The sequence below is a fragment of the Microbacterium sp. Y356 genome, from assembly GCF_059445355.1.
Genome location: NZ_JCAIUE010000005.1, coordinates 55,682 through 113,352, shown reverse-complemented (window position 1 = coordinate 113,352; position 57,671 = coordinate 55,682). Strand labels below are relative to the sequence as shown.

52 protein-coding genes and 2 pseudogenes (2 of these 54 running past the window's edge) are annotated in these 57,671 nt (G+C 63.8%); 5 read left to right on the top strand and 49 right to left on the bottom strand.

Translation table 11 applies throughout. The features are described 5' to 3' along the window. The 5 genes from AC1C2Q_RS18845 to AC1C2Q_RS18825 form a co-directional block, all read right to left on the bottom strand. Positions 1-627: the 5' portion of a PfkB family carbohydrate kinase gene (locus tag AC1C2Q_RS18845; RefSeq protein WP_495451367.1), read on the bottom strand. It extends 372 nt beyond the left edge of the window; only the first 627 of its 999 coding nucleotides appear in the window; its start codon is at positions 625-627; its stop codon lies off the left edge, out of view. 129 nt (positions 628-756) lie between these two features. Further along, entirely contained in the window at positions 757-1,074 is a 318-nt protein-coding gene (locus AC1C2Q_RS18840) for a DUF7882 family protein (protein WP_495428971.1), read from the bottom strand. Between the two features lie 504 nt (positions 1,075-1,578). Next, positions 1,579-2,064, bottom strand: a complete 486-nt coding sequence (locus AC1C2Q_RS18835; protein WP_495451366.1) for a GNAT family N-acetyltransferase — start codon at positions 2,062-2,064, stop codon at positions 1,579-1,581. Further along, positions 2,057-3,379, bottom strand: coding sequence for an APC family permease (locus AC1C2Q_RS18830; RefSeq protein ID WP_495451365.1), 1,323 nt, complete (start codon positions 3,377-3,379; stop codon positions 2,057-2,059). Before AC1C2Q_RS18830 ends, AC1C2Q_RS18835 begins: the two co-directional genes overlap by 8 nt. Before the next feature lie 99 nt (positions 3,380-3,478). Beyond that, complete coding sequence (locus AC1C2Q_RS18825) at positions 3,479-4,477, bottom strand: DNA topoisomerase IB (RefSeq protein ID WP_495451363.1); 999 nt, start codon at positions 4,475-4,477, stop codon at positions 3,479-3,481. Between the two features lie 251 nt (positions 4,478-4,728). Between AC1C2Q_RS18825 and AC1C2Q_RS18820 the strand changes: the two genes are divergently transcribed. From AC1C2Q_RS18820 to AC1C2Q_RS18805, 4 genes are all read left to right on the top strand, one after another. Then, a complete protein-coding gene (locus AC1C2Q_RS18820) occupies positions 4,729-4,893 on the top strand; it encodes a hypothetical protein (protein WP_495428967.1) in 165 nt (54 codons plus the stop codon). Positions 4,894-5,531: 638 nt separating this feature from the next. Then, complete coding sequence (locus AC1C2Q_RS18815) at positions 5,532-6,590, top strand: FUSC family protein (protein WP_495451361.1); 1,059 nt, start codon at positions 5,532-5,534, stop codon at positions 6,588-6,590. 99 nt (positions 6,591-6,689) lie between these two features. After that, positions 6,690-7,574: an SDR family oxidoreductase gene (locus AC1C2Q_RS18810; RefSeq protein WP_495451360.1), complete on the top strand. Its 885-nt coding sequence runs from the start codon at positions 6,690-6,692 to the stop codon at positions 7,572-7,574. A 50-nt stretch (positions 7,575-7,624) separates the two neighbouring features. After that, positions 7,625-8,446 carry a DUF1206 domain-containing protein gene (locus AC1C2Q_RS18805; protein WP_495451359.1) on the top strand — a complete coding sequence of 274 codons (822 nt, stop codon included), beginning with the start codon at positions 7,625-7,627 and terminating at the stop codon, positions 8,444-8,446. A gap of 122 nt (positions 8,447-8,568) precedes the next feature. Here AC1C2Q_RS18805 and pyk read toward each other — a convergent pair whose 3' ends face one another. The 33 genes and pseudogenes from pyk to AC1C2Q_RS18640 form a co-directional block, all read right to left on the bottom strand. Continuing rightward, on the bottom strand, positions 8,569-10,017 hold the full coding sequence (gene pyk / locus AC1C2Q_RS18800; protein ID WP_495428958.1) for a pyruvate kinase: 1,449 nt from the start codon (positions 10,015-10,017) through the stop codon (positions 8,569-8,571). A 57-nt stretch (positions 10,018-10,074) separates the two neighbouring features. Continuing rightward, positions 10,075-11,541, bottom strand: coding sequence for a glutamate synthase subunit beta (locus AC1C2Q_RS18795; RefSeq protein WP_495451358.1), 1,467 nt, complete (start codon positions 11,539-11,541; stop codon positions 10,075-10,077). After that, complete coding sequence (gene gltB, locus AC1C2Q_RS18790) at positions 11,534-16,057, bottom strand: glutamate synthase large subunit (RefSeq protein WP_495451385.1); 4,524 nt, start codon at positions 16,055-16,057, stop codon at positions 11,534-11,536. The genes AC1C2Q_RS18795 and gltB overlap by 8 nt, the downstream gene beginning before the upstream one ends. A gap of 145 nt (positions 16,058-16,202) precedes the next feature. After that, positions 16,203-17,225, bottom strand: coding sequence for a prolipoprotein diacylglyceryl transferase (gene lgt / locus AC1C2Q_RS18785; protein ID WP_495428956.1), 1,023 nt, complete (start codon positions 17,223-17,225; stop codon positions 16,203-16,205). A gap of 10 nt (positions 17,226-17,235) precedes the next feature. Next, the gene (gene trpA, locus AC1C2Q_RS18780; RefSeq protein WP_495428955.1) at positions 17,236-18,039 is read right to left on the bottom strand and encodes a tryptophan synthase subunit alpha; all 804 of its coding nucleotides are present in this window, start codon (positions 18,037-18,039) and stop codon (positions 17,236-17,238) included. Continuing rightward, positions 18,036-19,274, bottom strand: a complete 1,239-nt coding sequence (gene trpB, locus AC1C2Q_RS18775; RefSeq protein ID WP_495451357.1) for a tryptophan synthase subunit beta — start codon at positions 19,272-19,274, stop codon at positions 18,036-18,038. The genes trpA and trpB overlap by 4 nt, the downstream gene beginning before the upstream one ends. Positions 19,275-19,276: 2 nt before the next feature. Then, positions 19,277-20,053, bottom strand: coding sequence for an indole-3-glycerol phosphate synthase TrpC (gene trpC, locus AC1C2Q_RS18770; protein ID WP_495451356.1), 777 nt, complete (start codon positions 20,051-20,053; stop codon positions 19,277-19,279). Continuing rightward, complete coding sequence (locus AC1C2Q_RS18765) at positions 20,053-20,298, bottom strand: HGxxPAAW family protein (RefSeq protein ID WP_495451354.1); 246 nt, start codon at positions 20,296-20,298, stop codon at positions 20,053-20,055. The genes trpC and AC1C2Q_RS18765 overlap by 1 nt, the downstream gene beginning before the upstream one ends. 47 nt (positions 20,299-20,345) lie before the next feature. Continuing rightward, positions 20,346-20,900, bottom strand: a complete 555-nt coding sequence (locus AC1C2Q_RS18760; protein WP_495451353.1) for a Trp biosynthesis-associated membrane protein — start codon at positions 20,898-20,900, stop codon at positions 20,346-20,348. 32 nt (positions 20,901-20,932) lie between these two features. Continuing rightward, the gene (hisI, locus tag AC1C2Q_RS18755; RefSeq protein WP_495428947.1) at positions 20,933-21,316 is read right to left on the bottom strand and encodes a phosphoribosyl-AMP cyclohydrolase; all 384 of its coding nucleotides are present in this window, start codon (positions 21,314-21,316) and stop codon (positions 20,933-20,935) included. Next, positions 21,313-22,074 carry an imidazole glycerol phosphate synthase subunit HisF gene (hisF, locus tag AC1C2Q_RS18750; protein WP_495451352.1) on the bottom strand — a complete coding sequence of 254 codons (762 nt, stop codon included), beginning with the start codon at positions 22,072-22,074 and terminating at the stop codon, positions 21,313-21,315. The genes hisI and hisF overlap by 4 nt, the downstream gene beginning before the upstream one ends. Next, the gene (gene hisG, locus AC1C2Q_RS18745) at positions 22,074-22,913 is read right to left on the bottom strand and encodes an ATP phosphoribosyltransferase (protein WP_495428943.1); all 840 of its coding nucleotides are present in this window, start codon (positions 22,911-22,913) and stop codon (positions 22,074-22,076) included. Before hisG ends, hisF begins: the two co-directional genes overlap by 1 nt. A 37-nt stretch (positions 22,914-22,950) precedes the next feature. Further along, positions 22,951-23,214 carry a phosphoribosyl-ATP diphosphatase gene (locus AC1C2Q_RS18740; RefSeq protein ID WP_495428942.1) on the bottom strand — a complete coding sequence of 88 codons (264 nt, stop codon included), beginning with the start codon at positions 23,212-23,214 and terminating at the stop codon, positions 22,951-22,953. Next, positions 23,211-23,891 carry a ribulose-phosphate 3-epimerase gene (rpe, locus tag AC1C2Q_RS18735; RefSeq protein ID WP_495451351.1) on the bottom strand — a complete coding sequence of 227 codons (681 nt, stop codon included), beginning with the start codon at positions 23,889-23,891 and terminating at the stop codon, positions 23,211-23,213. The genes AC1C2Q_RS18740 and rpe overlap by 4 nt, the downstream gene beginning before the upstream one ends. A 4-nt stretch (positions 23,892-23,895) precedes the next feature. Continuing rightward, the gene (locus tag AC1C2Q_RS18730) at positions 23,896-25,332 is read right to left on the bottom strand and encodes an RsmB/NOP family class I SAM-dependent RNA methyltransferase (protein WP_495451349.1); all 1,437 of its coding nucleotides are present in this window, start codon (positions 25,330-25,332) and stop codon (positions 23,896-23,898) included. Then, positions 25,329-26,264: a methionyl-tRNA formyltransferase gene (locus tag AC1C2Q_RS18725; protein ID WP_495451348.1), complete on the bottom strand. Its 936-nt coding sequence runs from the start codon at positions 26,262-26,264 to the stop codon at positions 25,329-25,331. The genes AC1C2Q_RS18730 and AC1C2Q_RS18725 overlap by 4 nt, the downstream gene beginning before the upstream one ends. Positions 26,265-26,287: 23 nt before the next feature. Then, the gene (locus tag AC1C2Q_RS18720; RefSeq protein WP_495451346.1) at positions 26,288-28,231 is read right to left on the bottom strand and encodes a primosomal protein N' family DNA-binding protein; all 1,944 of its coding nucleotides are present in this window, start codon (positions 28,229-28,231) and stop codon (positions 26,288-26,290) included. A 22-nt stretch (positions 28,232-28,253) separates the two neighbouring features. Further along, a complete protein-coding gene (metK, locus tag AC1C2Q_RS18715; protein WP_495451344.1) occupies positions 28,254-29,450 on the bottom strand; it encodes a methionine adenosyltransferase in 1,197 nt (398 codons plus the stop codon). 14 nt (positions 29,451-29,464) lie between these two features. Continuing rightward, complete coding sequence (rpoZ, locus tag AC1C2Q_RS18710) at positions 29,465-29,674, bottom strand: DNA-directed RNA polymerase subunit omega (RefSeq protein ID WP_495451384.1); 210 nt, start codon at positions 29,672-29,674, stop codon at positions 29,465-29,467. Positions 29,675-29,699: 25 nt separating this feature from the next. After that, a pseudogene (rpoZ, locus tag AC1C2Q_RS18705) lies at positions 29,700-29,822 on the bottom strand (DNA-directed RNA polymerase subunit omega); the annotation flags it as partial. Positions 29,823-29,887: 65 nt separating this feature from the next. Further along, the gene (gmk, locus tag AC1C2Q_RS18700) at positions 29,888-30,793 is read right to left on the bottom strand and encodes a guanylate kinase (RefSeq protein ID WP_495451343.1); all 906 of its coding nucleotides are present in this window, start codon (positions 30,791-30,793) and stop codon (positions 29,888-29,890) included. After that, positions 30,786-31,637 carry an orotidine-5'-phosphate decarboxylase gene (gene pyrF, locus AC1C2Q_RS18695; RefSeq protein ID WP_495451342.1) on the bottom strand — a complete coding sequence of 284 codons (852 nt, stop codon included), beginning with the start codon at positions 31,635-31,637 and terminating at the stop codon, positions 30,786-30,788. Before pyrF ends, gmk begins: the two co-directional genes overlap by 8 nt. Further along, on the bottom strand, positions 31,634-34,918 hold the full coding sequence (gene carB, locus AC1C2Q_RS18690) for a carbamoyl-phosphate synthase large subunit (RefSeq protein WP_495428927.1): 3,285 nt from the start codon (positions 34,916-34,918) through the stop codon (positions 31,634-31,636). Before carB ends, pyrF begins: the two co-directional genes overlap by 4 nt. After that, a complete protein-coding gene (gene carA, locus AC1C2Q_RS18685) occupies positions 34,918-36,060 on the bottom strand; it encodes a glutamine-hydrolyzing carbamoyl-phosphate synthase small subunit (RefSeq protein WP_495451341.1) in 1,143 nt (380 codons plus the stop codon). The genes carB and carA overlap by 1 nt, the downstream gene beginning before the upstream one ends. After that, positions 36,057-36,560, bottom strand: a complete 504-nt coding sequence (locus AC1C2Q_RS18680; protein WP_495431656.1) for a PH-like domain-containing protein — start codon at positions 36,558-36,560, stop codon at positions 36,057-36,059. The genes carA and AC1C2Q_RS18680 overlap by 4 nt, the downstream gene beginning before the upstream one ends. 2 nt (positions 36,561-36,562) lie before the next feature. Next, on the bottom strand, positions 36,563-37,867 hold the full coding sequence (locus tag AC1C2Q_RS18675) for a dihydroorotase (RefSeq protein WP_495451339.1): 1,305 nt from the start codon (positions 37,865-37,867) through the stop codon (positions 36,563-36,565). Continuing rightward, a complete protein-coding gene (locus AC1C2Q_RS18670; RefSeq protein WP_495451338.1) occupies positions 37,864-38,829 on the bottom strand; it encodes an aspartate carbamoyltransferase catalytic subunit in 966 nt (321 codons plus the stop codon). Before AC1C2Q_RS18670 ends, AC1C2Q_RS18675 begins: the two co-directional genes overlap by 4 nt. Next, positions 38,826-39,359 (bottom strand): annotated as a pseudogene (gene pyrR / locus AC1C2Q_RS18665) (bifunctional pyr operon transcriptional regulator/uracil phosphoribosyltransferase PyrR); the annotation flags it as partial. The gene AC1C2Q_RS18670 and the pseudogene pyrR, both read right to left, overlap by 4 nt. A 155-nt stretch (positions 39,360-39,514) precedes the next feature. Then, positions 39,515-41,062 (bottom strand): Rieske 2Fe-2S domain-containing protein, encoded by a 1,548-nt coding sequence (locus AC1C2Q_RS18660; protein WP_495451337.1) that lies wholly within the window; start codon positions 41,060-41,062, stop codon positions 39,515-39,517. A gap of 81 nt (positions 41,063-41,143) precedes the next feature. Then, a complete protein-coding gene (locus AC1C2Q_RS18655) occupies positions 41,144-44,407 on the bottom strand; it encodes a DEAD/DEAH box helicase (protein ID WP_495451336.1) in 3,264 nt (1,087 codons plus the stop codon). Positions 44,408-44,457: 50 nt separating this feature from the next. After that, positions 44,458-44,868 (bottom strand): transcription antitermination factor NusB, encoded by a 411-nt coding sequence (gene nusB / locus AC1C2Q_RS18650; protein WP_495428920.1) that lies wholly within the window; start codon positions 44,866-44,868, stop codon positions 44,458-44,460. A 3-nt stretch (positions 44,869-44,871) separates the two neighbouring features. Then, positions 44,872-45,432, bottom strand: coding sequence for an elongation factor P (efp, locus tag AC1C2Q_RS18645; protein WP_495428919.1), 561 nt, complete (start codon positions 45,430-45,432; stop codon positions 44,872-44,874). 88 nt (positions 45,433-45,520) lie between these two features. After that, on the bottom strand, positions 45,521-46,138 hold the full coding sequence (locus AC1C2Q_RS18640; RefSeq protein ID WP_495428917.1) for a TetR/AcrR family transcriptional regulator: 618 nt from the start codon (positions 46,136-46,138) through the stop codon (positions 45,521-45,523). Between the two features lie 72 nt (positions 46,139-46,210). On the opposite strand from AC1C2Q_RS18640, the gene AC1C2Q_RS18635 reads away from it, so the two are divergent. Continuing rightward, positions 46,211-47,656: an MDR family MFS transporter gene (locus tag AC1C2Q_RS18635; RefSeq protein ID WP_495451335.1), complete on the top strand. Its 1,446-nt coding sequence runs from the start codon at positions 46,211-46,213 to the stop codon at positions 47,654-47,656. Here the strand turns inward: AC1C2Q_RS18635 and AC1C2Q_RS18630 are convergent. The 11 genes from AC1C2Q_RS18630 to rpsD form a co-directional block, all read right to left on the bottom strand. Next, complete coding sequence (locus tag AC1C2Q_RS18630) at positions 47,646-48,092, bottom strand: type II 3-dehydroquinate dehydratase (RefSeq protein ID WP_495451334.1); 447 nt, start codon at positions 48,090-48,092, stop codon at positions 47,646-47,648. The genes AC1C2Q_RS18635 and AC1C2Q_RS18630 overlap by 11 nt on opposite strands. Beyond that, positions 48,089-48,640: a GNAT family N-acetyltransferase gene (locus AC1C2Q_RS18625; protein ID WP_495428914.1), complete on the bottom strand. Its 552-nt coding sequence runs from the start codon at positions 48,638-48,640 to the stop codon at positions 48,089-48,091. The genes AC1C2Q_RS18630 and AC1C2Q_RS18625 overlap by 4 nt, the downstream gene beginning before the upstream one ends. Then, a complete protein-coding gene (aroB, locus tag AC1C2Q_RS18620) occupies positions 48,637-49,725 on the bottom strand; it encodes a 3-dehydroquinate synthase (RefSeq protein ID WP_495428912.1) in 1,089 nt (362 codons plus the stop codon). Before aroB ends, AC1C2Q_RS18625 begins: the two co-directional genes overlap by 4 nt. Beyond that, entirely contained in the window at positions 49,722-50,240 is a 519-nt protein-coding gene (locus tag AC1C2Q_RS18615) for a shikimate kinase (RefSeq protein WP_495428911.1), read from the bottom strand. The genes aroB and AC1C2Q_RS18615 overlap by 4 nt, the downstream gene beginning before the upstream one ends. Then, on the bottom strand, positions 50,227-51,456 hold the full coding sequence (aroC, locus tag AC1C2Q_RS18610; RefSeq protein WP_495428909.1) for a chorismate synthase: 1,230 nt from the start codon (positions 51,454-51,456) through the stop codon (positions 50,227-50,229). Before aroC ends, AC1C2Q_RS18615 begins: the two co-directional genes overlap by 14 nt. Before the next feature lie 4 nt (positions 51,457-51,460). Beyond that, positions 51,461-52,282 (bottom strand): shikimate dehydrogenase family protein, encoded by an 822-nt coding sequence (locus AC1C2Q_RS18605; RefSeq protein ID WP_495451333.1) that lies wholly within the window; start codon positions 52,280-52,282, stop codon positions 51,461-51,463. 4 nt (positions 52,283-52,286) lie between these two features. Further along, positions 52,287-53,699: an endolytic transglycosylase MltG gene (gene mltG, locus AC1C2Q_RS18600; RefSeq protein WP_495451332.1), complete on the bottom strand. Its 1,413-nt coding sequence runs from the start codon at positions 53,697-53,699 to the stop codon at positions 52,287-52,289. Positions 53,700-53,701: 2 nt separating this feature from the next. Then, entirely contained in the window at positions 53,702-54,175 is a 474-nt protein-coding gene (gene ruvX, locus AC1C2Q_RS18595; protein ID WP_495428906.1) for a Holliday junction resolvase RuvX, read from the bottom strand. After that, complete coding sequence (gene alaS, locus AC1C2Q_RS18590; RefSeq protein WP_495451331.1) at positions 54,172-56,832, bottom strand: alanine--tRNA ligase; 2,661 nt, start codon at positions 56,830-56,832, stop codon at positions 54,172-54,174. Before alaS ends, ruvX begins: the two co-directional genes overlap by 4 nt. A 67-nt stretch (positions 56,833-56,899) precedes the next feature. Beyond that, on the bottom strand, positions 56,900-57,088 hold the full coding sequence (locus tag AC1C2Q_RS18585; protein WP_495428904.1) for a hypothetical protein: 189 nt from the start codon (positions 57,086-57,088) through the stop codon (positions 56,900-56,902). A gap of 114 nt (positions 57,089-57,202) precedes the next feature. After that, positions 57,203-57,671 carry the 3' portion of a 30S ribosomal protein S4 gene (rpsD, locus tag AC1C2Q_RS18580; RefSeq protein ID WP_495428902.1) on the bottom strand. It continues 161 nt past the right edge of the window, so the window shows 469 of its 630 coding nt (coding positions 162-630); its start codon lies off the right edge, out of view; the stop codon is at positions 57,203-57,205.

Sequence of the window (57,671 nt, the reverse complement as noted above, 5' to 3'; positions counted from 1 at the left end):
GCCCTGTTCATGAAGCGTGTGCATCGCCCTGGCGAGGGAGTGTACGGATACCTCCTCGATGAGGCCATCTGCTCGCAGTTCTTCGTGGCTGACCTTCAGCACATCGACACCGCCATCCACAACTGCCTGAAGCCGTTCTCCTGCCAAGTCGGCAATAACAGTGCATCCGTCCCGGCGAAGATCGATCGCGAGGCGGCGGTACATGTCAGCAGGAACTGTCGTGCTCCCCGCCGGACCGCTCAGGATGACAACCCGACTTTGGGCGCTGCTGTTCAGAACCGCACCGTACAGGTCGTCGAGTTCGTGCCGCCCAATCGGATCGCCCTCTTCTTCCGCGACAATGAGACGCTTTCCGTCTCGCCGGTCATGCACATACGCGGATCCTCGTCCCTGTCTTCCGACCGAGACCACGGTGATGCCTTCATCCTCGAGGAGATGTTGCAACGCCATGCCGATCTCGCCGGTGAGCACACAGCACATCGTCACAGACACCTGCAGTCGCCTGAGCATCCGTGCCTGCCAAACCCCCTGCCCTCCGGCGTGAACATGGATCTCGGCACCCTGAGGGTGATCCTCGACAGTGACGGTGAGGGTTGGGGACGGCGCGAAGATCGTCACGTCACTCATGGCCATTCCTCTCCGTCGGAATGCCAGTGTCGCATTCCGCAGTGGAGAACCTGCCCCCGTTGACAGCGAAGGGACCAGTAGATAGACCTCACATCAACGAAGCGCTTCCGCCCGGTGTGATACTCCAGTTCAGAGCAATTCAGGGGTGTCGATCATCTCGTCGACAAGCATGATGCCACCCGTCGAGTTCGCAGTGTTCATCAATCTCTCAATCCATTGCGTGTTCAACTGCGGCGCTACCCTGCCGTCGAACTCAAACCGCAATGGAATCGAGGGGTGGATCCAAATTGTCGAACGTCCTTCCGTATCTCCGTCGGAGTGCACCCAAGAAAGCGTAAAGCTCTCCTGTCGACGCAGCTTCGTCGAGATCACCTTCTTTAGGTGCGTTAACGCACGATCGTCGATGTGGATCGGTTCACCAAGTCCGCCGTAATGAATACTGCCCATGTGTGAAAGGTATCGGGTTTTTTCGGATTACTCAGACCGGATGCATCGTCGCGATCAGCCGATCCATGCTGTCAACCCCCTTGGCTATTGCCTGCGAATAGACGAGTGTGTCATTCACACGAACTCAATGAGGCGATAAGAATGACAATGAACCCCACCCAGACGACTAGCGTCACGGGGGAAAAGCCATTATGACGCTTGTATCCCCGCGCAGTCCGAGCGCGACGACCTGGGAAGTCCTCCCGTTGGGAGAAAACGCCTGGCGTATCTGCGACGGTGCGCACGAACCGACGGACCCCTCACGCCTTGTCGCCTACATGGACCGTAGCGAGACCGGCTCACTTGACGTGCTCTGGTTGCGGAGTCCATGTCCGACCCGGTCCCGCTACCGCAACATGGAGGAGCTCCTAGCCGATCTGGATGCAGCGATGGCAGAGGGACAAGTATCTCGATCTGTCAGGCCTCAGGAGATTCCGCACTTTCCACCGGCAGCATGAGGCCTTGCTACGCGCCGCGTTGTGAGGAGCCAATGGTTTTGCGCATGAAGATCTGAGCAGTGCCATCACCCTGGTCGACCCGCTCCGTAACGCGGTAGCCGCATTCCTCGTACAGTCGCACGTTCGCCTCACTCAGGCTTCCGGTAAATAGTTCGGCCTCCGGCGCGTGGGAGTCACGTTCAGCGGCATCGAGCAGGGCTCGGCCGATCCCAGCACCTTGCATATCGGGGGCGATGGCTATACGTCCGACGAGCAGCAAGTCATCGGTTTCCGAAACTCGAATCGCGCCAACGAGGCGCGCACCTTTGCGCGCCACCCAGCCGTTCGCGACTTCGAGCTCGGCACGCAACTGCTCCAGGGTCTGCGTCAGCGGAGGCATATCGGCGGTGCCATAGATTAGTGCCTCTGAGACGAATGCCGCGCGCTGGATCGTGAGTATCTCTCCGGCATCCTCTGGCGACACCCGCGAAAGCACGATCTCCGAGTTACTCACCGTTCGCGCTCTTTCGACGTCGGCCCAATTGGGCGAGCGCGTAGAGGCCTATGCCAACGATCAGAAGTGCGGCTCCGAAGAGCCAAACTATCCCCCGCTGCTGCGTCAGGAGCAGGATGCAGGACGCTATCCCGAGGACTGGCACGAATGTCCACACCCGGAAGTGCTTGTGCTCGACAGGGTCCCGGCGCAGGACGAGGACGGACACATTGGCGCTGAGGAACACGAACAATAGGAGGAGCACCACAGTTTCGGCCAAGGTCGTCAGATCGCCTACCAGCGTCAACAGCATGGCTACGACGGTTGTGGCGAGGATCGCGACCCACGGTGTCTTTCGACGTGGGAGCACCAGTGCGAGTGCGTCTGGCAGAAGACCCTGCTCTGCCATTCCGTATGCCAGCCGACTCGCCATGATCATGGTGAGTAACGCACCATTGGCGACAGCAATGAGCGCGATGAGGCTGAACAACCACGACGGTACTCCGATGCCGGTAGCCTCCACGACTGCGAGAAGCGGACCGCTGGATTCCTGAAGCTCGCTGGAAGGTAGTGCCGCCGCGCTCGCGAGCCCCACCAGCACGTAGACCACGCCCGCGGTGAGAAGCGCTGCGAACAATGCTTTCGGATAAGTTCTAGAAGGATTCTTGACCTCCTCGATGACGTTCGCGGAGGTCTCGAAGCCAACAAACGAGTAATAGGCGATGATCGCGCCCCCCAGCACCGCGACACCCACGCCTGTGCCTTCTGGCGTTTCACCCACCCGCGAGATATCACCTCCGCCACCGGCGACAAACACACTGACGACCACGATGACAATCACTAGGCCGCTCAGTTCGATTGCCGTCATCACAAGGTTCGCGCCCATCGACTCGCGGATGCCACGTGCGTTGAGCGCGGCGACAACGACGAGAAAGATCATCGCTGCGAGAGTCGGCGGCATCGGGACGAAGGTCTGGAGGTAGTCCCCGGCGAACGCAATTGCGAGACCTGCTGCACTCACCACTCCGGCGGCGAGCATGCTGAAGCCGATGAGGAAGGAGACAATGCGGCTCCGAAACGCGCGCTCGGCGAAGACGGCCGCACCTCCGGCTCGTGGGTACTTGGTGACAAGTTCGGCGTACGATCCCGCCGTGAGTAGGGCGAGTAGCAGGGCCAGAAGGAGCGGTGCCCAGAGCATGCCGCCTACTTGCTCGGACAGCACACCCATGAGCGCATAGATTCCAGCGCCCAGGACGTCGCCCAAGATGAAAGCGAACAGCATTGGTCCTGTGATCGCGCGACGCAGCCGGGACGGCGACTCAGTTTCTGTGGTCATTGCCCAAAAATATCGCCGAACGTGCAAACAGCCCTATCCCTTGACAATCGCCCCGCCCTTATGATGATGCCGCCGGTGATCCGTCGCCCACCGGGTGCGCTATCGAATGCCGCCTTTGCGACGCTGGCTAGCGAGCCCCGTGTCGAGCAACCGTCGAATCGCGGTCTCCGGACTTGCGGTGAGGTCGAGAAGCTCGCCCTTCGCGTATCTCTGGAAAACGCGAGGATCTATGTAGCTTCCACGCGCTACGGCCGGCGTATTGCCGAGCGCGTTGGCCGTCGCAGCGACAGCGAGCCTTTCGGCATGTCGGCGCTCGCGCGCGGTATCAACTGCCCCGATGCGGGCGAGTGCGTCAGCCGCAAGTGTCGTGCCGCGTAATGTGCGAAAATCTTTGGCTGTAAATGCCCCGTCCGTGAGCGTACGGATGTGCCGGTTGACCTCGGACGCGGTGAGCGGCACTTTTCGTCTTCCGCGCTGATACCAGAGCAGTGGAGATCCGGGTCGCCCTTCGCTGAGCTGGGAGATGGCCGCGGCAAGTTCGCTGTCGTCGATCTCCAGGTGCGCACGTTTTCCGCTCTTTCCCAGAAATGAGAGGGTCACCACGGCACCTGCAACGGACGAGTCCCGCCGTCGTAGTGTCGTGAGACCCCGGCTGCCATGTCGGGAAAGATACCGGTTGGACCCGACGCGTGGCGCTGCTTGGTCCAACAGCCGAAACGCCACCGCCAATGCCCGTTCCCGGCTCATTCCGTCGCGGCGCAATGCCATTGTGACCCGCGCCCGTGCGTGCGGGAGTACTTCGGCCAGTGCAAGCGCGCGGGCGAACTTGTTACGGTCCTGACGTTGACGCCAGCGCGTGTGGTACATGTACTGTCTACGCCCAACGGCATCCGTTCCGACCGCCTGGATGTGAGCCATCGGGTCGGCCGCGATCCAGACGTCCGTCCATGCTGGTGGAATCACCAGATCACGGATGCGTCGTCGGACCGACTTCGCGGCGAGGTTGCCGTTTGCATCGAGGTATCGGAATCCCTTCCCCGCACGCACTCGCCGCACCCCTGGGTCAACTTCAGGGTTCGCCCGCACGAGCCGCGACACAGAACACGTCCTCTCAGTGGTCGTGGAGCGTCGATTCGGCGTCATTGCGAAGCTCCTCATAGAGCTCCGGGTCCTTGAGGCTGTTTCCGCCACGTGTTCCAGGCATGGGTTTCTCCATCTTGTCTAGGAAGACCAATAGCACCGTCCAACTACGCCGTCAACCCCCGCGATTACTTGCATAAGTGCTGACAGGCTTAATGCAGTACCGAGATCGGCCATCGTCGCTCTCGGCTTTCAGAAGGAGAAACAGCATGAATACCACTCTGATCATCATCATCGTCATCGCGGTTGTCTTAGCAATTGTTGGTGGACTTAACACCGCGCTCAACTGGCTGCTCTGGGTTGCCCTGATCGTCGCTGTGATCGCACTCATCGCATTCCTCTTCCGCGTCATCGGCGGACGCAACCGCACCTGACTCGACGCCGCATTCTTAGCGGAACAAGACATCGAACGGTGTGAACGTCCGTGCGGTTGCCCATGTCCTTTTCCCCGGGGCGGAGGAGGACATGGGCGGCGGCGCTCACTACACAGGGATGCGTCTATGGGAACGCGATTCACCTCGCGGGCTGATGCGGGGAGACGGCTACCTCAACGTTATGACGTCTCGTCAGCCTCTGTCTGAGGCCGACCGATTATGCCGATTCCCACCGCCTCATGGCTCGGCTCCGGATCATTTTTGTTCTCCGGTGCCTTTGGCTCTTCTTCTAGCTCTTTCTCCGTGCTTGGTTCTTGCAAATCTTCGGTCGACGGTTCGTGCTCTCCTTCGGGCGGAACCGGTCGGTCCTCATCCGATGTGGCCTGTGGATCTGACACCTATTTCTCCTTCGCTCGTGGGGGCTTCGTAGCTGACACCCTCTCAAGCAGGCGAGCCATTGTGATGCCCATTGACACCGCACCAGTGGCGAGCTAGCACGAGTGCGACGGACGCTATGCACGGCTCTCACGACTGCTAGCGCTCAGAGAGGCCGACGTCAAGGCAGTCGTGAGTCTGGAACCTCGAACCTATGCTCGTCAGACCCCTGCAACTGAGAATGCGAAGAGACCTGGCCAACTTTGAGTGAAAGTATCGTTCGTTCGCTAAAGGAAGCCGTACTTCCCGCCCGATTATTGTTCGTCGCGAAGACGGCACTCGCGGTCGGTCTGGCGTGGATGATTGCACCCCACCTGCCGGGTGTCACCGATGACTACCCGTACTACGCGCCGCTCGGCGCGCTCATCAGCATGTATCCGACGCTGATGGGCTCGGTGCGATCCAGCCTGCAGACTCTTCTCGGCCTCGTGACTGGCATCGCGCTCGCAGCGCTCATAATCGTCACCGTCGGACCAACCTGGTGGTCGATCCCCATTGTCGTTGGCCTCGGCGTCCTCGTGTCCGGTACAGGCTGGTTCGGATCCGGGCAAGAGTACATACCAATCGCTGCGCTGTTCGTGCTGATCATCGGTGGGCAGAACGCAGATGCGTACTCGCTCGGATACCTCACCCAAATGGTTCTCGGCGTCGTAATCGGACTGGCGGTCAACCTGCTCATCGCTCCGGCCCCGCTCACCGCCTATGCGACCGCGCGCGTCGACGCCTTCCAGCAGCAACTCGCTTCACACCTGCGAGACATCGGACACGCAGTCACTGAATCCTGGCCACCTGCACATGACGAATGGGCGCGTGATGCAGATTCGCTCGCTGAAACAGCACAAAGCGTGCAGCGCGCTCTCAACGAAGCCGATGACAGCCGCCGCGTCAATCTGCGCGCGTGGAAAGGGCGCAAAGACTCGTCAGAAACCCACGAAAGACTCAACACGCTCGACAGAATCGCGCACCATATCCGCGACATCTCCGACTGCCTCGCAGAGACCATCTGGGATCGTCCGGGCGGTCTGACATTGGATCCCGCCCTGGTCGATCCACTGACATCCGCATGCCTCGCCGTTGCAGACACCATCGCGCCACCCCAAGAGGCGTCCAGCGAGAGGCATCGCGCGCGCGCGGAAGCTGCGCGTGCTGTCCGGCTACTCCTTGAAACCGTCAACAGCGAAACGCTGAACGCTCGCAGGGTGATGGGTCCTGGCGTGCTGACCGCGATGCATCTCCGCCGCATCCTGATGCTGACTGAATAGAAGTTCAAACTGACACCTGCTGTCAACCCCCTTGGCCATGCATGTGCCCCGAGAGACGGTGGCGTGGCATCGAGTTCACACGACAAGAAGGGCGAGTACATGACTGATCACCTCACCGATCCCCGGCACGCGCACTACGACAGCGAGTTCCCGGAACAGTCGCAAGATCAGCCCGGCCAGACGGCGCAGATGCGCCCCATTCCCGACCACGGAGAATCCAGCTACGAGGGGCATGGGCGTCTCAACGGGCGACGTGCCCTGATCACCGGCGGAGACTCGGGTATCGGTCGCGCCGTGGCAATTGCGTTCGCTCGGGAAGGCGCAGACGTCGCCATTGCACACATGCCGGAAGAACAAGCGGATGCTGACGAGACGCTTCAGCTGGTACGAGAAGCAGAGCGCACCGGCGTGAGCATTGCAGGAGACCTACGCAACGAAGAGTTTGCTACGGACGTGGTGCGAGATACGCGAGCGGCCTTGGGCGGCTTGGATATTCTCGTCCTCAACGCGGGATATCAGCATGACGTCGCCGAGTTCGCCAGCATTCGTACCGAGGATATCCGCCGAGTCTTCGACACGAACCTACTCGCATTGCTGTTCACCGCGCGTGCCGCGTTTCCCGCCCTCGAGCCTGGATCAAGCATCATCGTCACCGCCTCTATACAGAGCTCTGCTCCATCCCCAGGTCTCATCGACTACGCCATGACGAAGGCAGCGCAGGTCGCCTTTGTCAAAGCGCTCGCCGAGGAGGCGGGGGCCAGCGGCATCCGAGTGAACGCTGTTGCTCCAGGACCCATTTGGACTCCGCTGATACCTGCCACAGGGTGGGATGCCGAAAAATTGCGATACTTCGGCTCCGATACACCGCTCGGTAGAGCGGGCCAGCCCGCTGAGTTGGCCGGCGCGTATGTATACCTGGCGTCGACAGAATCCTCTTACGTATCAGGTGCCGTCCTGCCCGTGACCGGAGGGAAGTCGCTATGACGCAGTGTTCGAACCTAGAGTCTGGCCAGCCGCGACGGTAGCCTAAGCGCATGGGGACTGCCGCACCGAAGCGAGCTGCACGTAAGGCGGAGTCAAGCACCGCCTTGCGTATTCTGGCGCGTGTTGGCTATGCCGCGAATGGTGTCGTGCACCTGCTGATCGGTGTCATCGTCATTGTCATCGCCTTCGGCGGACAAGGCGAGAGCGATCAGTCGGGTGCATTCATGGCGATCGCGTCAGCACCGCTCGGGTTTATCGCTCTCTGGGCGCTGGCAGTCGCACTGTGCGCGCTCGGGATATGGCACGCTCTCGAAGGTGTCCTCGCGCGGGATCCGGATGGCGATGCCAAGGGCTCAGCCAAGAAATGGGGTCGCCGCATCTCAGAGTGGGGTCAGTCGCTCATATTCATTGTGCTGGGCATAGTCGCCGGTGCCGTCGCGCTCGGTGCACGCGTCAACAGCGAGGAATCCGCGGAGTCAGCCAGCCGAGGCGTGCTGTCGCTACCAGGGGGTCCGGTCATACTCGGCCTCCTCGGTGTGGGGATTGGCATCGGCGGCGTTTCATTCGTGGTGATGGGCGCGTTGCGCAGTTTTAAGAAGAAGCTATCGATACCGTCGAATCCTGTGGGCACCGTTGTGACGATGCTCGGAGTATTCGGGTTCATTGCTAAGGGCGTAGCGCTGACCATCGTCGGACTCCTCATGGTCGTTGCTGCGGCGAAAGTTGACGCATCCACTGCAGGTGGGCTCGACGGGGCTATTCAAGCTCTTCTTAGCGTCGCCTATGGCCCGCTTCTTGTTGGGCTAGTCGGTGTCGGCTTTGTCGCATACGGCGTGTTCTGCTTCTTTCGCGCGCGGTTCGCCCGTTTGTAACCAACGCGCGCAGCGAGCGTTGCCAATCGGGGCTCAGGCAGTCTCTCCCCGGCACCCATCGCCGCGCCGCGGGGTACGACGATGGGGCGGAGCCGAAGCCCCGCCCCATCGAATGACTACTGTCAGGCGCCAGCCTTGTAGATCGGCGCTGCACCGTTCACAGCATCCCCGACCTTGTGGACGCGGATGTCGTTCGTGGAGCCGACGATTCCGGGAGGGGAACCGGAAATCACGACGACCTTGTCCCCTTCCTTGGCCAGGCCGTTCTTGAGCAGGTGCTCATCCACCTGCATGAACATCAGGTCGGTGTGCGCAACGACATCTACCAGGTACGGGCGGATGCCCCAGGTCAGCGCCATACGACGAAGGATGCCCGGCTCCGGCGTGAACGCGAGCATCGGAATGCGCGAGCGAAGCCGCGACAGACGCCGCGCAGAATCACCGGACTGGGTGAATACGCAGAGGAACTTCGCATCGACGAACTCGGCAACTTCAAGAGCCGCGAGGGTGATTGCCCCTCCCTGAGTGCGTGGCTTGTTCGTGAGCGGCGCGATGCGCTCCAAACCGTGCTCCTCTGTCGACGCGATGATGCGTGCCATCGTCTCCACGACGACGACCGGGTACTCGCCCACGCTCGTCTCACCGGAAAGCATCACTGCATCGGCGCCATCGAGCACGGCGTTCGCGACATCTGAGGTCTCTGCACGGGTCGGCACCGGGCTGGAGATCATCGATTCGAGCATCTGCGTCGCCACGATCACCGGCTTGGCGTTCTGGCGAGCAAGCTCAACGGCGCGCTTCTGGACGATCGGAACCGCCTCCAGAGGCAGCTCGACGCCGAGGTCGCCACGGGCGACCATGATGGCGTCGAAAGCGTCGACGATGCCTTCCAGCGCTTCGACAGCCTGGGGCTTCTCGATCTTGGCAATGACGGGGACCTTGACGCCCTCTTCCGCCATGATCTCGTGCACTCGAGTGATATCCGACGCGTCACGCACGAACGACAGCGCGATGAGATCGGCGCCGATGCGCAGCCCCCAACGGAGATCGTCTTCGTCCTTCTGGCTCAGCGCAGGGACATTGACTGCGACGCCAGGCAGGTTGATGCCCTTGTTGTTCGACACAGCGCCGGCGACGATCACACGGGTGGTGACGACAGTGCCGTCGGTCTCGACGACCTCGACGCGGACCTTGCCATCATCGATGAGTAGGAAATCACCCGGGTTCACATCCTGAGGCAGGCCCTTGAAGGTTGTGCCGCAGATCTCGCGGTTTCCGATGATGTCTTCCGTGGTGATCTTGAAGATGTCACCTTTGGCGAGCTCGTACGGGCCGTCCTCGAACTTGCCGAGGCGGATCTTCGGGCCCTGCAGGTCGACGAGCACAGCAACGGGCTTGCCTGCGTCATCAGCTGCACGGCGAACGTTTGCGTAGTTCGCGTCATGGACCGAGTAGTCACCGTGGCTGAGGTTCAGCCGGGCGACATCAACTCCCGCTTCGATGATGGCTCGAACGTTCTCGTAACTCGAAGTGGCCGGGCCCAGCGTGGCGACAATTTTCGCGCGTCTCAACTAATTCTCCAGGGTAAGAGTGGGGGAAACAGAACTGGCGACGTTGCCTCTGCCAGCCTACGCGGGCTGCAGGCCGATCGCGACATCATTGGGACGAACTGGTGCAGGAAGCACCGACTCCCCCATCAGGAAACGGTCGACGCTCGCGGCGGCCGCACGGCCCTCCGCGATCGCCCACACGATCAGCGATTGTCCGCGCCCGGCGTCACCCGCGACGAAAACTCCCGAAATCGTCGACTCGTATGCATCATCGCGCTGGAATGCGCCACGGTCGGTCACCTGCGGGAGCGTCTCTGCCGTGAAGCCGTCCTGCTCCGGTCCGGTGAAGCCCATTGCGATCAGAATCAAATCGGCTGGGATCTCTCGCTCAGTGCCGCTCTTGGGCACACGGCGTCCGTCCACGTACTCGGTCTCGGCGACCCGCAGCGCGCGCACCTCACCCGCGTTGTTGGGGAGGAATTCAACGGTGGATGCCAGATAGTGACGCTCTCCGCCCTCCTCATGCGCGGACGACACCTCGAACAGCGTCGGCATCATCGGCCAGGGCTGATGCTCGGGCCGATCGGCACCAGGCTGCGTGCCGATCGCGAGGTTGGTCACACTCAGAGCGCCCTGGCGGTGTGCGGTACCGATGCAGTCGGCGCCTGTGTCTCCACCACCGATGACGATCACGTGCTTGCCTTCAGCAGTGATCTGGTTGTGCACAGCATCACCGGCAACAGCGTGGTTCGACTCGACGAGGTACTCCATCGCGAAGTGCACGCCGTCAAGATCGCGACCAGGGATTGCCAGGTCGCGCGGCACGGTGGAGCCAGTTGCGATCACAACGGCGTCGTACCGCGCGCGCAGATCGGCCCAACTGATGTCCTTGCCAATCTCGACTCCAGCACGAAAACGCGTGCCTTCCTCCTGCATCTGACGGAGCCGCAACTCCACGTGGCTTTTCTCCATCTTGAAGTCCGGGATGCCGTAGCGCAGGAGTCCGCCGATGCGGTCATCGCGCTCGAACACGGCAACCGTGTGGCCTGCACGGGTGAGCTGCTGAGCCGCGGCGAGACCTGCGGGTCCGGAGCCGACAACGGCTACGGTCTTCCCAGTCAGTCGCTCAGGTGGCTGCGCTTCGACCCAGCCCTTCGTGAACGCCTCGTCGATGATCGAGACCTCGACCTGCTTGATCGTCACTGCGGGCTGGTTGATGCCCAGCACGCAGGCGCTCTCGCACGGCGCCGGGCACAGCCGACCGGTGAACTCCGGGAAGTTGTTCGTCGCATGCAGGCGCTCGATCGCTGAGCGATCCTCACCGCGCCAGGTCAGATCGTTCCACTCAGGGATGAGGTTGCCGAGCGGGCAGCCGGAGTGGCAGAACGGCACGCCACAATCCATGCAGCGGCCGGCTTGACGGCGCAGCACTGCTTTATCGCCCGGCTCATAGACCTCTTTCCAGTCCATGATGCGAACGGGAACGGGACGGCGAGCGGGCAGCTCCCGCTCCGTCACCTTCAGAAAGCCCTTGGGATCAGCCACCGGTCACCTCCAGGATCCGGCTCCAGATGACGTCGCCATCCGGGTCGATGCCGGCTGCCTCCGCCTCCTGACGCATTGTCTGTACGGCCGCGAAATCACGCGGCAGCACCTTTACGAACTCGGATGCCACGGTCTCGAAGTTCTCCAGCATTCGACTGGCCAAAGGAGAATCGGTGCGCTCGGCATGCTCGATGAGCAGGCTGCGCAGCACCTCGAGATCAGCGCGATCCAGGGTTTCCAGCCGTAGCTCACCGCTCTCGCGGGACTGCTGGTTGACCTTCTCAGTCGACAACGCGTGCACATATGCGACGCCGCCTGACATCCCGGCACCAAGGTTTCGGCCGGTCTTTCCGAGAATCACCGCGAGACCACCCGTCATGTACTCCAGGGCATGGTCTCCGACGCCTTCGACAACGGCGGTGGCCCCGGAGTTGCGCACGAGGAATCGTTCGCCGACGACACCAGAGATGAACATCGAGCCCGATGTCGCACCATAACCGATGACGTTGCCAGCGATCACATTCTCGTGGGGCGCGATACGCGCGCCGCGAGAGGGACGAACAACGATGTCGCCACCGGACAGCCCCTTGCCGACGTAGTCATTGGCGTCGCCTTCAAGCCGCAGAGAGATCCCCGACGGCATGAACGCCCCGAGAGATTGCCCTGCCGTCCCGTGCAGCGTCACATCGATCGTCCCGCGAGCAAGGCCATCGGCGCCGAAGCGAACGGTAACCTCGTGGCCGAGCATGGTTCCCACAGCGCGCTCCGTGTTGCGGATCGGCAGTTCGATGACGGTGGGTGCCCCGTCGGTCAGCGACTCCTGTGCCATCTCGATCAGCTGCACATCGAAGTGCTTGTCGAGCTCATGCTCCTGCGCGCGTGCGCTGCGACGAGGCTCAGATGAGGGGAACACCGGGCCTTCGAGCACAGGCGACAGGTCGAGACCGTCAGCCTTCCAATGCTCGATCGCGGCGTTTGCCTCGATGAGGTCGGCACGGCCGATGATCTCGTCCAGCGAGCGGAACCCGAGCTCCGCGAGAATCTCGCGCACCTCTTCCGCGATGAACTCCATGAAGTTGACGACGAACTCAGGCTTCCCGTTGAAGCGCTCGCGCAGCGCGGGGTTCTGCGTTGCGACGCCGACTGGACAGGTGTCAAGGTGGCACACGCGCATCATGATGCATCCGCTGACGACGAGCGGAGCCGTGGCGAATCCGAATTCTTCCGCGCCGAGCAGTGCACCGATGATCACGTCACGGCCAGTCTTGAGCTGGCCGTCGACCTGCACGACCACGCGGTCGCGCATGCCGTTGAGCATGAGCGTCTGTTGCGTCTCAGCAAGTCCGAGCTCCCACGGCGTTCCCGCATGCTTGAGCGAGTTCAGCGGGCTCGCGCCCGTTCCCCCGTCATGTCCGGACACCAGGATGACATCGCTGAGAGCCTTCGCGACACCGGCAGAGACTGCGCCGATGCCAGACTGGCTCACCAGTTTGGTGTGAATGCGAGCCTCCGGGTTGGCGCGCTTCAGATCGAAGATGAGCTGCTTGAGGTCTTCAATCGAATAGATGTCGTGGTGCGGCGGCGGCGAGATGAGTCCGACACCTGCGGTGGCATGGCGTGTGCGCGCGATCCAGGGGTACACCTTGGTCGGTGGCAGCTGGCCGCCCTCACCGGGCTTGGCACCCTGCGCGAGCTTGATCTGAATGTCATCCGCCTGCGTCAGGTAGAGACTCGTCACTCCGAAACGACCGGATGCCACCTGCTTGATCGAGCTGCGACGCTCTGGGTCCAGCAGACGGTCGACATCCTCGCCGCCCTCACCCGTGTTCGACTTGCCGCCGATGCGGTTCATCGCGATCGCCAGTGTCTCGTGCGCTTCACGGGAGATCGAGCCGTAGCTCATTGCCCCGGTGGAAAAACGCTTCACAATCGCGCTGACTGACTCGACTTCGTCAAGCGGCACGGCCGGGCGCCCCTGCGTGCGGAACTTGAACAGCCCGCGCAGCGTCTTCAGTTCGGCCGCCTGATCGTCCACAAGCTTGGTGTACTCGCGGAAGATGTCATAGCGACGGTTGCGCGTCGAGTGCTGCAGCTTGAACACCGTCTCCGGGTTGAACAAGTGCGGTGCACTATCACGGCGCCACTGATACTCGCCGCCGGTCCACAGACGCTCGTGGGCACGTGCCGCGGCATCCTCTGGGTAGGCGTAGTCGTGACGCGCCTGGTTCTCCGCGAACACCTCTTCGATGCCGATGCCGCCGAGCTTGCTCTCAGTGCCGGTGAAGTACGCGTCGATGAGCGTCTGGCTGAGGCCCACGGCCTCGAACACCTGTGCACCGGCGTACGACGACACGGTCGAGATCCCCATCTTCGACATGATCTTCAACACGCCCTTGCCGAGCGCGTAGATCAGGTTGCGGACGGCCGTCTCTGGCGTGATTCCGGTGATGAACCCGGTACGCACCAGGTGCTCCACCGTCTCCATGGCGAGATACGGGTTCACTGCGGAGGCGCCGTAACCGATGAGCGTGGCCACGTGGTGGACCTCGCGTACATCGCCTGCCTCGACGATGAGCCCGACCTTCATGCGGTTCTCACGACGGATCAGATGATGGTGAATCGCCGAAACCATAAGCAGCGATGGGATCGGCACCAGGTCTTTGTTGGAGTCGCGATCCGAGAGGATGATGAACTCCGCGCCGTTCGCGATCGCCTCGTCAACCTCCCCGCACATCTCATCCAGGCGCTCCTGCATGGTGTGGTCACCGGCATCGAAGTGGTAGAGCCCACTGATCGTGACGGTGGATCGATCAGACAGCGCCTTATCGATGTGACGGATCTTGGCCAGCTCATCATTGTCGATGACCGGGAAGTCGAGCGTCACCGTGCGGGTGTGCTCCGGCCCCCAGCTGAGCAGGTTCCGCTCTGGTCCCAGACCGAGCTTGAGGCTTGTGACGACCTCTTCACGGATCGAGTCCAGGGGCGGGTTCGTCACCTGCGCGAACTGCTGCGTGAAGTAGTCGAACAGCATGCGCGGACGCTTGCTTAGGACGGCGATCGGAGTGTCAGAGCCCATGGCGCCGAGTGGTTCGGCACCGTTCTGCCCCATAGGCATGAGCAGAATGCGCACTTCTTCCTCGGTGTAGCCGAAGGTGCGCTGACGGCGGGTGATGGATGCAGGCGGATGCACGATGTGCTCGCGTTCAGGCAGATCGGCGAGGCGGACGGCGCCTTCGTCGAGCCAGTCCTGCCACGGGTGCATGGTGGCGAGGTCCTGCTTGATCTCATCGTCTTCAACGATGCGGCCGGCCTCGGTGTCGACGAGGAACATCTTGCCTGGTTGCAGCCGTCCACGACGCTTGATTCGCTCGGCGTCAAACTCCAGCACGCCGGTCTCCGAACCGATGACGACCAGACCATCGGTGGTCTCGGTCCACCGACCGGGGCGCAGCCCATTGCGGTCGAGAGTGGCGCCGACGAGCGCGCCGTCGGTGAAGATGAGGGCGGCAGGGCCGTCCCACGGCTCCATGTGGTTGGAGTGGTACTCGTAGAAGGAGCGAAGCTCGGGCGAGATGTCGGCCTGCTTCTCGTAGGCTTCAGGCACCATCATCATGATCGCGTGCGGCAGGCTGCGACCGGTAAGCGTCAACAGTTCGAGAACTTCATCGAAGGATGCGGAATCGCTCGCCCCTGGCGTGCAGATCGGCAACAGTGGGCGCACATCGCCGAGCAACTCGGACTCGAGCTGTGACTGACGGGCCCGCATCCAGTTGCGGTTGCCGCCGACGGTGTTGATCTCGCCGTTGTGAGCCAGCATCCGCAGCGGCTGCGCCAGCGGCCACGACGGGAAGGTGTTGGTGGAGTACCGGGAGTGCACGACGGCGAGCTCGGAGGTGAAGCGCTCGTCCTGCAGATCAGGGTAGAACGGCTCCAGCTGGAGCGTGGTGACCATGCCTTTGTAGCCGAGCGTGCGACTCGAGAGCGAAACGAAGTATGCGCCGACCTCGTGGCCCGCGCGCTTGCGCAGCCTGTACGCCACACGATCCAACGCGATACCGGAGAGACGTGCGCTGTCGCCTGACGCCTCAGGGGATGCCACGAAAAGCTGTTCGAACGCCGGCCGAGCCTCATCGGCGAGCTTGCCGAGATTCTGATTCGCGGTGGGGACCACTCGCCAACCAAGAACCGTCAGGCCCTCTTCGCGTGCGATCTTCTCAACGCCTGCCTTCTGGGCACGACGCTCCCCTGCCTGCAACGGCAGGAAGGCGAGCCCGGCGGCGTATTCGCCAGCAGCGGGAAGACCGAAGTCGGTGACTTCGCGGAGGAAGTCGTCTGGCATCTGAGTGAGGATGCCTGCACCGTCGCCCGTTCCGGAGTCGGAACCGATAGCGCCTCGGTGCTCGAGGTTGCGCAGCGCTTGCAGAGCAAGCTGGATGATGTCGTGCCCCGCAGTACCGCGGAGCGTTGCGACCATGGCGAGGCCACAGGCATCCTTTTCGAATGCCGGGTTGTACATTCCCTGCTTCGGTGGGTAAGCGCCGGATGCGCCGTAGGGAGGTTGGAAGTACACGAGTACCGTCCTCAGATAATCATGTGACACCGGGGACGACGTCGGCCCGCTCGTTCAGTGCAGTGAGTTCCTTACTCGGCGAGTGAGGCTTCTATCGGGAGCTGTCTTCGCTCGTGGGAGCGGTGCTTGTGGCGGTGGCTCCAGCGATGACGTCGACCGGAGGCTCGCTCACGTCGACGAATTCATCGAGATTGTTCTGCGATTCTACAACAGCGTCAGTATCCTTCCGCGCACGGCCCGGCGCGTAAGGTGTCGCCTCACGTCCGGTGTGACGGCGACTCTGAACGATGAGGATCGCAATGCCGACGACGACGCCAATGATCGCTGCCCACACGTTGCTGCGCAGACCCAGAATAATCTCACTGGGGTCGATGCGGATCGACTCCCATACGATTCGGCCTGCGCTGTACCAGATCAGGTAGATGGCGAAGACCTTGCCCCACTGGAGGTTCAGGCGACGCCCGATCCAGAGCAGGAACAGCACGCCGAGCACGTTCCAGACGACTTCATAGAGGAAGGTGGGATGAAAGAGCGTGCCCTCGGCAAGTCCAGGGGGGAATGCGACGTTGTCGGACTCGATCTCGAGGCCCCAAGGCAGGTCAGTCGGCAGACCGAAGAGCTCGTGGTTGAACCAGTTGCCGAACCGGCCCATCGCCTGTGCGAGCAGCAGGCCCGGAGCGAGCGCGTCTGCGAAAGTCCAGAACCGGATACCGGTCCACTTGCAGCCGAGGTACGCACCGACTGCGCCACCGAGGAGCGCGCCGAAGATGGCGATGCCACCCTCCCAGATCGCCCAGACAGAGCCGGGTTCAAAGGGGTTCCAAGTGTTCTTGCCCTCGCCGAAGTAGAAGTTCGGGTGGGTGAGCACGTGGAAGATTCGCGCGCCGATAATCGCGAGCGGCACCGCAAGAATGGCGATGTCGATAACGACCCAGGGCTCAGCCCCACGCTTTGTGAGACGACGGTTTGTCATCAACGTGGCCACAACGATGCCCGCGATGATGCAGAGCGCGTAGAAGTGGATCCGCAGAGGGCCGAGGTCGATGTAGCTGACCGCAGGACTCGGGATGCTGGTGAGCACGCCAGTGACGGCGGTGTGGAGCGCGAGGGACATGAGTGCGATTCTAGTTCTCGTGTGAGGTGACTGCAGACGACGTGCCAGCAGCAAGGGATTTGGTGACGTCGGCGAGAGCGTCAAGGCCCCCGTCACGGAGCGCTCGGACCAGCGCCGTTCCGACAATGGCTCCGTCGGCGTAGTCGACGATACTGGCGATCTGCTCGGCGCTGGAGATCCCGATGCCGACGCAGGCGCGGGTCGCGCCGTGTGCGCGAAGTCGCGCGACGAGGGTGCGTGCTGCCTGGTCGAGTTCGGCGCGCTCGCCCGTGATGCCCATGGTGGACACCGTGTAGATAAAACCTGTGGACGATTTCACGACGAGGTCGAGACGCTCGTCGGTTGACGTGGGTGCGGCGAGGAAAATGCGATCGAGACCGGTGCGCTCGCTGGCTGCGATCCACTCCCCTGCCGCTTCGGGCGTGATGTCTGGGGTGATGAGACCCGCGCCACCGGCGGCGAGCAGATCGTCGGCGTAGCGATCAACGCCGTACTGCATCACAGGGTTCCAGTAGGTCATCACGACGACGGGAACATCAGTCGCGGCCGTGATCGCCTTGATCGCCGTGAAGAGATCCCGGGTTTTGAAACCTGCGGCGAGAGCCGTCTGCGTAGCCTCCTGGATGACCAGACCATCCATCACCGGGTCGCTGTAAGGCGGTCCGAGTTCGATGACATCAACACCATTGCGGGCAAGAGTGATGGCGGCCTGGATGCTGGTGTCCAGGTCTGGGAATCCGACGGGCAGGTAGCCGATGAAGGCACCGCGGCCCGCATCGTGCGCCTTCTGAATAGCAGCCTCGACGCGGCTCATCGCGATGTCTCCTCATCCGCGGCCAGCGCGTCTGCAGCTGGCTTGTCATACAGCTCGAAGTAATGTGCCGCGGTGTCCATGTCTTTGTCGCCGCGGCCAGACAGACACACTGCGATGAGGGCATCCGGCCCGAGCTCCTGACCGATGCGCAGCGCACCCGCCAGGGCGTGCGCTGACTCGATGGCGGGAATGATTCCCTCGGTGCGGGTCAGTAGTCGCAACGCCTGCATGGCCTCGTCGTCGGTGGCAGGAATGTACTCTGCCCGACCGATGTCAGCGAGCCAGGAGTGTTCGGGACCCACGCCGGGATAGTCGAGGCCGGCAGAGATTGAGTGCGACTCGACGGTCTGGCCATCTTCGTCCTGCAGCACGTAGGTTCTCGCACCATGCAGTACGCCGGGGCGTCCGCGTTCGATGGATGCTGCGTGCTTGTTTGTGTCGACGCCGTCGCCAGCTGCCTCCACACCGTAGAGCTTGACCTCTGCGTCGTCGAGGAAGGCATCGAACATGCCGATCGCGTTGGAGCCACCGCCCACGCATGCCACGACAACATCCGGCAGGCGGCCGGTCTCGTCGAGCAGTTGCTGACGGGCCTCTTCGCCGATGATCTTCTGGAAGTCGCGCACCATCGCGGGGAACGGATGCGGACCGGCCGCGGTTCCGAAGATGTAGTTGGTCGTCTCGACCGAGGCAACCCAGTCACGGTACGCCTCGTTGATCGCGTCCTTCAGGGTGCGTGAGCCTGTGGTGACCGAAATCACCTCGGCGCCCAGCAGTCGCATGCGCGCGACGTTCAACGCTTGGCGCTCGGTGTCGACCTCGCCCATGTAGATGGTGCAGTCCAAGCCGAACAGCGCAGCAGCCGTCGCCGTGGCGACGCCATGCTGACCGGCGCCGGTCTCGGCGATCACTCGGGTCTTGCCGAGGCGCTGGGTGAGCAGCGCCTGGCCGAGGACATTGTTGATCTTGTGGCTGCCAGTGTGATTGAGGTCTTCACGCTTGAGGAACACGCGTGCTCCGCCGGCATGTGCCGCGAAGCGCTTGACTTCGGTGAGCGCAGACGGGCGCCCGGCATACGAGCTGAGCAGGCGTGCGAGTTCAGCACGGAATTCCGGATCAGCGATGGCCTGCTCATAGGCCACCGTGAGCTCGTCGATCGCCGCAATCAGCGACTCCGGCATGTAACGTCCGCCAAATTCGCCGAAGAACGGCCCCGGCTGATCGCGCAGACTCATCCTCATCCCACCTCCAGAAAGCTCTTCAGCGTGGCGACCGGATCACCGGTAACCAGTGCTTCGCCAATCAAAACGACATCGGCGCCCGCAGAGCGGTAGTGCGCGACATCGGCCGGTGTAAGGACGGCGGATTCCGCGATCTTCACCGCACCAGCAGGGATCCGATCGACAAGTCGGCCGAACAGATCACGATCAAGTTCAAGGGTCTTCAGGTTGCGCGCGTTGACTCCGATGAGAGAAGCTCCGAGGTCGATTGCGGCCTCCAGCTCCTCTGCCGAGTGCGTCTCCACCAACGGCGTCATGCCCAATTCGGTAATCAACGCGAACAGCTCGTGCAAAACCTTGGGCTCAAGGCCAGCAACGATTAGCAGAGCAAGGTCTGCTCCGGCGGCCCGAGCCTCGAGCACTTGGTACGGCGTCGCGATGAAATCTTTACGCAGCACGGGGAGGGAAACTCGGGAGGTGACCGCCTCAAGGTCCGCGAGGCTGCCGCCGAATCGCCGTTCCTCGGTCAGCACGCTGATCGCGGATGCACCACCGAGCTCATACTGCGAAGCCTGGTGTGCCGGATCGGGAATGTCAGCAAGCGCGCCGCGAGAAGGACTAGCGCGCTTCACTTCGGCGATGATCTTCACCCGTGCGGCGGGCGCGAGAGCTGCGAGGGCATCCTTGGCTGCGGGGCGCTCGAGAGCGGCCTTCTCGACCTCTGCGAGCGGACGCGACTGTGCGCGGCGCTCGGCATCCTCGACTGCGCCGGCCGTCAGGTCGGCGAGGACCACTAGTGGGCCTTCGGCGTGTACTTGGATCCGTTGACGCCGTAGCCGGCCTTCGCCAAAATCCAGCCGAGCAGCAGACCAACGACGATGATGCCGACGGAGACCCACAGGATGGGGGTCCAGATCGGGCTGAACTCCGAGAGGCAGAACGCCACGGTGCCCAGCGTGAAGCCGAACAGCATGACCACCACGGCGGTCCAAGCCGCAGGCGAGTGTCCGTGGCCGGGGTCAGCGATGGGGTTGGTCATGTTCTCCTCCGAAGCAGTCGTGGTGTTTCACGTTCAGTCTATCCGGGTCACCGCGTGGGGTCCGTGCCACGCGACAGGTCATCCCAAGAATCGATCGCGTCGACTGCGCCGTCAGCATCCTCATGCGACTGGGCATCCGTGCGAAAGCGTTTGCCGCCGGTCTTCCATCGGTTCGCCGTCAGGAGCACGAACACGGATGTCACAATCAGCAGCACCCAGCCGATCAGGGCGAGCACAGGCCAGGCCGATGGCGTGATCGTCTCGATCAGATCAACGACCGCTGTTCCTCCCGCAAGCCCCGTGGTCTCGGTCACAGTCGGTGCGACCGCGGAAACAGGCATGCTGATGAGAATCTCAGCGGTCCACCAAGCGAGCAGGCCACCCGTCACAAGCGCCAGCGCCGCGAAGATGTAGCGCAACACGAGGCCGACGATCGCGAGTGCGGCGCCGAGCGCGAGCACAGCGAGGCTCAATGGGGCGAGCAGCGCGATTGCATCCGCTCCCGGCACGAAAATCGGCTCACCGGCATCCGCTCGATCGACCGTCAACCAAGTCTGCGTGGAGGAAATGATGCCGATTCCTCCTGCGAGCAGAAGGCCCATGACGGACATGCTTCGGCCCCTGCGGACGAAACTCATTCCGCGCCGCCTGATTCCGTCCGCTCCGCAGACAGTCCGTCGACGGCTTCGAGATCGGCTGCATCAAAACACGTACGCGTGCCGGTGTGACAGGCAGGACCCTGCTGATCGACGAGCAGCAGAACGGCATCGCCGTCGCAGTCGAGTCGAGCTTCGTGGATGTGCTGCACATTGCCGGAGGTGTCGCCCTTTCGCCAGTACTCCTGGCGTGAGCGAGACCAGTAGGTGACGCGACCGCTGGTCAGCGTGCGACGCAGCGCCTCAGCATCCAGCCATGCGAGCATCAGCACCTCATGGGTGTCCCACTGCTGCACGATTGCCGGAACAAGCCCATCGGCGTTCCAGTCGACCTGTGCGATGCGAGTTTCGAGATCGCTCATCGAACCAAAATCCCTTCGGCGCGCATGGCGACCTTCACATCCCCCACCGTCAGCGCACCGGAGTGGAACACACTCGCGGCGAGCACGGCATCGGCTCCTGCTTTGATCGCGGGCGCGAAGTCGGTGACCGCACCTGCGCCGCCCGAGGCGATCACCGGCACTGATGACACTTCACGCATGAGACGCACCAGTTCCAGGTCGAAACCATCTCGAGTACCGTCGGCGTCAATCGAGTTCACGAGAAGCTCTCCGGCACCGCGTTCGATCGCTTCGCGTGCCCAATCGAGTGCGTCCAGCGTGGTCGCCGTGCGTCCGCCGTGCGTGGTCACCACGAAGCCGGACGGCGTCGTGGGTGCGCGCTTGATGTCCAGTGAGAGTACGAGAACCTGTGCACCGAAGCGGTCAGCGATCTCGCCGATCAGGTCGGGACGCGCGATCGCTGCGGAGTTCACTCCGACCTTGTCTGCACCGACGCCTTGCAGGCGCGCGACATCGTCCGCGCTGCGTACGCCGCCTCCGACGGTGAGCGGTACGAACACCTGCTCGGCCGTGCGCTGCACGACATCGTAAGTAGTGGCGCGGTCATCGACAGTGGCGGTGACGTCAAGGAAAGTGATCTCATCGGCACCCTGCGCGGCATAGTGCGCCGCAAGTTCGACAGGGTCACCCATGTCGCGCAAGTTCTCGAAGTTCACGCCCTTGACGACGCGGCCAGCAGCGACATCAAGGCATGGGATGACGCGACTGGTGAGCGTCATCAGAGCCTCGCAGCGTGGATGGCGGTGACCAGCAGCGCCCGAGCGCCGAGCGCGTAGAGGTCGTCCATCACCTGGTTGATTCCCTTTCGCGGCAGCATCACGCGCACGGCGATCCACTTCGGATCCTGCAGCGGCGAGATGGTCGGCGACTCGCGGCCAGAGGCGATCGCAGCGGCCTGGTCGAGCAGTTCGGCAGGAAGATCGTAATCAAGCAGCACATAGCGACGCGCGACGATCACTCCGCGCAGGCGCCGCAGCAGCCTGTCGGTGCCCTCGGCATCGCCTGGCCGGCTGATGAGCACTGCCTCGGATTCGATGATGACGGGGCCGAAGATCTCCAGACCGGCCTGGCGGAGCGTGGTCCCGGTCTCGACGACATCTGCGATTGCGTCGGCGACGCCGAGTTGAACGGCTGATTCGACCGCGCCGTCGAGCGGCACAAGAGTCGCCTCGACGCCGTGCTCACGCAGGAATGCGTCCACGAGGCCGGGGTAAGCGGATGCGATGCGGACGCCAGCCAGATCCTCGATCGAGGAGAACTTTCCGGCAGGGGCGGCAAAGCGGAACGTGGAGTGGGCGAAGCCGAGCGCCTGAATCTCACGTGCCTGCTGGGGAACATCGCGCAGGAGGTCGCGCCCGGTGATTCCGACATCAAGCGCGCCGGATTCCACATATGTGGCGATGTCGCGTGGACGAAGGAAGAAGAACTCGACGTCGTTCGGCGCGTCAACGACGTGCAGGGTCTTGGAGTCTCGACGACCGGAGTAACCGGCCTCAGCGAGCATCTCGGCAGCGGTCTCGGCGAGCGAGCCCTTGTTGGGAACAGCAATACGAAGCATGGGGAACTTTCAGATCAGAGGAGAGGGACGGAGCAGGTCAGAGATGTCGGTAGACATCTTCGAGGCTCAACCCCTTCGCGATCATCATCACCTGCACGTGGTAGAGCAGCTGCGAGATCTCCTCTGCGGCCTCGTCGTCTGATTCGTACTCGGATGCCATCCATACTTCGGCAGCTTCCTCGACGATCTTCTTGCCGATCGTGTGCACTCCGCCGTCGAGCTCGGCGACGGTGCCGGAACCGGCAGGGCGGGTCTCGGCCTTGACGCTGAGCTCAGCGAACAGCTCGTCGAAAGTCTTCACGCTTCAAGGCTAGCGGCTCGCGCGCGCTCTCGAAGCCCGCTGATGGCAGCTTCGATGTTCACCGCACCGTATACAGCAGATCCGGCGACGAATGTGTCGGCACCAGCCTGTGCAGCCTGGGCGATCGTGTCGTCGGAGATGCCGCCATCCACCTGGATCCAGACGTTGGAGCCACGACGTCTGGCCTCGGCGACCAGCGCGCTCAGCTTCGGCATCGTCTCGGTCATGAACCCCTGTCCCCCGAAGCCGGGCTCCACCGTCATCACGAGGATCTGATCGAACTCGTCGAGGATCTCATACAGGCTGTCGCCGGAAGTACCGGGCTTGATGGCGATGCCCGCGCGGGAACCGATGTCGCGCAGGCGCCGTGCGAGCGCCACCGGTTCGGCTGCGGCCTCGAGGTGGAAGGTGACGCTGGCAGCTCCGAGTTCGGCATAGCCGGGCGCCCACCGATCAGGATCGTCGATCATCAGGTGCACGTCGAGCGGCACGGGACTCGTGGCCTGAATGCGCTCCACCATCTGAGGTCCGAACGTCAGGTTCGGCACGAAGTGGTTGTCCATGACGTCGACATGCGCGAAATCTGCGGTCGCGATGCGGGCGAGATCTGCCTGCATGTTGACGAAATCGGCGGAGAGGATGCTGGGATTGATGCGTGGAGCGCTGGGAAGGCTCATCTGGTCATTCTCCGTTCTCAGTGTTCTGACGGTCCGTGCGCTGCAACAGCGCGAGGAACATCGCGTCGGTGTTGTGTCGATGTGGCCAGAGTTGCACGTGACCGGAATCGTTCGAGCCCAGATCGATGGGGCTCTGTGCGATCTGGGTCATCACGGCTTTGGCATCCAGCTCGACGATGTCGTCGCGGCTGCGCAGCACTTCCGCCACCACACCCGACGTCTCGGCGAGGTGAGGCGAGCACGTCACGTAGGCGACGATGCCACCAGGCGCGAGCGCATCGAGGGCCCCGGCAAGCAACTCCTCCTGCAGGGGCACGAGCGCTGCGACGTCTGCAGGGGTCTTGCGCCATCGCGCCTCTGGTCGCCGACGGAGAGCGCCGAGGCCGGTGCACGGCGCATCCACGAGGATACGGTCGAATCGGCCAGGGTTCGCGGCCGTGAGCTCGCGCCCATCCTGTTCATGGACGGTGATGTCGCCCGGCACGGCCTTCAGCGCTCTGCGCACGAGCCCGGCGCGAGCGTGGATCACCTCGTTGGCCTCGAGCGTCACGTCGTGCTGACGTGCGATCGCGGCCAGCAGCGCGGTCTTGCCGCCGGGACCTGCGCACAGATCCAGCCATAGCTCCCCCGCCGCGATCGGCTTGGCCGCAGTCAGCGCCAGCGCGACCAGCTGCGATCCCTCATCTTGAACGCGTACCGTGCCGCCTGCGGCAGCCATAATCTTCTGCGGGTCGCCGCCTGGCGAGCCGTACGCCGTTGCCGCATAAGGCTTTGCCGGAGCGCCGCGCTCGGCGAGGCCGGGCAGCGCGACGAGTGTGACTTCGGGCGAGACGTTGTCCGCGTCGAGCAGAGCCTCGAGTTCATCGGCGCGTCCCTGAGCTGCAAGAGCACGACGCATCGCACGGATGATCCAGACCGGATGCGCGGTGCGCAGTCCGAGACGCTCATCGTCCGAGCGGGCTTCCTGCTCGATAAGTTCCTCCCACTGTCCTGGCGTGTCGCGGGAGATCCGTCTCAGTACCGCATTCGTGAAGCTGGACGGGCCACGCCCGAGGGTGGACGCGACCAGATTCACCGACTCGTTGACAGCGGCATGCGATGCAACGCGCGTGGCGAGCAGTTGGTGCGTGGCAAGTCGCAGCGCATCGAGCACCGCACCGTCGATCTCATCGGCTGGGCGCCCCGCAGCAGAGGCGATGATTGCGTCATAGGTGCCGCGACGCCGCAGAGTCCCGTAGGTCAGTTCGGTCGCGAGGGCGGCATCTTGCGTATTGAGTCCTGCCTCGGCGATCGCTGAGGGCAGGAGCAGGTTGGCGTAAGCATCAGATTCACTGACCGCGCGCAGCACGTCATAGGCGACCCGCCTGGCGGGCTGCACTGGACGACTCTGCGCGGGGCGCGCGGGGCGATTCTGTGCGGGGCGCCGCTGGTCGCCGCTCATGCGCCGGCTCGCAGACTGTCGTCGCCTCGGACGCCGCGCCACCAGTCGGTGGCGCTCATGGATCCCTTGCCTGCGGGCTGTACGCGAGTGACCTCGAGCGGCGTTGTCGCCGTGCCGATCAACAGCGAGTGCTTCGTCGCCGCGATGACGCCGGGCTCAAGCACACCCGCCTCAGACACGTCCACACCGTCGGCGGGAGACGCCGCGAGAATCTTGACTCGAAGATCACCGAAGGTCGTGTGCGCTCCTGGTTCGGGCGTCACGCCGCGAAAGCGTGCGTAGATCTCGTCAACAGGAAGAGTCCAGTCCAGCTGCCCGTCGTCGAGCGTGAGCTTCGGCGCCACCGTGACGTCGCCCTCCTGCGGGCGCGCCGTCGCCGTGCCGGCCGCGATACCCGCCACGACCTCGGCGGTGAGGGCGGCGCCGTCGTGGGCGAGCACGTCAAGCGCAGAATCTGCGGCGGCATCAGGCAGCAGCGGCACAGTGCGCGCCGCGAAGACGTCGCCAGCATCCAGCGCGGCGACGAGCTGGAACACGCTCACTCCCAGCTCTGCATCTCCGGCAATCAGAGCACGTTGCAGTGGCGCCGCACCGCGCCACTGCGGAAGCAACGAGAAGTGCAGGTTAATCCAGCCATGAGTTGGTGTGGAAAGCAGCGGCTCGCGAACCAGTCCGCCGTACGCCACGATCACACCGAGCTCTGGACGCAGCGCGCTGATCCGCCCGGTCGCTTCATCGTCGAGGCGGGCCGCCTTGATGATCGGCAATCCCAACTCGGTGGCAGCCTGCGCGACCGCGGAGGGAGTCAGCACGCGCTTGCGCCCCAGCGGCGCATCAGGGCGCGTGACAACCGCGACGATCTCGTGTGAAAGCGCAAGCGTGCGCAGGGTGGGAACGGCAGCGGCGGGTGTGCCGGCGAAAACAAGTCGCATAAAGGTTCTCCGGAAGGAATGGGTTAGAGCTCTGGATCGAGGATATCGAGGCGCAACGATAGCGGGATGCGGGTGTTGTTCTGCCCTCGCCGGCGCCGTCGCTTGACAGCCTCCGCCACCACAGCAGCGCGAAGGGTTGCAGAAACGGTGCCACCCGCGGCGTATTCAAAGCGGACCAGCGCGCGCACGCGCCCTTCGTCGGTCTCGATCGGCACCGGCCCGAGGACGGCATCGGCGGGCAGCGGCAACTCTCGCAGCGCATCGAGCGCGCGCCCGACGGATTCGGGAAGACCCTCGACGAGGGCAACTCGAGTCGCGGGCGGCATGTGCAGCGGTGTGCGCTCCTCCAGTTCAGAACGCGCGTAGCCCGCCTGGTTCCAGGTGGCGAGTGCTCGTCCGACCGGGCCATCAACGCCGACCAGGTGAATTGGCGCCCCAGGCGCGGCGAGGGCCGCAGCATTGGACCACCAGCGCAGGCAAGACTCGCCGATTCGCAGATCAGGGGCCTGCAGCATCCGCGGGCCGTCCAACAGCACGACAGCGCGGTAGCCGCCCTCGGCCACTGGCTCTGCGCCGCGGGTCGCGACGACCAGCGCAGGTTTCGCGGAGACTGATTCGACCGGGTGCGCACCGTCAGCGACGATCACGCGCACTCCTGGAAATGCACGGCCGAGCTCATCGGCGGTGCGCTCACTCCCCGATGATGCGAGGCGCAACTGAGTGGACGAGCATGACGGGCAGGTCCACGCACGTGCAGAGCGCCCGCACCAGGCGCACACCGGCACAGCGCCGCGGTGGCGTGCACCGAGAGGTCCGCCGCAGGGCGCACAGCGAGCAGGAGCACGGCACTGCGCACACACCAGACTCGGTGAGAAACCGGGTCGGGACACCTGCACGAGCACCGGGCCGTCCTCGGTGGCCTTCCGCGCAGCCCTGAACGCGCTGGAGTGCACACGCTGAGTGGGTGCCTCCATCTCCTGCGAGGTGCTCAGCACCACCTTCGGCAGTAGTCGGCGCCCGGCACGGACATCCTGCAGCCACCCTCTGATCACGAGCCGCTCGACGTCGGTCGTGCGGGTGTGTCCGGCGAGGATCAGAGCAGAGCCCTCTTGCTCCTGGCGAAGAAGGGCGGCATCCCTCGCGTGCACGTAGGGTGCGAGCGGTTCACCCAGCAGCGAGTCGCCATCGTCCCAGATCGCCACCAGGCCGGCCTGCACCGGAGAGTACACAGCCGAGCGGTTGCCAACGACGACACAGGGAGCGTCTTCCAGCGTGCGCAAAAACCCGCGATAGCGGTCGGGGTTGGTTTGCCTCGAATCGTGTCGGACGATGGCTTCGCTCGGCAGAAGCGTCTCCAGCGTCGCCAGCAGTCGATCGAGGTCACGGTGATCGGGCACCACGAGAATCGAGGAGGACCCGGACGCCAGCATGCGCGCCGCCGCAGCGGCGAGCAGCTCCGTCCACCGCGACACGCCGTCGCGGATACCAGGGACAGCTTCGACGGCACCACGCTGGCGATCATCGAGCAGTGCGCCGAGCCCGTCGTACTCCTCGATCACCGCGTTCGCGCGTTCGGCAGCTTCGGCCGTGGGCACTGGAGTCGCGGCATCCGCTTTCCACGCCTTCTCGACGCGCACCTGTCGCTTGGGGATGACCAGGCGCAGGATGTCGGATGCGGAGCCCGCCGCACGATCAGCGGTGCGGCGCGCGAGACGGTAAAGACGCTCAGGCAGAACTGATACTTCAGAGACGACCGTCTCGACTGCGGACAGCGGACGCTCGGCGTCGTCTTCCTCGGCGACCTCGATCACATAGGCGTCGACGAGGCGTCCTGCGGTCCGCAGCGGCACGCGCACGCGCACGCCGATAGGGACATCACCGAGTTCGTCCGGCAGCGCGTAATCGAACAGTCGATCCAGCTGGGGAAGCGGAGATTCCAGCTGCACCCGCGCGATGCGCCGGCTCATCGCCGCGCTCCGCGCAAGCGCATCACAGCCCCGCGGCGCGGCGCAACTCGTCAGCGCGGTTGATGCGCTCCCAGGTGAAGTCAGGCAGCTCGCGTCCGAAGTGTCCGTACGCCGCAGTCTGACGATAGACCGGACGCAGCAGGTCAAGCTCTTCGATGATCGCCTGCGGCCGCAGGTCGAAGACCTCGCGGATCGCGTCGGTGATTGCCTCGTCGGACACCTTGCCGGTGCCGAAGCTCTCGACGTAGAGGCCAACAGGACGTGCGACGCCGATCGCATAGGCGACCTGAACCTCGAGGCGTTCTGCGAGGCCGGCCGCGACGGCGTTCTTCGCCACCCAGCGCATGGCGTAGGCGCCGGAGCGGTCAACCTTCGACGGATCTTTGCCGCTGAACGCACCGCCACCGTGGCGAGCAGCGCCACCATAGGTGTCGATGATGATCTTGCGCCCGGTGAGCCCCGCATCACCCTTGGGTCCGCCCGTGACGAATGGTCCGGCAGGGTTGATGAAATAGCGATCGCTTGCCGGCATCTCAAGACCGGTGTTCTCTAGAACCGGATCGATGACGAGACGCCTGACCTGCTCCTTGAGCTCCTCCTGCGAGATGTCAGGGTGATGCTGCGTGGAGAGTACGACGGCGTCGATCGTCTTGGGCGTGAAGCCTTCGTAGCCGAGCGTGACCTGCGTCTTGCCGTCTGGTCGAAGGAATCCGAGTTCGCCGGAGCGGCGCACCTCTGCAAGACGTTCTGCGATGCGATGCGCGGTGTGCCCTGCCATGGGCATGAACTCCGGCGTTTCGATCGTGGCGAAGCCGAACATGATGCCTTGGTCGCCTGCGCCCAGACCGTCGAGCGCGTCGACGGAGCTGCCATCTCGATGTTCCTGCGCCTGATCCACACCGTGCGCGATGTCGCCAGACTGCTCTCCTACGGAGATGCTCACGCCGCAGGAATCGCCGTCGAACCCGGTCTCGCTAGAGGTATAGCCGATGCTGTTGACGACCTCGCGGACGATGGTCGGGATGTCGACGTACGCCTCGGTGCGGATCTCTCCTGCGACGTGCACGAGCCCCGTGGTGACGAGGGTCTCCACAGCGACTCGTGAGCCGGGGTCTTTGGCGATCAGCCCGTCGAGAATGCTGTCAGAGATCTGGTCGCAGATCTTGTCAGGGTGTCCCTCGGTGACGGACTCCGATGTGAAAAGGCGCAGTGCGCTCATCGAGGAAGCAGCCCTCACTCAGCGTGGCGAATGCGGAGCTTGTCCTCGTTGATCTCGTGGAGCGCGATGGTGAGCGGCTTGTCCTCGACGGACGAGTCGACCAGAGGCCCGACGTTGTCGAACAGATTTCCCTCGTGGAGGTCTGCGTAGTAGTCGTTGATCTGGCGGGCGCGCTTGGACGCGTAGATGACCAGTTCGTACTTCGAGTCGACGCGGGAGAGCAGGTTGTCNCTCGTGGAGGTCTGCGTAGTAGTCGTTGATCTGGCGGGCGCGCTTGGACGCGTAGATGACCAGTTCGTACTTCGAGTCGACGCGGGAGAGCAGGTTGGCGATGGGGGGATCGATGATGCCCTTGGTGTGGTGTCCGGCCATGGTGAGACCTCCTGATCAGGCGACGGGATCGTCGCAAAGTCGAATCGGCGGGCGCGCGAATACCCTCAGCGCGCAGTTGCCTCAGACAATTCTACGACCTCGCGCGCTGCTGTGGCGACGTCGTCGTTCACAATGCAGTAATCGAACTCGCCTTGCGCGGCCAATTCGACCTTCGCGGAGCGCAGTCGGCGAGCACGTTCCTCTTCATCTTCGGTGCCGCGACCGATGAGTCTGTGCACCAACTCGTCCCAGGATGGCGGCAGCAGGAAGATGAGCGTCGCCGATGGCTCTGCGGCCCGCACCTGGCGGGCACCCTGCAGATCGATCTCCAACAGAACGGTCTTCCCAGCGGCGAGAGCGGCCTCGATGGGCTCCCGCGGAGTGCCGTAGCGGGAGCGGTTGTGAACGACGGCGTGCTCGAGCAGGGCGCCCTCGTCAATCAGCCGATCGAACTCGGTGTCGTCGACGAAGTAGTAGTGCACACCGTCGATCTCACCCGGGCGTGCCGCGCGTGTCGTCGCCGAGACGGAGAGATGGATCTCCGGATTGTGTTCACGGACGTGAGCGGCGACCGTGCCTTTGCCCACGGCAGTGGGACCAGCCAGCACAAGAAGCCGGCTGCGACCCGAGCGCGGCCGCTGTTCGGGGAATCGCGAGTCGAGCCACTGCATCAGACTGGCACGCTGGCGCACCCCGAGTCCGCCCAGACGCTTGACGTGCGAGATGTCGAGGTTAAGCAGGATGCGGTCGCGCTTGCCGATTCCGATGGCAGGCAGCGCGAGGAGGAAGTCCGTGATGCGCATCGAGCCTGCAACTGATTCAGCATCCGCGAATGCTTCCCGTGCGACGGACTGCGGAGCGACGACGCGCATGGTCAGAGAGCGTTTGACGGCGGCGCGCGCACGGCGACGCTCCACGGCCTTACGGGCTGCGGCGGCGCGATCAACTTCGGGAACGGTGCGCTCAGCCATTCAGAGCCTCCTGGTAGGCCACAGCACGAGATTCGATTGCGTCGACAAGGCCGTCAGGTCCTGCCGAGAGGATGCTGCGACTCTCGGCAACGATGACCATCGGCGCCGAGGCGCCGAATCGTCCGATGAGGTCGGCAGGTCCTGCTCCTTGAGCCCCGAACCCTGGGCCGAGGATGGGTGCGGCCGGAGCGAATGCCGAAAGGCCTGCTTCTGTCCAGTCGACTGTCGCGCCGATGACAATGCCGAGACTCCCCCACTGGCCATCGGGCGTCGCGCGGGCATTGCGGGCGCTGACCTGCTCGATGATCGAGGCAGACACGGTCTGGGTTCCGGTCACTCCAGCACGTGCCTGCTGCACCGTTGCGGCCTCAGGGTTGCTCGTCGCAGCAAGTACGAAGACGCCCTTTCCGTTCGACTCTGCAAGCGCGAATGTACTCTCCAGCGCGCCGACTCCGAGGAACGGGTTTACCGTGAGCGCATCCGCTTCGAGCGGGGACCCCGGCGTCAGCCATGCTGACGCGTAAGCGTCCATCGTGGAGCCGATGTCACCGCGCTTGGCATCCGCGATCACAAGGATCTCTGCCTCACGCGCGGCGCGCAGCACATCTTCCAGTGCAACGAATCCGGCGGAGCCGAAGCGCTCGAAGAAAGACACCTGCGGCTTCACCAGGCCGACGCGGCCTGCGGCCGCGTCCACTGTTCGCAAGCCGAATTCCCTGACACCCGCAGCAGAGTCCGGCAGGCCCCACGAGGCCAGCAGTGACTGGTGCGGATCAATTCCTACGCACAGCGGTCCGCGCGTGCTGAGAGCTGCACGGACCTTCTCTCCGAACCGTTCGGTCACAGCGCGGCCTGCCGTTCGATCGCATACTCCTGGAGACTTTTGACGTTGAAACCCTCGTCCGCAGCATCCATGGCGCTGACTGCGGCACCGAGGACGGCCATCGTGGTGAACAGAGCCTTGTCGGCCGCCACAGCAGCGGCTCGAATTTCGTAGCCGTCGGCGCGCGCAGCACCGCCAGAGGGGGTGTTGACGATGATGTCGATCGCACCATCGTTGATGAGGTCGACGATGTTCTCGCCGCCGTCAAGCGTCTCGCTGTACTTCGCGACGACCTGCACTTTGATCCCGTTGCGGGAAAGGATCTCGGCTGTGCCCTCAGTGGCAACCAGGTTGAAGCCCAGTTGCTGCAGGCGGTGTGCGGGAAGGATCACTGCACGCTTGTCGGCGTCGGCGACGGAGATGAACACCGTGCCGGACGTCGGCATGCCGCCGTATGCGGCAGCCTGACTCTTCGCGAACGCGGTCGGGAAGTCCTTGTCGATGCCCATCACCTCACCGGTGGAGCGCATCTCCGGCCCAAGTACGGAATCGACGATCTTGCCGTCCTTGGTGCGGAACCGCTTGAACGGCAGCACCGCCTCCTTGACTGAGACGGGGGCATCCATCGGCACTCTCGAACCATCCGACACAGGCAACATGCCCTCGGCCTTGAGCTCGTCGATCGTCGCACCGACCATGATGCGGCTGGCTGCCTTCGCCATTGGGATGCCAAGCGCCTTTGATACGAACGGCACCGTGCGACTTGCCCGGGGGTTCGCCTCGATGACGTAGAGCACTCCGGCACTGATCGCGAACTGCACGTTCAGAAGGCCGCGAACTCCCACGCCCTCGGCGATCGCAAGTGTGGCGACACGCACACGGTCGATGTCACTCCGTCCAAGCGAGATCGGCGGCAGAGTACAGCTGGAATCCCCGGAGTGGATACCGGCCTCTTCGAGGTGCTCCATGACACCGCCGATGTACAGCTCGTTGCCGTCGTAAAGCGCATCGACGTCGATCTCGATGGCGTCATCCAGGAACCGGTCCACGAGCAGCGGTGTGCCGGGGCCAACAATGACCTCACCCGCCGTGCGAACGAAGTAGTCACGCAAGCTCGGGGTGTCGTAGACGATCTCCATGCCGCGACCACCGAGCACGAAGCTCGGACGCACAAGCACCGGGTAGCCGATGTCTTCGGCGATCACTACCGCACCGTCTGCGTCGATGGCGGTGCCATGCCGCGGCGCGACGAGGCCAGCGGAGTCGAGCAGCTGAGAGAACAGCTCGCGCTCCTCAGCGATGTCGATGGCTTCCGGGCTGGTGCCGAGCACGGTGTAGCCAGCCGCCTCGATACCCTTGGCGAGCCCGAGCGGCGTCTGTCCGCCGAGCTGGCAGACGACTCCGAGGATGGTGCCGCTCGCGGCTTCCGCGTCAAGCACTTCGAGCACATCCTCCAGCGTCAACGGCTCGAAGTAGAGCCGGTCGGAGGTGTCGTAGTCTGTCGAGACCGTCTCGGGGTTGCAGTTGACCATGATGGTCTCGAAGCCTGCATCCGACAGTGCGAAGGACGCATGCACGCATGAATAGTCGAACTCGATGCCCTGGCCGATACGGTTCGGGCCAGAGCCGATGATGACGACCTTCGTTCGCTCTGACGGCACAATTTCCGTCTCGAAGTCGTAGCTCGAGTAGTGATACGGCGTCAGGGCCGGGAACTCGCCGGCGCAGGTGTCAACCGTCTTGAAGACCGGGCGGACACCGAACCCGTGACGCTGGCTCCGCACCTCTGCCTCGCTGATGCCTCGAATCTCGGCCAGCTGCGCGTCGGAGAAGCCGTGCTCCTTCGCGTAGCGGATCGTCTCAGCATCGAGTTCAGCGGCAGTGCGCACGGTCTCGGCGACCTCGTTGATCAGCACGATCTGGTCGACGAACCAGGGATCGATCGCAGTAGCCTCGAATGCTTGCTCGACGGTAGCGCCCTTGCGGAGAGCCTGCTGCAGCACGACGATGCGGCCATCGGTCGGTGTCTGGGAGATCTCCAGGAGCTCCTCGAGACTGCGCGTCTCCTCACCCCAATGGAAGCTCGATCCGCGCTTCTCCAGCGAGCGGAGCGCCTTCTGCAGAGCTGTTGCGTAGTTGCGACCGAACGCCATCGCCTCGCCCACCGACTTCATGGTGGTGGTCAACGTGGCATCTGCCGCCGGGAACTTCTCGAATGCGAAGCGCGGCACCTTGACGACGACGTAGTCCAGCGTCGGCTCGAAACTCGCCGGGGTGACACCGGTGATGTCGTTCGGGATCTCATCGAGTCGGTAGCCGAGCGCGAGCTTCGCGGCGAGCTTCGCGATCGGGAAACCTGTCGCCTTAGACGCCAGCGCGCTCGAACGGGAGACGCGAGGGTTCATCTCGATCACGATGATACGACCGTTGCTGGGGTCGACCGCGAACTGGATGTTGCATCCGCCAGTGTCCACGCCCACTGCGCGAATGATGTCGATGCCGATGTCACGCATCTGCTGGTACTCACGGTCAGTGAGCGTCAGCGCGGGCGCCACGGTGATCGAATCGCCCGTGTGAACGCCCACGGGGTCGACGTTCTCGATCGAGCACACCACCACCGTGTTGTCGGCGGTGTCGCGCATGAGCTCGAGCTCGTACTCCTTCCAACCGAGGATGGACTCCTCCAGGAGCACCTCGTTGGTCGGCGAGTCGTGGAGCCCTGCACCGGCGATGCGGCGAAGGTCGGTTTCGTCGTAGGCAAAGCCAGATCCGAGTCCACCCATCGTGAAGCTCGGGCGGACGACCAGCGGGTAGCCGAGTTCTGCGGCACCGGCGAGAACCTCGTCCATGGTGTGAGCGATACGGCTGTCAGCGACATCAGCACCCGCATCGAGAACCAACTGCTTGAAGATCTGGCGATCCTCGCCCTTGTTGATCGCCTCGAAACTCGCGCCGATGAGCTCGACATCGTACTTCTCGAGGATGCCGTGGTTGTGCAGCTCTATCGCGGCGTTCAGTGCTGTCTGCCCACCCAGTGTGGGCAGAATCGCGTCTGGACGTTCCTTCGCGATGATCGTCTCGATGACCTGCCACGTGATCGGCTCGATGTAGGTGGCGTCAGCGAAGTCCGGATCGGTCATGATCGTGGCCGGGTTGGAGTTCACGAGGATGACGCGTACGCCCTCCTCGCGCAGCACACGGCATGCCTGCGTTCCGGAGTAGTCGAACTCAGCAGCCTGACCGATCACGATCGGACCAGAGCCGATAACGAGGACGGAGTTGATGTCGTCGCGCTTTGGCATTAGTTTTTGTCTCCCTGGGTGGCGATGACCAGATCGCGGAAACGGTCGAAGAGGTAGTTGGCGTCGTGCGGGCCGGCTGCGGCCTCGGGGTGGTACTGCACCGAGAACGCGGGGATGTCGAGGGCACGCAGGCCCTCCACCACGTTGTCGTTCAACCCGATGTGGCTGACCTCGACCTGGCCGTAGCCGTTCGGGCTTTCGAAGGATCCCTCAAGAGGCGCCTCCACAGCAAACCCGTGGTTGTGGGAGGTGATCTCCACCTTGCCGGTGACCTTGTCAAGCACGGGCTGGTTGATTCCGCGGTGTCCGAACGGAAGCTTGTAGGTTTCGAGGCCGAGCGCGCGGCCGAGCAACTGGTTGCCGAAGCAGATGCCGAAGAAGGGAAGTCCCTCATCGAGCACGCTGCGCAGGAGAGCGACGTGATCGCCGGAAGCAGCGGGGTCGCCAGGGCCGTTCGAGTAGAACACGGCCACCGGGTCGATCGCGCGGATCTCCTCAATCGTCGCGCTCTGCGGCAGAACGTGAACTTCGAAGCCGCGTGCGGCGAGGTTGTCGATCGTGGCCTGCTTCACACCGAGGTCGAGCACGGCGAGGTTTCCGACCCGGTCCCCCAGCGCAGTCGTCACGGTGACGACGTCGACCGAGACCTGGGCCGACAGATTCTGTCCGCTCATCTCGGGCACCTGCTGCACAATACGCAGTTGCTCTTCTGGGTCGAGCGCGGCATCCGCACCGGAGAAGATGCCTCCGCGCATGGAGCCGGCCGATCGGATGTGACGTGTGATGGAGCGTGTGTCGATGCCGCTGATGCCGACGATGCCGTCGCGAACGAGGATCTCGTCGAGAGAAGCGTTGGCGCGCCAGTTGGACACCACGCGTGAGGGGTCGCGCACGATGTAGCCGGCGACCCAGATGCGTCGGGACTCTGAGTCCTCGTCGTTCATTCCGGTGTTGCCGATATGAGGTGCGGTCTGCAGGACGATTTGTCCGGCGTAAGACGGGTCGGTGAGCGTCTCCTGGTAGCCACTCATGCCGGTCGCGAAGACGACCTCGCCGAGTGTGGTTCCCTGAGCGCCGTAGGCGCGGCCCGTGTGACGTGTGCCGTCTTCTAAGACGAGGACGGCGGGATCAGGCAGTGTCATGACGTGGCTCCTGAGTTATCAGCGGGGATCAGCCGCTGCAGTTCTGAAATGAGGTTGTTGGGGTCACCGGCGCTGACACGCAGGTACGAGTCGACGATCGTTGAGTCATCGATCTTCCACGCCAGGCGCACAAGCCCACCGGGTTCGACAACGCGGTCGATGGTGACGGATGCGCGATCTACGGTGACGATCTTGGCCGAGGCGAGGAACACCGTGGGCGAGCCATCCAAGCAGAGTGCGGCGCCGCGATCGGTGACCGCGAGCTCACCCCGCGCACGATAGGCCAGCGGCTTGATCGCCAGACGCTCGAGTGGCTGGTCGTGGCGGGTGGTCGATACGTAGAGCACTTCGTGGCGCGCGAGAACCTCGGCGTGTTCGGGAACACCCAGCGGGGCGTCATGCACTGAGTCACGACGCAGACGTCGGCGCCACGCAAGGTACATCGTCAGAAGGATCAGCAGCGCGACCCCGATGGTGATGGCGATGGCGATGTCACGCATGCTCACGCGTAAAGCTCCTCGACGACAGTGCCGGCCTCGACGGTGACGAGACCATGATGGATGGTGTACTCGACGCGACCGGGCAGGTCACGACCGAGATAGGGAGAGTTCTCGCTGCGACCGTGCAGATCAGCAGTGGTGAACGTGCCTTCGATGCGGGGATCGTAGAGGGTGATCTGAGCGGGTTGCCCGGCCTCTAGCGGTGTGCCGTGACCTTCCAGCTGCCCGATGCGAGCGGGTGTTGCGCTCATGACGCGCGCAACATCGTTCCAGCCGATCAGGCCGGTCTGCACCATCGACTGATGCACGACGCGCAGCGCGCTCTCCAGGCCCACCATTCCGTTGGCGGCCGCCTGCCATTCACAGGCCTTGCTCTCGCTGGGGTGCGGGGCGTGGTCTGTGGCGACGATGTCGATCGTGCCGTCGGCGAGTCCCTCGCGCACGGCGAGCACGTCCTCTTCGCGGCGCAACGGCGGGTTGACCTTGTAGCGCGCGTCGTAGCCGCGTACGAGTTCGTCGGTCAGCAGCAGGTGATGCGGGGTGACCTCAGCAGTGACGTTGATGCCGCGCTTCTTGGCCCACCGGATGATGTCGACTGACCCTGCCGTCGAAAGGTGGCAGACGTGCAGCCGCGAGCCGACATGCTCAGCCAGCAGCACATCGCGGGCGATGATCGACTCTTCCGCGACGGCGGGCCAGCCGGTGAGGCCCAGCTCGGCCGAGACGCTGCCCTCGTTCATCTGGGCGCCTTCGGTGAGACGCGGATCCTGAGCGTGCTGTGCAATGACGCCGCCGAAGGATTTCACGTACTCGAGTGCACGGCGCATGATGAGCGGATCGAACACGCAGAAGCCGTCGTCGCTGAAAACGCGGACCTTCGCGCGTGAAGTGGCCATCGCGCCGAGCTCGGCGAGTCGCTCGCCCTTCTGGCCGATGGTGACTGCGCCGATCGGCTGCACCGTGGCGTAGCCTGCGGCCTCGCCTAGGGCGAGTTCCTGCTCGACGACACCTGCGGAATCCGCGACGGGCGAAGTGTTCGGCATGGCGAAGACGGCGGTGAACCCACCAGCTGCTGCGGCCTTCGTGCCGGTGAGGATGGTCTCGGATGCTTCGTAGCCTGGCTCACGAAGGTGCGTGTGCAGGTCAACGAGTCCGGGCAGGGCGATCAAGCCTGCAGCGTCGATGACACGGGCGCCTGAACGGCTGAGGCCGGTGCCGATCTCAGCGATGATGCCGTTCTCCACCACAATGTCGGCGCTCGCGGCGCCAAGCAGCTGAGCGCCGGTGATCACGAGGGTCTCGGTCATTGGTCTTCCCCTCGTTCGTCGTTTCGTTCTCCTGCAAGCAGCAGGTACAGCACAGCCATGCGTACAGACACCCCGTTGGTGACCTGTTCCAGCACGGTGGAGCGCGGAGAATCTGCGGCTGCGGAGGAGATCTCCAGGCCGCGATTCATCGGCCCTGGGTGCATGACAATGCTATCGCTCGGAAGCGATGCTGCGCGCACAGCATCCAGTCCCCAACGCCTGGAATACTCCCGCTCACTCGGGAAATATGCCGCGTTCATACGCTCGAGCTGGATGCGGAGCATCATGACAGCGTCGGGCCCCTCGGCGAGAGCCTCGTCCAGGTCGTAGAGCACGCGCACTGGCCAGTTCGAGACGTTCTGAGGAACGAGGGTCGGTGACGACACCAGAGTGATCTCGGCGCCCAGCGTTGCGAGCAGCCAAACGTTGGAACGGGCGACCCGTGAGTGCAGCACATCGCCGACGATCACGACCTTGATTCCGGTGAGATCTTGACCACGGCTGTCGGCGCCGAAGCGGCGTTTGCGGATGGTGAAGGCATCCAACAGCGCTTGAGTCGGGTGCTCGTGTGTGCCGTCGCCGGCGTTCACGATGCCGGCCGAGATCCAGCCGCTCGTCGCGAGCGTGCGCGGCGCTCCGGATGCCGGATGACGGATGACGACGGCATCCGCTCCCATCGCCTGCAGCGTCTGCGCGGTGTCTTTCAAGCTCTCGCCCTTGGAGACGCTGGAGCCCTTGGCCGCGAAGTTGATGACGTCAGCGGAAAGACGTTTAGCAGCGGCCTCGAAGGAGATGCGGGTGCGTGTCGAGTCTTCGAAGAACAGGTTGACCACGGTCTTGCCGCGCAGAGTCGGGAGCTTCTTGACCTCGCGTGACTGCGTGTCGGACATGTCTTCGGCGACGTCAAGGATGCGCAGGGCCGTCTCGCGGTCGAGCGTCTGAGTGTCGAGGAGGTGTCTCATGCTTCGATCGTCACCTCCTCGGCGCCGTCGTACTCGCGAAGGCGCACGTTGACGCGCTCTGCGCGGGACGACGGAATGTTCTTGCCGACGAAGTCGGGGCGGATCGGCAGCTCCCGGTGACCGCGGTCGACGAGGATCGCGAGGCGGACCACGGATGGCCGTCCGATCGACTGGATCGCGTCGAGGGCGGCACGGATGCTGCGACCGGAGAAGAGCACGTCGTCGACGAGGACGACCGTCTTACCCTCGATGCCCCCGGCGGGGATATCCGTCGGGCGAGGCGACCTGGTCGGATGCTTCGCGAGATCATCGCGGAACAGCGTGACATCCAGCGAACCGACCGGAACCGCGGTTTGCGCGATGTCACTGATCAGAGCGCCGAGGCGCTGCGCGAGGGCTACACCTCGAGTAGGAATGCCCAGCAGCACCAGATCGGCTGCTCCCCGATTGGACTCGAGGATTTCATGGGCGATACGGGTCAATGCCCGCGAGATATCGGCTTCTTGCAGCACAGTGCGCGTGCTCATTCGCCGCTCCCTTCTCCGCCTCTCTGGACGGTGTTAAAGGTTGCTTGTGCGTTCAGTCTACCGGGTCGGCCCACTCCCGAAATCAGGACCTTGTCCCGAGATCAGGAAGAATCCGCAGAATCATCCTGATCTCGGGCTGTCGTCCTGTTTTCGGCGAGTCAACCGGCGGACTGCGTCGCACGGATCTCATGGCCGGTCGTGCTGAGGCATTTCCCGGTCTTCAGATCCCATTTCCAGTCGTGCATGCTGCAGGTGAGCACGCCGTCCTCGTCGACCTTTCCGGTCTTGGTGAGGTCCGCGCGCAGGTGCGGGCAACGACGCTGAACGGTCCAGTCGCCGATCTCGGCATCCTCGGTCTGGTCGGTCTGCTCGGAGTACCAGTTCTCGACGTACTCGATGCGGTCCACGGACAGGCACTTCAGGAAGGTGGTGAGGAACTCGTTGAACTTCCCACTGCGGCCGACCGAGAACTGCATCGAGAGGAAGATCGAGTTCGACCAGTCGATCTCGTGGTCGGCGATGTTGGTCGACACGAGATCGGCGGGGATCGTGTACCAGTAGATGCACTCTTCGCCTGCGTACTCGCGAACCTTCGCCTTGGGGAAGTCGACGACCATATCGAGATCGCCGATGCGGAATCGAACGTTTCCCCCGACACCGAGTCGGATGGTGCGGGATTTCTTCAGCAGCGGCTCCCACCATGCCTTGATCGCAGCGAGCATCTCTGCGGGGGGAAGAACCTCGGCACGGGATGCTTCCTCGTCGAGGATCTCCTGCTGACGGCTGGCGCGCTGAGATTCGAGGTACTCCCACTTCTCATCGAAGATGTGGGCGATCTCAGCATCCGTGTAAAGCGACTGCTGCATCGACAACTTGCCGCCGTTCAGCGTCACAACGGTGCCGGGAACGAACAGTTGCCCGTCATACTGCGGCGCCTGTTCCTTCAGATGCGCGAGGAACTGCTTCTGATCCGTGAAGATCGAGTCGTTGTCCAGACCGAAGCCGTTGTACTTGAACAGATCGTCCCGCAGGAACATCGGCGGGCCGGCCATCGGAAAGACGTACGGCGCATCGACCTTCTCGATGTAGAACATCGCGCGCTTGTTCTGCGACTCACGCTTAAGCCGTGCGAAGTTCTGCTTGGCGTCCTGCGGCAGATCGTAGACCATCGGCCACCAGATGGCTCCTGATGTCTGAGTGAAGTAGGCATCCGGCTTGCCGAAGCTGAGCAGCGCGTCCAGGTCCAGCGGGTGCGAATCGTTCTGATTGAGTATCGAGGCGGTACCGTCGTCGACGCTCAGCGAGGAGTCGCCGATCGGACCATCGCTGGGAGCACGCAGCGGGGTGATCATGATCTTCAGGTCACCGCGCTGGATGACCTCGCCCGCCGGCGCATAAGTGATGTTGGTGTAGCCCAGCGCGCGGAGGTCCTGCTCGAGGTCATCGATGGGGTAATCCGGGAGGAGTACTTCGATGTCCTTGCGGATGTAGCGCTCCAGGAGCGCCATATCGAAGTGATCGCGGTGGCGGTGCGAGATGTACAGGAAGTCCGCTTCGCGGCCGAACTTCGCCCAGTCGAGCCCTCGGTTGTCAGGGAACGGGAACCAGGATCCGTAGAACGACGGTCCGAGAACGGGGTCACAGATAATGTTTCCGCCGGCCGTCTCGATGAACATCCCGGCGTGGCCGAGTCCCGTAATCCGCATTGCACTCCTTCTGAACTGAACCCTGCAATTCTACCCAGAGGGCTCTGCACGATCCCTGCGCTGTGCCGGGGTGATCCGCGCTCAGCTTTCGAAGAGACCGCGGATGTCGTCGGCGGTGAGCGCTTGCGCGAACATCGCGTCATCATCCATCACCGCCGTGAACAACCGCGCCTTGCGCTGCTGCAGCGCCAGCACCTTCTCCTCGATGGTTCCCGCAGAGATCATCCGATAGACGAACACCTGCTTGTCCTGACCGATGCGATGTGCGCGGTCGACGGCCTGAGCCTCGGCCGCGGGGTTCCACCACGGATCAAGCACGAAGACGTAGTCGGCTTCGGTGAGGGTGAGCCCGAAGCCACCGGACTTCAGGCTGATGAGGAACACGGGTTGCTCCCCCGCCCGGAACTCGTCGATGACACTCTGCCGTTTCCGCGTGGACCCGTCGAGATAGACGTACGGGATGCCGGCTCGCTCCAGTCGCGCCGCGGCCATTTGAAGAAATGACGTGAACTGGCTGAAAACCAGCGCGCGGTGATGTTCGGCGTGCAATTCGATGACCCGCTCGACCAGGGTGTCCAGCTTGCGCGATCCGAGCTTCGCATCGGTCTCGTCTACCAGTCCGGGTGCGAGACTCAGCATCCGCAGCATCGTGAGCGAGCGGAAGACGATGAATCGGTTGCGATCGAGGTCCTTCAGCAGCCCGAGCACCTTCTGCCGCTCGCGCTGGAGCACGGTGTCGTACAGCGCACGATGCGCGGGACTCAGCTCGACGTGCAGCAGCTGTTCCTGCTTCTCCGGAAGGTCACTGGCCACGAGTTCTTTGGTGCGGCGCAGCATCAGCGGACGGATGCGCCGGCGCAGACGTTCCAGCCGTAGCTGACGGTACTCGCCGCCCTCCTCGTTTTCCGGCACCTTTCCCTGCTCGATCGGCTGAATGTAGTCCTGGCGAAACTTGCGTGCTGAGGCGAAGAGTCCAGGCGCTGAGAGCTTCAGCAGCGACCAGATGTCGCTGAGGCTGTTCTCCATGGGTGTCCCAGTGACCGCGAACGTCACGTCAGCACGAAAGGACGCCACCGCACGGTGCTGTTTCGTGTCGGCGTTCTTCACGAACTGTGCTTCGTCGAGGATGAGGCCTGCCCACTCAACGACCTCGTACTCTTCGGAGTCCAAGCGGGACAGCGTGTACGAGGTGACGATGAGATCGGCATCCTGAGCAATGTCCGCGATGGAGGCGTCTCGCTTCGTGCGCGTGCCGTCAATGATGCGTGTGCGCAGTCCGGGCGCGAAGCGTGCTGACTCCTCCTGCCAGGTCGTCAGCACCGAAGTCGGTGCGATGACGAGGAACGGCCGCCGCTCCCCCGCCTCACGCGTGTGCAAGATGAGCGTGAGCAGCTGAATCGTCTTGCCGAGGCCCATATCGTCCGCAAGGATTCCGCCCAGGTGATGCGACCAGAGGAATGCCAGCCAATCGAATCCGGCTTTCTGGTACGGACGCAGTTCGGCCTGCAATCCCTGCGGCAGCGTCGTGGCAGGCACCCCGGTCGCGGCCCGCAGGCCGTCAGCGGTCGCCCTCCAGCTCGTCGCAGGCAGCGCCTCATCGGCGAGGTCCTCGAATTCTTCCCAGAGGTCGGTCTGGTACTTGCTGATGCGTGGGCCTGCCTCCCATTCGGTCAGCTCGGTCGCCTCATCGATGAGCTCGCGCAGCGTGTCCAGGGCGGGGTGGGCAAGCGAGAAATAGTTGCCGTCGGCGAGAAGCAGTTTCGTGCGTCGCATGCTCAGCGCGGTGAACAGCGGAGTGAACGGGATGCTCCGGCCGTCGATCTTGACCAGAACGCCGAGATCGAACCAGTCGGGATCGGTGCTCTCGACGGTGGATACCGTGATCTCCGGCACGCCGCTGAGCTCGGTGTATGTCTTGCGCTTACCGGAGACGACTGCCTTGATGCCGTGTTTCTCAAGCGCGGGAACGATGTGCGTGACGAATTCCGCAGCCTCGACGTCCTGGAACGAGCCGGATGCCTCGAATCGCGCTCCCGTCGCCTCGGCCCATACCGACTCCACCTCTGCGCGGCGAGCGGATTCTGCGCCGACATCTCGCACGGCATCCGCCGTCGACTCGAACGGATAGCGGCCGAATCCTCGGTATGTCCATTCGAATATGTATCGCACGGTGTCGCCGGGGTGATGGGAGACCGAGATCGTCGGGACGGGAACGGGGACCGTGGGTAGTGTGATCTTCCCCACTGCACGAACTGCGACCTGGCGTGCCAGTGCTGGATAGGCCTCGCGCAGAAAGGCAGGCTCGTCTGTAGCGGGAACAGCCAGTGGTTCCCCTGCATCCAAAAGCGCCCGCACAGGCTTACTCAACGCCACCTCTGCCAACGTCACCGATGCCCGTGCGCCGAGCGGGGTCACGGCGAAGATACCCGTGTGGCCGATCGGGTGAACAGTGCCACCGTCGATACTCTGCCCGTCCAGCACCACCTCGGCGGCCACGGACAGGTCTCCGCTGTCTTCTCGGGTGACCTGTGCGGTGATGAATCCCTCTTCGGCCATCGTGACGCTGAAACTCTTCTGCGTCGAGATGAATGGGATGCCGGTGGCAGCCGCAGCGCGCAGATGCGGCCAGAGCAGGCTCGATTCGACATGATCGAGGATGAGCCAGTCACCGGCAGTGCCGGACAGCAGCGAGTCGCGCGAGATGCTCAGCAGATCGGCGAACCACCGCACCCGATCATGACCGAACTGCACCCCAGAGCGCCGTACCGAGTCCCAGGAGACGTTGCCCTGGATCCAGGCACCGGTCGCATCGCTTTGCATCAATGGTCGGATGCCGAGGAGGAACTCCCCCTCACTTTTCGCGAGGTCACGCACGGTCGCAGGGCGCACCGGACGCGGTGCCCACTGGTGGATGCCGCGCGCCGCGCGATAGCGCAACTCGATACCGAGGGCCAGGGGCGTTGTGTTCTTTCCCGGCGAGGTTCCGTCCAGCAGCGTGCGCCAGCCGGGAGACGCCGGCTCTGGCGTCGCAGGCGAAACTACGGCTGACGTCTCATCGCGTTGCGCGTTGCTGGCGAGTACGACAGCGACCACGTGCTTGCACGTGGTCGGCACCGGGCAGGAACACGATGTCGATGCGATCAGTGCGGTTTCGGGTTTGAGACGCACGGTGCAGCGATATACGGCGCCGCCCGATCCGTGCACGCTCGCGCTGAGCGTGTCCGATTCCGCACTCCAGTGGATCTCAGCGACCATCCCGCCGTGGAAGTATGCACGGCCTCGCTCGAAGCTCCCGCGATCAGTGAATTGCGCAAGCGCAAATTCGTCGATGTGCGGAGCGGACATGAAGACACTCTCTCCCTCGCAACCGACATCAGAACGCTGGGTGGTCAGCCTCAGCTCGCGCGAGCCACCCGAGCAAGTACGCCGTGCACGAATGAGCCCGAGTCGTCAGTGGAAAACTCTTTCGCGAGTTCCACCGCTTCATCAATTGCTACCGCGGTAGGCACTTCGCCGTTGTAAACGATCTCCCATACGCCGATGCGCAGCAGGGCGCGGTCAACGGCCGGCATGCGCTCGAGCTTCCAGTCACGGCTGTGCGTGACAATGCTCTCGTCGATCTCGTCGCGGTGATCAGAGATCCCATCGACGATCTCGCGGGCATACAGCCATGAGGCCTCACGAGCCGGCTCACTGGCCGCGCGCTTGGCTTCTGCCGCAAGTGTTACGGCGAGGTCATCTCCACGGACATCCGAAGAGAAGAGAATGTCGAGAGCGCGCTTGCGCGCCTTCGTCCTGGCACCCACGCCTTACTTCTCGCGACCGAGGTAGTCGCCGGTGCGGGTGTCGACCTTGATCTTCGTGCCGGTCTCCACGAACAGCGGAACCTGCATCTCGTAGCCGGTCTCGACGGTGGCAGGCTTGGTGCCTGCCGAGGAGCGGTCACCCTGCAGGCCAGGCTCGGTGTAGGTCACCTCGAGGGTGACAGAGGCCGGAAGGTCGATGTAAAGCGGGTTGCCGTTGTTCAGCGCGATGGTGACCTGCTGGTTCTCCAGGAGGAAGTTCTTCGCGTCGCCGACGGTCGCACCGCCGACAGTGATCTGGTCGTAGTCTGCGATGTCCATGAAGACGAAACCGTCACCGTCTGCGTACAGGTAGGTGAAGTCGCGGCGATCGACGTTCTCGATCTCGATCTTCGCACCGGCGTTGTAAGTGCGGTCCACGGTCTTGCCCGAGACGACGTTCTTCAGCTTGGTACGCACGAACGCGCCACCCTTGCCAGGCTTGACGTGCTGGAACTCGATCACGTTCCAGAGCTGCCCGTCGATACTGAGGACGACGCCGTTCTTGATATCTGCGGTGGATGCCATGCGCTGAATGTTCCGTTTCGTTGTTGAGGGGTCGGACTTCGCCGTTTCGGGTTCGATGGTTGCGGCCGACAGTCGATTCTACGGGATCTCACGCCGCGGGAACGGATCCCCGGTCAGAGGGGCGCACGAGCGGCAGGAACACCTCATCCACGATCGCCTCGATCGAGGCGTCGTCGATCTCGCGCATCGTCATCATCAGGTCGTGTCGAAACAGGTCGAATGCCACTGTTTGTACCCGCGGCGTGAGCCGAGCGGGGTCTGCCTCCCCGCGCGTCACTGCGCGCTCCAGGATCTCCTCGGTGGCAGGCCGGACGCCCAGTGTGCTCAAGAAGAGCTCTCTCACGTCGGCGAAGCTGCGTCCGGAGTCGGCGTAGTACGCGGCGACCAGCACGCTGAGAAGGGGCGCAAGGCGACCGCGTGAGACATTCGAGCGACGCAGGAGCTCGATCATGTCCTCCCTCAGTGCTCCCGTGTCCGGCACTTCGGGGCGATCCTGCGCGAGCCCGAAGGCCAGGGTCGCTTCCAGCAGCGCCCCACGGTCCTCCCAGCGGCGGTAAATGACGGAGCGGCTCGTGCCGGCACGCTCGGCGACCGCGTCGATCGTGAAGCTGCCGTATCCGGCATCCTGCAGCTGCAGCCACGCGGCGTCGAGGATTGCAGCGTTCAGTTCTTCGCCGCGCCGGCGGGACTGCCTCTGAAGATCCATTTGTGTATCTTATCTCAACGGCGTACGCTTCCATTTAATTAGATACACCACTGTTGCTTATTGGAGGATTCTGTGACCGGAACTCGCACCGTCGCGCTCCCACACAACGCCATCGTCACGGCGTTGGTACTTGTGGTCGGGGGCATGGCCGTCATCTTCGACAGCACGATCATGAGCATCGCGTTGAAGACGCTCGCCAGCGAGCTTGAGGTCCCCCTCAGCACCATCCAGTGGGTCACCACGGGATACCTGCTGGCCCTGGCCGTGGCGATCCCCGTCGTCGGCTGGGCGCAGGCGCGATTCGGCGGCAGGCGTGTGTGGATGACCGCGCTCACGATCTTCCTGTTCGCGTCAATAGCATGCAGCTTCGCGTGGGATGCCACGAGCCTTATCGCCTTCCGCGTCGTCCAGGGCATCGGCGGCGGTCTAATGATGCCGTTGATGGCGACACTCGCGATCCAACAGGTACCCAAGGGGGCTTCCATGGGCAGGCTCATGGCGATGGTCAGCCTGCCTGCGGCGCTCGGTCCGATCCTGGGCCCGACGATCGGCGGGCTGCTGCTGAACGGCCTCGGCTGGCGGTCGATCTTCTGGGTCAACGTGCCGCTGTGCCTCCTCGGGCTTGCCCTCGCCTGGCGCTTCATCCCCGTTGACGGTCCGAAGGGCTCCGCCGTCCTGGACTGGGTCGGACTCATCCTCATCTCCCCCGCCGTTGCCGGAATCCTTTACGGGCTCTCGAACGCAGGTGGTGACGGCGGACTGACCCGCGTCGATTTCTGGGCACCCGTCGGAGTCGGGCTCATCCTCCTGGCGGCATTCGCCTGGTCGCAGGTGCGAAAGGCAGACGGCGCGCTCGTTGACGTCCGACTGCTGCGTCAGCGGGCGGTGTCATCGTCGAGTGCGGTGCTGTTCCTGTCCAGCATCGCCGTGTACGGCGGCATGCTGCTCCTTCCGCTGTTCTTCCAGCAGGTCCGAGGGGCGGATGCACTCGCGGCCGGACTCCTGCTCATTCCGCAGGGCATAGGGGCGCTGCTGAGCCGCACTCTCGCCGGCCGCCTCACCGACACCATCGGCGCGCGCGTGGTGGCGATGAGCGGGTTCTTGCTGCTCGCCGTCGCAACGATTCCGTTCGCCTTAGCAGATGCATCCACGAACCAGGTGTGGTTGCTCATCGTGCTGCTGGTGCGCGGCTTCGGCATGGGAGCGGTGATGATTCCGGTAATGTCGGTGGCCTATGTCGGTCTCGACCGCGATGACGTTCCGCACGCGAGCATCATCACGCGGCTCGCGCAGCAGTTGGGCGGCGCCTTCGGCACGGCCGTTCTCGTGGTGATCCTGGAATCAGCGGTGGCGGACGCCACCTCGATCGCCGGACTCGCCGACGGATTCGATGTCGCGTTCTGGTGGGCTGCCGGGATGTCGGCGGTGGCGATCCTGGTCTGTCTTCTTCTGCCTGCCGCGCCGCGGAAGAAGGCCGAGATCGCGCCAGCCGCGCCGGCGGCGAGAATCAGTCCCTGATGAGCGCTGTGAGCTGACGAACGGCGTTCGCGTAGCCGTTTGCGCCTTCGCCGATCACGCGCACTGCGGCGACGTCATGCAGGTATGAGAAGCGCCTGAACTCTTCTCTCGCGTTGACGTCGGAGATGTGTACTTCGGCAAACGGCAGCAGCACGCCGGTGAGCGCGTCGCGAAGCGCGATGGAGGTATGCGTGAGACCGCCGGGGTTGATCACGATGCCGACGCAATCCTCACGCGCCGCGTGAATCGCGTCGATGAGCACGCCTTCATGATTGCTCTGGATGCTGCGCACCTCGAAGCCCACGGCTGATGCGGCATCGGCAGTGATCCGCTCGACGTCTGCCAGCGTCGCGGTGCCGTACACCTCGGGATCACGCGTGCCGAGCAGATTCAGATTCGGGCCGTTGACGAGCAGGATACGGCGAGGTGTAGTCACGATTGCACCCTATCCCCAGCGCCGAGCGATCGCGCCATCTCGATCTCCACACCGATCGACGCGGTGAATCGTCGCCCGGTATCCGCGAAACCGAGTCGCCGGTAGGCACCCTGAGCACGCTCGTTCTCCGTGTGCACGTCCAGCGTGAGCTGAACATCGCCGAGAGCGTCGCTCCATCCGGCAGCCGCATCAAACAGCGCATCGATGACGCCCTGCCCACGGTGCTCCTGGCGTACGAAGACACCGACCACGCCGGCGGTCGGAATGGTCACCGGACGATCGTTGTAGTCGTTGGATCCCACAGCCCAGCGCAGCACGGAAAGCGTTCCGACCCACGACCCGTCAGCCTCAGCGACGAACTGCGCTACAGAATCGCCTTCAGCGGCTCCTGCAGAGCGGTTCTGCCAGAATTCATCGGCGTGCGAAGATTCTTCTTCGTAAGAGTGCAGGAAGGCGACGGGTGCCGCGGGGTCGCGAACCGCATCCAGCCGCAGATCACGCACCAGCCGCCACTCTTCTGCGCGCACGCGTCGAATGGTGACACTCATGCCCCGACCTCCTGGTAGGCGGCAAACAGCAGCGACTCATCCGGAGCCTGCAGCACGGTGGGCTTGGCGATGTCGTCGAGGACGATGAAGCGCAGCATCCCGCCGCGGCTCTTCTTGTCGCGCTGCATGCTCGCCAACAGCTGCGGCCATGCGCCAGCACGATAGCTAGTCGGCAATCCAAGCGACTCCAGCACGGAGCGGTGGCGGTCTGCGTTCACATCAGACAGCCGGCCCGCCAGCCGCGAGATCTCGGCTGCGAAAATCATGCCAACGGAGATCGCCGCGCCGTGGCGCCAGCGGTAGCGCTCCGCATGCTCGATCGCGTGACCGAGAGTGTGCCCGTAGTTGAGGATCTCGCGCTGACCGGCCTCACGGAAGTCCTCCGAGACGACACGTGCCTTCATATCGATCGCAAGCTCGACGGCTCGACGGAACTCCGGCGTGGTCGTATCGACGGCGCGCGCGGGATCAGCCTCGATGATGTCGAGAATCTCCGGAGCCCAGATGAATCCGGCCTTGACAACCTCGGCGAATCCCGCGGTCGCCTCGTGCGCGCTGAGGCTGGCGAGCTCATCCAGATCGCCGATCACGGCGAGCGGTGGCCAGAAGGCGCCGACCAGGTTCTTTCCCTCGGCGGTGTTCACACCGGTCTTGCCGCCGACGGAGGCATCGACAAGGCCGAGCACGGTCGTCGGAACCTGGATGATCTGCACGCCGCGCAGCCACGTGGCAGCGACGAATCCGGCCAGGTCTGTCACGGCCCCTCCGCCGTAACCGACCACCGCATCGGTGCGCGTGAAGTCGGACTGTCCCATGACCTGCCAGCAGAAGGCTGCGACCTCGATGCGCTTGCCCTGCTCGGCATCTGGCACCTCGGCCAGCAGCACCTCGCGCTGACCGTTCGTGGTGTCGGCGAGCAGCCTGTCGCGCAGCTCCGCCGCGCGGGCACCGAGCGTCGGCGGGTGCACGACGAGAACCTTGCGAACTGCGGGGTCGAGCGCGGCAGACACCTGATCGAGGATGCCGCGTCCGATCGTAATGTCGTACTCCGCCTGTCCTGTGACACTGATGGTGGTCGTGCTCATATCAGGTTCTTCCTCCAGGCAACGATCTCGTCGGCGATGCGCTGCATCGGACGTCGAGAGGTGTCGAATGTCACGGTCGCGACCTCGTCGTACCAGGCGCGACGCTCTTCATAGATAGTCTTCCACCGTTCCAGTGGGTCTTCGTCGCCCGCGAGCATCGGTCGTCCGCCAGTGCGGATGCGCGCGGACACCGCTTCCGCCGTGACAGCAAGGAAGACGACCGGATGCTGACGCAGCAGTTCCCGCGTCTGCGCCGAGGTGACGGCGCCACCGCCGACGGAAATGACTCCGCCTTGCCCGAGCGAATCGGCGACAGCAGCGCTCTCGAGGGCGCGGAAGTGTTCCTCGCCGTGCTGCGCGAAGATCTCGGGGATCGGCCCGTGCGCAGCGACGATGCGTTTGTCAGTGTCGATGAAGCCGACGCCGAGTCGTTTGGCGACCTGCCTGCCGACGCTCGTCTTGCCCGCACCCATCGGGCCGACGAGCACGAGTGTCAGCTGTTCAGGACTGCTCATCGTGGGCGATCAACGCGGCTTCGGAAGCGGGTGCGGTACGCAACTCAGCCGGGATCGCAGCGAGATAGCTCTCGACATTGCGGCGCGTCTCGCGGATGCTGTCGCCACCGAACTTCTCCAGCACGGCGTTCGCGAGCTCGACGGCCACCATTGCTTCGGCAACGACTCCGGCTGCGGGAACGGCGCATACGTCAGAGCGCTGGTGGTGTGCAGTCGCGGCCTCGCCGGTCGCAGTGTCGATCGTCCGCAGCGAGTGCGGAACCGTGGCGATCGGCTTCATGCCTGCGCGCACGCGCAGCACAGTGCCAGTGGACATGCCACCCTCCGTGCCGCCGGCACGATCAGAAGAGCGGGTGATCCCCGCCTCCGCAGCAAAGAGCTCGTCGTGAGCGGCGGAACCGCGACGACGAGTGGTCTCGAAGCCGTCTCCGACCTCGACGCCCTTGATCGCCTGGATGCTCATGAGCGCCTGCGCAAGGCGGCCGTCCAGTCTGCGGTCCCAGTGCACGTGTGAGCCGAGCCCCGGCGGAAGGCCGTAGGCAAGCACTTCGACGATGCCGCCGAGGGTGTCGCCTTCCTTGCGGGCATCATCGACCTCAGCGACCATCAGCGCAGAGGTGGTGGCGTCGAAGCAGCGCAGCGGATCTGCATCCAGCGCATCGACGTCATCAGCAGTTGGCAGCGGGGCGTCGTCGGGGACGCGCACTGGGCCGATCGAGAGTGTGTGGCTGACGAGGCGGATGCCGAGTTCGCTGAGGAACGAACGCGCAACGGCGCCGAGTGCCACCCGTGCGGCGGTCTCGCGTGCGCTGGCGCGCTCCAGGATCGGACGGGCCTCATCGAAGTCGTACTTCTGCATGCCGACGAGGTCGGCGTGACCGGGGCGAGGCCGAGTCAGCGGTGCCGAACGCCCCCGGGACTTGTCGGTGATCTCGACCGGCTCGGGGTTCATCACCTCGATCCACTTCGGCCACTCAGTGTTGCCGATGCGCAGTGCGATGGGGCTGCCGAGGCTCTTGCCGTGGCGCACACCGCCGGAGATGGTGAGTTCGTCCTGCTCGAACTTCATCCGAGAGCCGCGACCATAGCCGAGCTTGCGTCGAGCGAGGTCGGCCTGGATCGCCTCGGAGGAGATCGGGACGCCGGACGGCAGCCCTTCCATAACGGCAATGAGTTCTGGACCGTGAGATTCGCCGGCCGTGAGCACGCGGAGCATTGCTCTAGTCTCCCACGAGAGCCGACCGCATTTCGTCACGCACGAGGGCTTCGTTCTCAAGCTTCTGCAGCGGATCACCGTTCACGAAGATGCGCACCTGGCGCACCGCCTGGTGAAGAAGCATCTCGAGCCCGCAGATCACCTGCTCGTGCTGCCACGCGGTGGCCAAAGCAGAGGGCCACGGCGCGTAGGCTGCGTCGAGCAGCGTGCCACCACCGGCCGCGAGCGATGTTGCGAGCGAGTCGTCGAGCGCTGTTCCGCCTGGCAGCGTTGCAATAGTCAGATCCACCGAAGCGGACGGCGCATCGAAACCACTTACGGTGACGGCGATTCCGAGCTTCTCCCCCACTGCTCGTATCGCCTCGGTGCTCTCTGGACGGCGTGCGCGGACGTCGATGCGCTGCGCACCGATCTCCGCTGCCGCGACCATCGCAGACGATGCTGTGGCGCCGGCCCCGATGATGCGCGCGCTTTCCGCAGTGTTCACACCGCTGGTGGCAAGGGCATCGATGATCCCTCCGACGTCTGTGTTGAAGCCCGCCGGGGCGCTTCCGAGCAGAAGCGTGTTCACTGCTCCGGTCAACTCAGCATGACGATCGCGGCTCGCAGCGACCCGGAATGCCTGTTCTTTGAGAGGCATCGTCAATGAGAGCCCCCGCCAAGAACCGTCGAGAGCGTCGAATGCGGCGGCAAAGCCCGCGGCATCCACCTGTCGGCGTCCGTACTCCCAATCAAGGCCCAGCACTCGGTATGCGGCGCCGTGCAGCGCCGGCGACATACTGTGGGCGATCGGATCACCCCAGACGGCGAGGCGATGCCCCGTCATGCGTTCAGCATCCTTGATCGGGGTTGGCCCGGCACCACTCGTGCCAGACCTCGATCGCCGCCTGATGCTCCGCATATGTGGTCGAGAACACTGTCTCGCCGCTCTGCGGGTTGATCGTCACGAAATAGAACCACGGTCCATCGACCGGATGCATCGCGGCATCGATCGCCGCATCACCCGGATTCGCGATCGGACCGATCGGGAGCCCCTCGATCACATACGTGTTCCAAGGGTTTTCGTCGAACTGTGCTTCTTCCGAGGTGCTGACGACGCCGGCGTGCAGCTCTCCGTAGCCGAACTGCGCGGTCGAGTCCATCTGCAGCATCATGCCGTCGTCAAGGCGGTTCTGAATCACGCGCGAGACCTTGCCGAAGTCGTCCGTGCGACCCTCCCGCTCGATGATGGAGGCGATCGTGAGAACCCGGTTCTCATCCCCGGCAGGAACGCTCGCCGCGGTCAGCGATTCGCGAGTCCGATCGACCATCCGCTGGATCACCTGTGTGGCGGTGACCTCGGGGTCGAATGTGTAGACGGCGGGAAACAGCCACCCCTCGAGAGTGTCGGCGGCAACGCCGTATGCACTCGGGTCGGCGACGGCAGCCTGCAGATCCTCCACCGGGATGCCGATGCTCTCGCTGATCAACGGCAGCGAAGATTCGATCGTGCCGCCCTCTGCGATGCCGACGGTGTTCTCCAGCTTGTTGGCGGGGTCGTTCAGCGCTTCGAGCGCTGCCGCGGCCGTCATCTTTTCCTGAAGTGTGTAAATTCCGGGGTACACCGTGAAGTCGACGCCCTCTTTGACGAGGTAGTCGTAGAACACGTCCTCTGTCTTGGTGACGCCTGACTCGAACAGGGTCGCAGAGACCGGCCCACCGGTATCACCCTCGCGGATTGTGACCATGACCTCGCCAGTGGCGAGCCCCGGCTCCCAATCCTTGGGCTCACCCCAGCCCATGACCTCATTGATCTTGTCACCGTAGGTGTTCATCGCCCAGAACCCGCCGTAGACGGCTCCACCGATCAGCACGAGAACGATGATGAGCGCCACGAAACAACCGGTGCGGCGCTTCTTCTTCCGCGGAGCGCCCAACATGTCATCGTGATCCGGCCGGAACAGGTCATCCAGCGACGAAGTCGATGACTTCTTCGGCTCGGGCGCTGGCTCAGGCGCGGTCGAAATATTCGGTTCGCTCGCGGCCGGCTCCGAGATGTCAGACGGCGCTCCCTCAGACGGCGCACCCTCAGACGGCGCCGTCGGCGTTCCGGATGCCGAGGCTTCTCGCATCGCGCGGCGCGATCCAGGCACGGGCGGCGCTGCGTCGGACACTGGTGCGCGGTGCGCGGGCTCTGGAAGATTCGCAAACAGATCGTCAGAAACAGAGTTCGAGCCGTTGGCAGGGGTGTCACGTTCGGGCATGCTCAGGAGGACTCCTCATCAAGCGGAACAGCAACACCGGCCGGGGTACCGGTGCTCTTCTCCGTGTCAATCGCGTGCTGCAGCAGCACTACTGCCGCGACCTGATCGACAATGCTACGAGAGTTTCGCTGATTTCTCCCCGAAGAGCGCAAAGCTGCGTGCGCGGTGACGGTGCTCAGCCGCTCGTCCATCATGCGCACCGGCACCCCGGTGAGCCGCTGCAGAGCTGCTGCGAACTCACGTGCATCCGTCGTCGAGGGGGTGTCGGTACCCTGCATGTTGACCGGAAGCCCCACGACGAACTCGAGCGGTTCGTACTCCGCAGCGAGCTCTGAGATCCGTGCGAGCGAGGCATCCGAGCGCGGCACCGTCTCCACAGGCACGGCCAACATCCCGTCGGGATCGCACCGCGAGACTCCTATTCGCGCCTTGCCGACATCGATGCCGAGTCGCACACCGCGACGGAACCCACTCACGCGCCGCGAAGCTCCTGAGTCACGGTCTCGAGCGCAGCGCCGAGTGCCGAGGCATCCGTGCCGCCACCCTGAGCAACGTCGTCGCGACCGCCGCCACCGCCACCGAGCACAGCGGCTGCGCGCTTCGCGAGCGCTCCGGCCTTGGCGCCGACAGCGCGGGCCGCATCGTTCGTGGCGACCACGACGATCGGGCGACCAGCGGCAATAGCGCCGAGAGCAACAACCGCGGCGTCAGATCCAAGACGCTCACGCACGCTCAACGCGAGACCACGAACGTCGTCGGCAGAACCGACCTCGCCAATCGAGAGAGCAGCAACGCGGTAAGCGCCAACGCGTTCTGCGGCTTCGGCGATCGCAGGAACTCGCCCCTCGCGCTCCTTGGCTTCGAACTGCGCAATGCGCTTTTCCGCGGTCTTCAGGTTCGCAGCGATCTCGGCGATACGCTCCGGAAGCTGCTCGCGCGGAGTCTTCAACGCTGCGGTCAGCTGGGAGACGATCGCGCGCTCTGCAGCGAGTTCACGGAAGGCATCTTGACCGACGAGTGCTTCGATACGACGGTTGGAGGCCCCAACCGAGGACTCCCCCACGATGCTGACCAGACCGATCTCGGCGCTGGAGCTCACATGCGTTCCCGCACAGAGCTCGCGCGACCACGGACCGCCAATGTCGACCATACGCACGACATCGCCGTACTTCTCACCGAACAGCGCCATAGCGCCGGCTTCCTTGGCTTCATCGAGCGAAACGATGCGCGTCGTCACTTCGAGGGCGTCCTGCACAGCGCGGTTCGTGATGTCTTCGATCTCAGTGCGCGTGTCGGCAGACAGCGCCTGCGACCACGAGAAGTCGAAACGCATGTAGCCGGCACGGTTGAGTGATCCGGCCTGAGTTGCGTTGGCGCCGAGTGTGTCGCGAAGCGCTGCGTGCACGAGGTGCGTCGCCGAGTGTGCCTGGCGTGCGGCGCGGCGATTTCCCGCATCCACGAGCGCCGTGGCCCGATCGTCGATTGCAACGGTTCCGCTGGCAACCTGCACGGTATGACTGATGAGGCCGGCGACCGGCTTCTGCACATCGAGGACGTCGAGTTCGAATCCGGCACCGATGATCGTGCCCTTGTCTGCGACCTGTCCACCAGACTCTGCGTACAGCGTCGTCTCGGCGAGGATGATCTCAGCGACCTGGCCTTCGCTCGCCGAAGTCGCGGGCTGACCGTCGACGAGGATCCCGAGCACACGAGACTCAATGTCGAGATCGGTGTAACCGGCGAAACCGGTCGAGCCGAGCGCACGGAACTCGCCATACACAGAGACATCGGCAAGCTGGCGGCGACGGCTCTTGGCGTCGGCCTTCGCACGCGTCCTCTGCTCGAGCATCAGATCATCGAATGCCGTGCGGTCTACGTTGAGCCCTGCTTCTTCGGCGATCTCGAGCGTGAGATCGATCGGGAAGCCGTAGGTGTCGTGCAGCAGGAAAGCTTCGGGGCCCGCGAGCGTCTGCTTGCCGGCCTTCTTGGTGTCAACCAGTGCCAGATCAAGAATTGTGGACCCCTGTGCGAGGGTGCGCAGGAAGGTCTCTTCCTCTGCAACGGCGAGGCCGGAGAGTCGATCCCACTCGGTTTCCAGCACCGGGTACGCCGACTTCATCGCGTCACGGGATGCGCTGAACAGCTCCGGAAACACTGGCGCATCGACGCCGAGCAGGCGCATGGAGCGGACAGTGCGACGCATCAGACGACGCAGGATGTATCCGCGACCGTCGTTGGCAGGCTTCACACCGTCTGAGAGCAGCATGAGCGAAGAGCGCACATGGTCGGCGATGACGCGGAAACGCACGTCGTCCTCGTGGTTCACGCCGTACTTGCGGCCGGAGATCTCGATAGCGCGGTCGAGCACAGGACGGACCTGGTCGGTCTCGTACATGTTCTCGACGCCCTGCTTGAACATCGCGACGCGCTCAAGGCCCATGCCGGTGTCGATGTTCTTCTTCGGCAGGGGTCCTGCGATGTCGAAGTCGACCTTGGATCGGACTTCAGAGAGCATCTCCTGCATGAACACGAGATTCCAGATCTCGGTAAATCGGTTGTCGTCGACGATCGGACCGCCATCGCGGCCGTAGGCGGGGCCACGGTCGATGTAGATCTCCGAGCAGGGGCCAGCGGGGCCAGGCTGGCCGGTGTGCCAGTAGTTGTCTTCCTTGCCCATGCGCTGGATACGCTCGGCGGGAAGTCCCGCGACCTTCTGCCACAGCTGAGCAGCCTCGTCATCGGTGTCGTAGACCGTGACCCAGATGTCCTTCTCAGCGAACCCGAGACCACCATCGGCCTCAGATGAAGTCAGCAGCTCCCACGCGTAGGCGATCGCGCCTTCCTTGAAGTAATCGCCGAACGACCAGTTGCCGAGCATCTGGAAGAAAGTACCGTGGCGCGCGGTCTTGCCGACCTCTTCGATGTCGTTAGTGCGGATGCACTTCTGCAGGTCTGCCGCGCGCGAGTAGGGCGCGGGAACGAGACCAGTCAGGTAGGGCACGAAGGGCACCATCCCGGCGATAGTGAACATCACCGTCGGGTCGTCGCTCACGAGCGATGCGGATGGCACGATCGTGTGATCGTTCTTCTCGAAGAAGTTGAGATAGCGCTGCGCGATGTCCGCAGTGTTCATAGGAGTACGGCTGTCCTTGTGTGAGGCGGATGGGCACCACGCCGATCGCGGTGTCCGGCGCTGATGATCAGCGGTCGAGCGGCTCGACCAGGCGAGCTTCCTGCTCGCGGAATGAGTCGCCGAGGATCGCAGTGAACTCGGTGATGCGTGCGTCGACATCCGACAGAAGGACGTGTCCGCGTGGGTCCTTGTTCATGAAATGGGCAGCGACGAACCCGCCGATCACACCGATCAGGAACCACAGCAGATTCTTCATGTCGTCATCCTCGCCCTTGGACCGCGAAGCGCGGTCTCTCCATCGTATGCGGAAACGACAAGAGGCGTCGGGAGATCCCCGACGCCTCTTGTGCAGAAACTCTCTGAAAGAGCTTTAGCGAGCTGCGTAGTACTCGACGACGAGCTGCACTTCACAGGTCACGGGGACCTCAGCGCGCTTCGGACGACGAAGCAGACGAGCCTGAAGCTTGTCGAGCTCAACCTCGAGGTAGCCGGGAACGGGAGGAAGCACCTCGGCGTGACCGCCGGCTGCTGCCACCTGGAAGGGCTCGGTGCCCTCGCTCTTGGGCTTGACGTGGATGACCTGACCCGGCTTCACGCGGAAGGACGGGCGGTCGACGAGCTGGCCGTCGACCATGATGTGACGGTGCACGACCATCTGGCGAGCCTGCGCGGTGGTGCGGGCGAAGCCCGAACGGACGACGAGGGCGTCGAGACGCATTTCGAGGAGCTCAACCAGGTTCTCACCGGTCAGGCCGTCAACGCGACGAGCCTCGTTGAACGCGATACGCAGCTGCTTCTCGCGGATGCCGTACTGCTCACGCAGACGCTGCTTCTCGCGC

Coding starts and splice junctions, on each gene's coding strand:
- AC1C2Q_RS18810 (WP_495451360.1), top strand. CDS start 6,690: ATGACTGATCACCTCACCGATCCCCGGCACGCGCACTACGACAGCGAG.
- AC1C2Q_RS18730 (WP_495451349.1), bottom strand. CDS start 25,332: ATGAGCGGCGACCAGCGGCGCCCCGCACAGAATCGCCCCGCGCGCCCC.
- lgt (WP_495428956.1), bottom strand. CDS start 17,225: ATGTCCCTCGCGCTCCACACCGCCGTCACTGGCGTGCTCACCAGCATC.
- aroC (WP_495428909.1), bottom strand. CDS start 51,456: ATGCTCCGCGTGCTCACGGCCGGCGAATCTCACGGTCCAGAACTCATT.
- AC1C2Q_RS18760 (WP_495451353.1), bottom strand. CDS start 20,900: ATGGGCCTTCTGCTCGCAGGAGGAATCGGCATCATTTCCTCCACGCAG.
- gltB (WP_495451385.1), bottom strand. CDS start 16,057: ATGTACAACCCGGCATTCGAAAAGGATGCCTGTGGCCTCGCCATGGTC.
- carB (WP_495428927.1), bottom strand. CDS start 34,918: ATGCCAAAGCGCGACGACATCAACTCCGTCCTCGTTATCGGCTCTGGT.
- mltG (WP_495451332.1), bottom strand. CDS start 53,699: ATGCCCGAACGTGACACCCCTGCCAACGGCTCGAACTCTGTTTCTGAC.
- AC1C2Q_RS18655 (WP_495451336.1), bottom strand. CDS start 44,407: ATGTCCGCTCCGCACATCGACGAATTTGCGCTTGCGCAATTCACTGAT.
- AC1C2Q_RS18680 (WP_495431656.1), bottom strand. CDS start 36,560: ATGCGTGACATCGCCATCGCCATCACCATCGGGGTCGCGCTGCTGATC.
- hisF (WP_495451352.1), bottom strand. CDS start 22,074: ATGACGCTCACCAGTCGCGTCATCCCATGCCTTGATGTCGCTGCTGGC.
- AC1C2Q_RS18625 (WP_495428914.1), bottom strand. CDS start 48,640: ATGAGTGTCACCATTCGACGCGTGCGCGCAGAAGAGTGGCGGCTGGTG.
- AC1C2Q_RS18675 (WP_495451339.1), bottom strand. CDS start 37,867: ATGACCGAGACCCTCGTGATCACCGGCGCTCAGCTGCTTGGCGCCGCG.
- gmk (WP_495451343.1), bottom strand. CDS start 30,793: ATGGCTGAGCGCACCGTTCCCGAAGTTGATCGCGCCGCCGCAGCCCGT.
- trpA (WP_495428955.1), bottom strand. CDS start 18,039: ATGAGCCGCGTCGAGGCTGCTATTCAGAAGGCGCACGATGCGGGCCGC.
- efp (WP_495428919.1), bottom strand. CDS start 45,432: ATGGCATCCACCGCAGATATCAAGAACGGCGTCGTCCTCAGTATCGAC.
- AC1C2Q_RS18615 (WP_495428911.1), bottom strand. CDS start 50,240: ATGAGCAGTCCTGAACAGCTGACACTCGTGCTCGTCGGCCCGATGGGT.
- aroB (WP_495428912.1), bottom strand. CDS start 49,725: ATGAGCACGACCACCATCAGTGTCACAGGACAGGCGGAGTACGACATT.
- hisG (WP_495428943.1), bottom strand. CDS start 22,913: ATGCTTCGTATTGCTGTTCCCAACAAGGGCTCGCTCGCCGAGACCGCT.
- trpB (WP_495451357.1), bottom strand. CDS start 19,274: ATGAGTCTGCGCGATCAGCCGGGGCCGTTCTTCGGCGAATTTGGCGGA.
- AC1C2Q_RS18830 (WP_495451365.1), bottom strand. CDS start 3,379: ATGACCACAGAAACTGAGTCGCCGTCCCGGCTGCGTCGCGCGATCACA.
- hisI (WP_495428947.1), bottom strand. CDS start 21,316: ATGAGCGATCTCGAAACTCGCATCGCACAGGTCGACTGGAACGCCGAT.
- metK (WP_495451344.1), bottom strand. CDS start 29,450: ATGAGCGCACTGCGCCTTTTCACATCGGAGTCCGTCACCGAGGGACAC.
- carA (WP_495451341.1), bottom strand. CDS start 36,060: ATGACACTGCCTGATCCCGCCGTCCTCGTCTTAGAAGACGGCACACGT.
- rpe (WP_495451351.1), bottom strand. CDS start 23,891: ATGAGCCTTCCCAGCGCTCCACGCATCAATCCCAGCATCCTCTCCGCC.
- AC1C2Q_RS18585 (WP_495428904.1), bottom strand. CDS start 57,088: ATGAAGAATCTGCTGTGGTTCCTGATCGGTGTGATCGGCGGGTTCGTC.
- AC1C2Q_RS18765 (WP_495451354.1), bottom strand. CDS start 20,298: ATGACCAACCCCATCGCTGACCCCGGCCACGGACACTCGCCTGCGGCT.
- AC1C2Q_RS18725 (WP_495451348.1), bottom strand. CDS start 26,264: ATGCGACTTGTTTTCGCCGGCACACCCGCCGCTGCCGTTCCCACCCTG.
- AC1C2Q_RS18805 (WP_495451359.1), top strand. CDS start 7,625: ATGGGGACTGCCGCACCGAAGCGAGCTGCACGTAAGGCGGAGTCAAGC.
- AC1C2Q_RS18820 (WP_495428967.1), top strand. CDS start 4,729: ATGAATACCACTCTGATCATCATCATCGTCATCGCGGTTGTCTTAGCA.
- alaS (WP_495451331.1), bottom strand. CDS start 56,832: ATGAACACTGCGGACATCGCGCAGCGCTATCTCAACTTCTTCGAGAAG.
- AC1C2Q_RS18670 (WP_495451338.1), bottom strand. CDS start 38,829: ATGAGACACCTCCTCGACACTCAGACGCTCGACCGCGAGACGGCCCTG.
- AC1C2Q_RS18660 (WP_495451337.1), bottom strand. CDS start 41,062: ATGCGGATTACGGGACTCGGCCACGCCGGGATGTTCATCGAGACGGCC.
- AC1C2Q_RS18840 (WP_495428971.1), bottom strand. CDS start 1,074: ATGGGCAGTATTCATTACGGCGGACTTGGTGAACCGATCCACATCGAC.
- AC1C2Q_RS18605 (WP_495451333.1), bottom strand. CDS start 52,282: ATGACGGGGCATCGCCTCGCCGTCTGGGGTGATCCGATCGCCCACAGT.
- AC1C2Q_RS18720 (WP_495451346.1), bottom strand. CDS start 28,231: ATGAGCCGGCGCATCGCGCGGGTGCAGCTGGAATCTCCGCTTCCCCAG.
- AC1C2Q_RS18640 (WP_495428917.1), bottom strand. CDS start 46,138: ATGGATCTTCAGAGGCAGTCCCGCCGGCGCGGCGAAGAACTGAACGCT.